Source organism: Sphingopyxis sp. Geo48 (assembly GCF_949769155.1).
Taxonomy (GTDB): Bacteria; Pseudomonadota; Alphaproteobacteria; order Sphingomonadales; family Sphingomonadaceae; genus Sphingopyxis.
Map to the genome: position 1 here is coordinate 167,412 of NZ_CATKPA010000004.1, position 54,878 is coordinate 222,289.

At 66.4% G+C, this 54,878-nt stretch carries 59 protein-coding genes (2 of these 59 cut by a window edge); 38 read left to right on the forward strand and 21 right to left on the reverse strand.

Annotated features, from left to right (window positions below):
* From QOL79_RS14910 to QOL79_RS14920, 3 genes are all read left to right on the forward strand, one after another.
* Window positions 1-1,085: the 3' portion of an acyltransferase family protein gene (locus tag QOL79_RS14910; RefSeq protein WP_058457470.1), read on the forward strand. The gene continues 61 nt to the left of window position 1, outside the view; 1,085 of the gene's 1,146 nt are visible here — the last part of the coding sequence; its start codon lies off the left edge, out of view; its stop codon occupies window positions 1,083-1,085.
* 11 nt (window positions 1,086-1,096) lie between these two features.
* Complete coding sequence (locus tag QOL79_RS14915; protein ID WP_058457471.1) at window positions 1,097-1,297, forward strand: hypothetical protein; 201 nt, start codon at window positions 1,097-1,099, stop codon at window positions 1,295-1,297.
* Window positions 1,298-1,374: 77 nt separating this feature from the next.
* Entirely contained in the window at window positions 1,375-2,496 is a 1,122-nt protein-coding gene (locus QOL79_RS14920; protein WP_058457472.1) for a S41 family peptidase, read from the forward strand.
* A gap of 19 nt (window positions 2,497-2,515) precedes the next feature.
* Here the strand turns inward: QOL79_RS14920 and QOL79_RS14925 are convergent, their stop codons facing one another.
* Window positions 2,516-2,983 (reverse strand): nuclear transport factor 2 family protein, encoded by a 468-nt coding sequence (locus tag QOL79_RS14925; RefSeq protein ID WP_058457473.1) that lies wholly within the window; start codon window positions 2,981-2,983, stop codon window positions 2,516-2,518.
* 332 nt (window positions 2,984-3,315) lie between these two features.
* Here QOL79_RS14925 and QOL79_RS14930 point away from each other — a divergent pair, with 332 nt between their 5' ends.
* Entirely contained in the window at window positions 3,316-4,065 is a 750-nt protein-coding gene (locus tag QOL79_RS14930; RefSeq protein ID WP_082657833.1) for a class I SAM-dependent methyltransferase, read from the forward strand.
* Window positions 4,066-4,071: 6 nt separating this feature from the next.
* On the opposite strand, the gene QOL79_RS14935 is transcribed toward QOL79_RS14930, so the two are convergent.
* Both QOL79_RS14935 and QOL79_RS14940 read right to left on the reverse strand, forming a co-directional pair.
* A complete protein-coding gene (locus QOL79_RS14935; RefSeq protein ID WP_058457474.1) occupies window positions 4,072-4,557 on the reverse strand; it encodes a GNAT family N-acetyltransferase in 486 nt (161 codons plus the stop codon).
* 31 nt (window positions 4,558-4,588) lie between these two features.
* Window positions 4,589-5,005 (reverse strand): hypothetical protein, encoded by a 417-nt coding sequence (locus QOL79_RS14940; protein ID WP_058457475.1) that lies wholly within the window; start codon window positions 5,003-5,005, stop codon window positions 4,589-4,591.
* 403 nt (window positions 5,006-5,408) lie between these two features.
* Between QOL79_RS14940 and creD the strand changes: the two genes are divergently transcribed.
* Complete coding sequence (gene creD / locus QOL79_RS14945; RefSeq protein WP_082657834.1) at window positions 5,409-6,905, forward strand: cell envelope integrity protein CreD; 1,497 nt, start codon at window positions 5,409-5,411, stop codon at window positions 6,903-6,905.
* Window positions 6,906-7,016: 111 nt separating this feature from the next.
* Here the strand turns inward: creD and QOL79_RS14950 are convergent, their stop codons facing one another.
* From QOL79_RS14950 to QOL79_RS14965, 4 genes are all read right to left on the reverse strand, one after another.
* Window positions 7,017-8,165 (reverse strand): alpha-hydroxy acid oxidase, encoded by a 1,149-nt coding sequence (locus tag QOL79_RS14950; protein WP_058457476.1) that lies wholly within the window; start codon window positions 8,163-8,165, stop codon window positions 7,017-7,019.
* 95 nt (window positions 8,166-8,260) lie between these two features.
* A complete protein-coding gene (locus QOL79_RS14955; protein WP_156417344.1) occupies window positions 8,261-9,538 on the reverse strand; it encodes an FAD-dependent oxidoreductase in 1,278 nt (425 codons plus the stop codon).
* Window positions 9,519-11,171, reverse strand: a complete 1,653-nt coding sequence (locus tag QOL79_RS14960) for an amidohydrolase (protein WP_058457478.1) — start codon at window positions 11,169-11,171, stop codon at window positions 9,519-9,521. The genes QOL79_RS14955 and QOL79_RS14960 overlap by 20 nt, the downstream gene beginning before the upstream one ends.
* Window positions 11,172-11,347: 176 nt before the next feature.
* On the reverse strand, window positions 11,348-12,226 hold the full coding sequence (locus tag QOL79_RS14965) for an NAD(P)-dependent oxidoreductase (protein ID WP_058457479.1): 879 nt from the start codon (window positions 12,224-12,226) through the stop codon (window positions 11,348-11,350).
* 57 nt (window positions 12,227-12,283) lie between these two features.
* On the opposite strand from QOL79_RS14965, the gene QOL79_RS14970 reads away from it, so the two are divergent.
* Both QOL79_RS14970 and QOL79_RS14975 read left to right on the forward strand, forming a co-directional pair.
* Window positions 12,284-13,531, forward strand: coding sequence for a threonine ammonia-lyase (locus tag QOL79_RS14970; RefSeq protein WP_058457480.1), 1,248 nt, complete (start codon window positions 12,284-12,286; stop codon window positions 13,529-13,531).
* Between the two features lie 172 nt (window positions 13,532-13,703).
* Window positions 13,704-14,096: an acyl-CoA thioesterase gene (locus tag QOL79_RS14975; protein WP_058457481.1), complete on the forward strand. Its 393-nt coding sequence runs from the start codon at window positions 13,704-13,706 to the stop codon at window positions 14,094-14,096.
* 286 nt (window positions 14,097-14,382) lie between these two features.
* Here the strand turns inward: QOL79_RS14975 and QOL79_RS14980 are convergent, their stop codons facing one another.
* From QOL79_RS14980 to QOL79_RS15000, 5 genes are all read right to left on the reverse strand, one after another.
* Window positions 14,383-14,703: a hypothetical protein gene (locus tag QOL79_RS14980; RefSeq protein ID WP_058457318.1), complete on the reverse strand. Its 321-nt coding sequence runs from the start codon at window positions 14,701-14,703 to the stop codon at window positions 14,383-14,385.
* A gap of 45 nt (window positions 14,704-14,748) precedes the next feature.
* Window positions 14,749-15,489, reverse strand: a complete 741-nt coding sequence (locus tag QOL79_RS14985) for an esterase/lipase family protein (protein ID WP_058457317.1) — start codon at window positions 15,487-15,489, stop codon at window positions 14,749-14,751.
* Between the two features lie 68 nt (window positions 15,490-15,557).
* On the reverse strand, window positions 15,558-16,733 hold the full coding sequence (locus tag QOL79_RS14990) for a PQQ-dependent sugar dehydrogenase (protein WP_058457316.1): 1,176 nt from the start codon (window positions 16,731-16,733) through the stop codon (window positions 15,558-15,560).
* A gap of 69 nt (window positions 16,734-16,802) precedes the next feature.
* A complete protein-coding gene (locus QOL79_RS14995; protein WP_058457315.1) occupies window positions 16,803-17,438 on the reverse strand; it encodes a sigma-70 family RNA polymerase sigma factor in 636 nt (211 codons plus the stop codon).
* A complete protein-coding gene (locus QOL79_RS15000; RefSeq protein ID WP_058457314.1) occupies window positions 17,438-17,692 on the reverse strand; it encodes a hypothetical protein in 255 nt (84 codons plus the stop codon). Before QOL79_RS15000 ends, QOL79_RS14995 begins: the two co-directional genes overlap by 1 nt.
* A 143-nt stretch (window positions 17,693-17,835) precedes the next feature.
* Between QOL79_RS15000 and QOL79_RS15005 the strand changes: the two genes are divergently transcribed.
* Both QOL79_RS15005 and QOL79_RS15010 read left to right on the forward strand, forming a co-directional pair.
* A complete protein-coding gene (locus QOL79_RS15005) occupies window positions 17,836-18,249 on the forward strand; it encodes a BLUF domain-containing protein (RefSeq protein WP_231729179.1) in 414 nt (137 codons plus the stop codon).
* Window positions 18,250-18,393: 144 nt separating this feature from the next.
* A complete protein-coding gene (locus QOL79_RS15010) occupies window positions 18,394-18,948 on the forward strand; it encodes a sigma-70 family RNA polymerase sigma factor (RefSeq protein ID WP_156416633.1) in 555 nt (184 codons plus the stop codon).
* Between the two features lie 113 nt (window positions 18,949-19,061).
* On the opposite strand, the gene QOL79_RS15015 is transcribed toward QOL79_RS15010, so the two are convergent.
* The gene (locus QOL79_RS15015; protein ID WP_058457312.1) at window positions 19,062-19,856 is read right to left on the reverse strand and encodes a response regulator; all 795 of its coding nucleotides are present in this window, start codon (window positions 19,854-19,856) and stop codon (window positions 19,062-19,064) included.
* 270 nt (window positions 19,857-20,126) lie between these two features.
* On the opposite strand from QOL79_RS15015, the gene QOL79_RS15020 reads away from it, so the two are divergent.
* From QOL79_RS15020 to QOL79_RS15055, 8 genes are all read left to right on the forward strand, one after another.
* The gene (locus tag QOL79_RS15020; protein WP_231729180.1) at window positions 20,127-21,602 is read left to right on the forward strand and encodes a sensor histidine kinase; all 1,476 of its coding nucleotides are present in this window, start codon (window positions 20,127-20,129) and stop codon (window positions 21,600-21,602) included.
* A 60-nt stretch (window positions 21,603-21,662) separates the two neighbouring features.
* Window positions 21,663-22,913, forward strand: a complete 1,251-nt coding sequence (locus QOL79_RS15025) for a putative DNA modification/repair radical SAM protein (protein WP_058457310.1) — start codon at window positions 21,663-21,665, stop codon at window positions 22,911-22,913.
* Window positions 22,910-24,337, forward strand: a complete 1,428-nt coding sequence (locus QOL79_RS15030) for a UdgX family uracil-DNA binding protein (RefSeq protein WP_058457309.1) — start codon at window positions 22,910-22,912, stop codon at window positions 24,335-24,337. Before QOL79_RS15025 ends, QOL79_RS15030 begins: the two co-directional genes overlap by 4 nt.
* Window positions 24,337-25,350: a ligase-associated DNA damage response exonuclease gene (locus QOL79_RS15035; protein WP_058457308.1), complete on the forward strand. Its 1,014-nt coding sequence runs from the start codon at window positions 24,337-24,339 to the stop codon at window positions 25,348-25,350. The genes QOL79_RS15030 and QOL79_RS15035 overlap by 1 nt, the downstream gene beginning before the upstream one ends.
* Window positions 25,347-26,915, forward strand: coding sequence for a cisplatin damage response ATP-dependent DNA ligase (locus QOL79_RS15040; protein ID WP_058457307.1), 1,569 nt, complete (start codon window positions 25,347-25,349; stop codon window positions 26,913-26,915). The genes QOL79_RS15035 and QOL79_RS15040 overlap by 4 nt, the downstream gene beginning before the upstream one ends.
* 227 nt (window positions 26,916-27,142) lie before the next feature.
* On the forward strand, window positions 27,143-27,757 hold the full coding sequence (locus QOL79_RS15045) for a superoxide dismutase (RefSeq protein WP_058457306.1): 615 nt from the start codon (window positions 27,143-27,145) through the stop codon (window positions 27,755-27,757).
* Between the two features lie 169 nt (window positions 27,758-27,926).
* Window positions 27,927-29,306, forward strand: a complete 1,380-nt coding sequence (locus QOL79_RS15050) for an L-serine ammonia-lyase (RefSeq protein WP_058457305.1) — start codon at window positions 27,927-27,929, stop codon at window positions 29,304-29,306.
* Window positions 29,307-29,448: 142 nt separating this feature from the next.
* A complete protein-coding gene (locus QOL79_RS15055) occupies window positions 29,449-29,736 on the forward strand; it encodes a hypothetical protein (protein WP_058457304.1) in 288 nt (95 codons plus the stop codon).
* A gap of 7 nt (window positions 29,737-29,743) precedes the next feature.
* On the opposite strand, the gene QOL79_RS15060 is transcribed toward QOL79_RS15055, so the two are convergent.
* Window positions 29,744-29,956 (reverse strand): type 2 periplasmic-binding domain-containing protein, encoded by a 213-nt coding sequence (locus QOL79_RS15060; protein WP_058457303.1) that lies wholly within the window; start codon window positions 29,954-29,956, stop codon window positions 29,744-29,746.
* Between the two features lie 438 nt (window positions 29,957-30,394).
* On the opposite strand from QOL79_RS15060, the gene QOL79_RS15065 reads away from it, so the two are divergent.
* The 4 genes from QOL79_RS15065 to QOL79_RS15080 all read left to right on the forward strand — a co-directional run bounded on the left by QOL79_RS15065 (window position 30,395) and on the right by QOL79_RS15080 (window position 33,441).
* A complete protein-coding gene (locus QOL79_RS15065; protein ID WP_058457302.1) occupies window positions 30,395-31,507 on the forward strand; it encodes an S-(hydroxymethyl)glutathione dehydrogenase/class III alcohol dehydrogenase in 1,113 nt (370 codons plus the stop codon).
* A 142-nt stretch (window positions 31,508-31,649) separates the two neighbouring features.
* Window positions 31,650-32,510 (forward strand): formyltetrahydrofolate deformylase, encoded by an 861-nt coding sequence (gene purU / locus QOL79_RS15070; protein ID WP_058457301.1) that lies wholly within the window; start codon window positions 31,650-31,652, stop codon window positions 32,508-32,510.
* Window positions 32,511-32,560: 50 nt separating this feature from the next.
* Complete coding sequence (locus QOL79_RS15075; protein ID WP_058457300.1) at window positions 32,561-32,938, forward strand: VOC family protein; 378 nt, start codon at window positions 32,561-32,563, stop codon at window positions 32,936-32,938.
* A gap of 5 nt (window positions 32,939-32,943) precedes the next feature.
* Complete coding sequence (locus QOL79_RS15080) at window positions 32,944-33,441, forward strand: prolyl-tRNA synthetase associated domain-containing protein (RefSeq protein ID WP_058457323.1); 498 nt, start codon at window positions 32,944-32,946, stop codon at window positions 33,439-33,441.
* Here QOL79_RS15080 and QOL79_RS15085 read toward each other — a convergent pair.
* The gene (locus tag QOL79_RS15085; RefSeq protein WP_058457299.1) at window positions 33,438-34,571 is read right to left on the reverse strand and encodes a serine hydrolase domain-containing protein; all 1,134 of its coding nucleotides are present in this window, start codon (window positions 34,569-34,571) and stop codon (window positions 33,438-33,440) included. The two genes, QOL79_RS15080 and QOL79_RS15085, sit on opposite strands and share 4 nt — an antisense overlap.
* 73 nt (window positions 34,572-34,644) lie before the next feature.
* Between QOL79_RS15085 and fghA the strand changes: the two genes are divergently transcribed.
* Window positions 34,645-35,493, forward strand: a complete 849-nt coding sequence (fghA, locus tag QOL79_RS15090) for an S-formylglutathione hydrolase (protein ID WP_058457298.1) — start codon at window positions 34,645-34,647, stop codon at window positions 35,491-35,493.
* Window positions 35,494-35,521: 28 nt separating this feature from the next.
* Here the strand turns inward: fghA and QOL79_RS15095 are convergent, their stop codons facing one another.
* The 5 genes from QOL79_RS15095 to QOL79_RS15115 all read right to left on the reverse strand — a co-directional run bounded on the left by QOL79_RS15095 (window position 35,522) and on the right by QOL79_RS15115 (window position 40,456).
* Complete coding sequence (locus QOL79_RS15095) at window positions 35,522-36,508, reverse strand: quinone oxidoreductase family protein (protein ID WP_058457297.1); 987 nt, start codon at window positions 36,506-36,508, stop codon at window positions 35,522-35,524.
* Between the two features lie 184 nt (window positions 36,509-36,692).
* Entirely contained in the window at window positions 36,693-38,555 is a 1,863-nt protein-coding gene (locus QOL79_RS15100; RefSeq protein ID WP_058457296.1) for a DEAD/DEAH box helicase, read from the reverse strand.
* 67 nt (window positions 38,556-38,622) lie between these two features.
* A complete protein-coding gene (locus tag QOL79_RS15105; protein ID WP_058457295.1) occupies window positions 38,623-39,795 on the reverse strand; it encodes a BaiN/RdsA family NAD(P)/FAD-dependent oxidoreductase in 1,173 nt (390 codons plus the stop codon).
* Window positions 39,796-39,803: 8 nt separating this feature from the next.
* The gene (locus QOL79_RS15110; RefSeq protein WP_058457294.1) at window positions 39,804-39,983 is read right to left on the reverse strand and encodes a hypothetical protein; all 180 of its coding nucleotides are present in this window, start codon (window positions 39,981-39,983) and stop codon (window positions 39,804-39,806) included.
* Window positions 39,980-40,456: a GreA/GreB family elongation factor gene (locus QOL79_RS15115; protein WP_058457293.1), complete on the reverse strand. Its 477-nt coding sequence runs from the start codon at window positions 40,454-40,456 to the stop codon at window positions 39,980-39,982. Before QOL79_RS15115 ends, QOL79_RS15110 begins: the two co-directional genes overlap by 4 nt.
* Window positions 40,457-40,599: 143 nt before the next feature.
* Between QOL79_RS15115 and QOL79_RS15120 the strand changes: the two genes are divergently transcribed.
* The 11 genes from QOL79_RS15120 to QOL79_RS15170 all read left to right on the forward strand — a co-directional run bounded on the left by QOL79_RS15120 (window position 40,600) and on the right by QOL79_RS15170 (window position 49,218).
* Window positions 40,600-40,893, forward strand: a complete 294-nt coding sequence (locus tag QOL79_RS15120) for a BufA1 family periplasmic bufferin-type metallophore (protein WP_058457322.1) — start codon at window positions 40,600-40,602, stop codon at window positions 40,891-40,893.
* 2 nt (window positions 40,894-40,895) lie between these two features.
* Window positions 40,896-41,756, forward strand: a complete 861-nt coding sequence (bufB, locus tag QOL79_RS15125; protein WP_058457292.1) for an MNIO family bufferin maturase — start codon at window positions 40,896-40,898, stop codon at window positions 41,754-41,756.
* A complete protein-coding gene (locus QOL79_RS15130) occupies window positions 41,749-42,447 on the forward strand; it encodes an HvfC/BufC family peptide modification chaperone (RefSeq protein WP_058457291.1) in 699 nt (232 codons plus the stop codon). The genes bufB and QOL79_RS15130 overlap by 8 nt, the downstream gene beginning before the upstream one ends.
* 3 nt (window positions 42,448-42,450) lie before the next feature.
* Entirely contained in the window at window positions 42,451-42,909 is a 459-nt protein-coding gene (locus QOL79_RS15135) for a DoxX family protein (protein ID WP_058457290.1), read from the forward strand.
* The gene (locus QOL79_RS15140; protein WP_058457289.1) at window positions 42,906-43,427 is read left to right on the forward strand and encodes a sigma-70 family RNA polymerase sigma factor; all 522 of its coding nucleotides are present in this window, start codon (window positions 42,906-42,908) and stop codon (window positions 43,425-43,427) included. The genes QOL79_RS15135 and QOL79_RS15140 overlap by 4 nt, the downstream gene beginning before the upstream one ends.
* 1 nt (window position 43,428) lies before the next feature.
* Window positions 43,429-44,079: an NrsF family protein gene (locus QOL79_RS15145; RefSeq protein WP_058457288.1), complete on the forward strand. Its 651-nt coding sequence runs from the start codon at window positions 43,429-43,431 to the stop codon at window positions 44,077-44,079.
* A 61-nt stretch (window positions 44,080-44,140) separates the two neighbouring features.
* Window positions 44,141-44,893, forward strand: coding sequence for a head GIN domain-containing protein (locus QOL79_RS15150; protein WP_058457287.1), 753 nt, complete (start codon window positions 44,141-44,143; stop codon window positions 44,891-44,893).
* Window positions 44,894-44,935: 42 nt separating this feature from the next.
* Window positions 44,936-45,646, forward strand: a complete 711-nt coding sequence (locus tag QOL79_RS15155; protein WP_058457286.1) for a head GIN domain-containing protein — start codon at window positions 44,936-44,938, stop codon at window positions 45,644-45,646.
* Between the two features lie 11 nt (window positions 45,647-45,657).
* Window positions 45,658-47,703, forward strand: a complete 2,046-nt coding sequence (locus QOL79_RS15160; RefSeq protein ID WP_082657838.1) for a transglycosylase domain-containing protein — start codon at window positions 45,658-45,660, stop codon at window positions 47,701-47,703.
* A 51-nt stretch (window positions 47,704-47,754) separates the two neighbouring features.
* Window positions 47,755-48,261: an rRNA maturation RNase YbeY gene (gene ybeY / locus QOL79_RS15165; protein WP_058457285.1), complete on the forward strand. Its 507-nt coding sequence runs from the start codon at window positions 47,755-47,757 to the stop codon at window positions 48,259-48,261.
* Between the two features lie 18 nt (window positions 48,262-48,279).
* Window positions 48,280-49,218, forward strand: coding sequence for a hemolysin family protein (locus QOL79_RS15170; protein WP_058457284.1), 939 nt, complete (start codon window positions 48,280-48,282; stop codon window positions 49,216-49,218).
* On the opposite strand, the gene QOL79_RS15175 is transcribed toward QOL79_RS15170, so the two are convergent.
* Window positions 49,215-49,934 carry a COG3904 family protein gene (locus tag QOL79_RS15175; RefSeq protein ID WP_231729181.1) on the reverse strand — a complete coding sequence of 240 codons (720 nt, stop codon included), beginning with the start codon at window positions 49,932-49,934 and terminating at the stop codon, window positions 49,215-49,217. The genes QOL79_RS15170 and QOL79_RS15175 overlap by 4 nt on opposite strands.
* Window positions 49,935-50,102: 168 nt before the next feature.
* On the opposite strand from QOL79_RS15175, the gene QOL79_RS15180 reads away from it, so the two are divergent.
* The 5 genes in view from QOL79_RS15180 to QOL79_RS15200 are tightly spaced (at most 44 nt apart) and all read left to right on the forward strand, a layout consistent with a single transcriptional unit that may run on beyond the window.
* Window positions 50,103-51,167, forward strand: a complete 1,065-nt coding sequence (locus QOL79_RS15180; RefSeq protein ID WP_058457283.1) for a hypothetical protein — start codon at window positions 50,103-50,105, stop codon at window positions 51,165-51,167.
* 44 nt (window positions 51,168-51,211) lie between these two features.
* Window positions 51,212-52,369 carry a glycosyltransferase family 4 protein gene (locus QOL79_RS15185; protein WP_058457282.1) on the forward strand — a complete coding sequence of 386 codons (1,158 nt, stop codon included), beginning with the start codon at window positions 51,212-51,214 and terminating at the stop codon, window positions 52,367-52,369.
* 4 nt (window positions 52,370-52,373) lie between these two features.
* Window positions 52,374-53,693 (forward strand): replication-associated recombination protein A, encoded by a 1,320-nt coding sequence (locus QOL79_RS15190; protein ID WP_058457281.1) that lies wholly within the window; start codon window positions 52,374-52,376, stop codon window positions 53,691-53,693.
* Between the two features lie 2 nt (window positions 53,694-53,695).
* Window positions 53,696-54,052 (forward strand): MmcQ/YjbR family DNA-binding protein, encoded by a 357-nt coding sequence (locus QOL79_RS15195; protein ID WP_058457280.1) that lies wholly within the window; start codon window positions 53,696-53,698, stop codon window positions 54,050-54,052.
* Between the two features lies 1 nt (window position 54,053).
* A protein-coding gene (locus tag QOL79_RS15200; protein ID WP_058457279.1) for a serine hydrolase domain-containing protein crosses the window boundary here: on the forward strand, window positions 54,054-54,878 show its 5' portion. Its footprint extends 555 nt past the window's final position; only the first 825 of its 1,380 coding nucleotides appear in the window; it begins with the start codon at window positions 54,054-54,056; its stop codon lies off the right edge, out of view.

Genomic DNA, 54,878 nt, shown 5'->3' on the forward strand with positions numbered 1-54,878 from the left:
TCCTCTATCATATCGGCATGTATTTCGTGCCGTGGCATTGGCATGTGAAGATCGATCCGACGATCGACTGGGTTGCGATCCCGATGCTGGCGACGAATGGCTGGCGGCTGGCGCTGCTGTTTCTCGTGTCGGGCTATGCCAGCGCGTCGCTTTCGGGAAAGCTCGGCGGGGCGGGGGCATTCGCCCGGTCGCGGAGTGCGCGGCTGCTGATCCCGCTCGCCTTCGGTATCGTCTTCGTCATTCCGCCGCAGCCATGGATCGAACTGGCGGGGCAGCATGGCTATCCGAACGGCTTTGTGCATTTCTGGCTGCACGATTATTTCCGGTTCGGTGCGCTCGACGGGATCATCCTGCCGACCTGGCAGCATCTGTGGTTCGTCGTCTATCTGTGGGCCTATACGATGCTCGCCGCATTGCTGCTGGCGCTCGTCCCGGGCGAGACGCGCGCGAGGGTCGCCGATGCCGGCGCGCGGCTGCTGCGCGGCTGGGGGTTGCTGATCGTCCCGATGCTTTGGTGGCTCGCGGTTTATGGTGCCTTTCCTCACCATGACGAGACCCACGCTTTGCTCGACGACGGGCCGTCGCATCTCCATTATCTGATGGCGTTCGGGGTCGGCTGGTTGCTGCGCGTTCGGCCGGTGCTGTTCGACAGCGTGGCGCGCTGCTGGCCGGTCGCGGCGGTGCTGGCGGTGCTTGCCTTCGTTCCGATCGCATGGGTCGAATGGACCTGGCCCGGCGATACGATCGCGCCCGACTGGGTTTTTCCGCCCTATCATGCCGCGCGGCAGGTGCAGGGCTGGGCGACGATCGTCGCGATGGTCGGGATTGCCGACCGTTTCTGGAACCGCGATCATCCGAAGCGCGCGATGCTCGCCGAGGCGGTGTTCCCCTTTTACATCATCCACCAGACGATCATCGTCGTCGCGGGCTGGTACCTGCTGCACGCCGGGGTCGCGGCGCTGCCGTCTTTCCTGATCCTGCTGGCGGCAACGGTGACCGGATGCTGGCTTTTCTATGCGATCGGGCGCAGCATCGGATGGCTGCGGCCGCTGATCGGATTGCAGCGGAGACAAGAAGGCAGATAGGGGAGGGACTGATGGGCGCACTCAAGGGTATCATGGCGATCGTCGGGATCGCGGCGATTTTGGTCGGTGGGCTGTGGATATTGCAGGGGCTGGACATCGTGCGCTGGCCGGCGAGCAGCTTCATGCTCGGCGATCCGACCTGGACGCGCAATGGGGCGGTGCTGGCGGTGGTCGGCGCCATGCTCGTCTGGTTCGCGCGGCGCCGTCCGTAGTCGACTACAAATGTAGTTGATCTGTATTGCAACTCTGATACACCTCGCGCCGAACCGGGAGTGGATTGGAGACAGAGATGATTCGTTCCTCGCGCCTTTTGCCCGGCCTGTTGATGGCTGCCGCGATGATTGCAGTGCCCGCGATCGCACCGCCGACGGCGTTTGCGGCCGACGAAGCGGCCGCTGAAAGCATCGGCGATGCGGTGGCGGAGAAATATGCCGCGCTGCTCGAACGCGACTATGTCTATCCCGAGACGGGGAAACGCTATGCCGCGGCGCTGCGCGCGGGGATCAAGGCCGGTCGCTACCGGACGCTGACCGGCGAGGCGCTGGGCGCGGCGATCGACGCCGATGTGAATGGGGTCGCGCCCGACGGCCATTTGCGGCTGCGCGTTCCCGAAGGCGCGGCGGCGGCGCCGGCCGCTTCCGGTGCTGCGGCGCCGACGACTCCGCGCCCGCGCAAGCCGCCGGTCGAGCAGGCGGGCTGGATCGCGCCGGGGATCGCCTTCATCCGCTTCAACCTGTTTCCCGACGATGCGGCGGTGACCGAGGCGGCGGCGAAATTCATGGCCGACCATGCCGATGCCAAGGCGATCATCTTCGATATCCGCAGTCACAATGGCGGCGGGCTCGAGCAGATGGACGTGATCTTTCCTTGGCTGTTCGCCGAGCCGACGCGGCTGGTGACAATGGCGACGCGCGCCTCGGTCGACGCCGAGGGCGGATCGCCGATCGACGGTGTCGCTTCGCTGCGCCTTGTGAAGGGCGACCCCGGCATGGTTGCGCGCGAGCATTGGGCGACGCCGAATGGCGACAAGAGGCTGCACAAGGCCAAGGTCTATGTGCTGACCTCGGGCGCGAGCGGATCGGCGGCCGAGCATTTCGCGCTGGCGATGAAGCACACGCATCGCGGCATCCTGGTCGGCGCGCCGACCGCGGGCGCCAATCATTTCGGGCGCGGCGAGGAATTGGGCGGCGGCTATGCGGCTTTTATCCCGGTCGGGCGCACCTATGACCCCGCGACCGGCAAGGATTGGGAAGGCGACGGCGTGCAGCCCGACATCGCGGTGCCGCCCGCCGACGCGCTGGTCCGGGCGCTGACCGACCTCGGCGTCGCGCCGGCGGAGGCGAAGACGCTGTCCGACGCGCATAGGCCGGCGTGGCCGATGGAGCGGCGGAAACCGCGCGGGGCGCGCTGACCGCCGCTCCGCCGCCGCGCTATTTCTCGAGCGAGAAGCTGGTCGAGGAGAGGAATTTCCAGCCCCCGCCGCTGCGCACCAGCGTCTCGACGATCGCTTCCTTGCCCCAGTCGGGCTTGTCGGTGCCGCGCTGTGCGACGATGGTGAGCGCATAGGTCACGACCGCCGTGTTGCCGCTGAGCGAGATCGACTGCGGCGCCAGTTCATATTGCAGCACCTTGCCCTGCGAGTTCTGGAACTTGGTCCAGCGGACGGTCGCGTCCTTGCCGCGCGGGGCGGCGAATTCGGCCGACCAGGTGACCATTTGAGGATCGGCATATTCGGCGGGCCATTTGCCGTTCTGCGCGACATCGTCGACCCAGCTTTGCTGGACGAATTTCCACACTTCGCCCTGTTCGGCGGACCAGGTGGGCATCTGGGCGTGCGCCTGCGACGCCGCGCCCATGAGCAGGAGGGCCGCCGAAGCGGCAAGCAATTTGATGGTCATGCGATTTCCCCGTCGTTGCCGGTCCCCGTATCGGGTGACCGAATCGTTCGCAAAAAAGCGCGAACTGCCCGCGGCCCGGCGGCAGGGAAGCATGATTTGGATGGGCAGGCAAATGTCGGCGGTGAGTGACTGGAATCGCAGGATTTCGGGGCGCCGCCGATCGTCTCGTGCGCGCGCGACGCCGCCCGTCGTTCGCCCATCCGTCGGCTTCGCATGTGTGTTGATCGAATAATACAGTAGCCGGCCGCACGATTCATCTAGACCGGCGGTGCATCCAATCGCCGCGTTGCTCGCGTCTAGCCGATGTCCAATCGACTCTCAGGGAGGTTCCTATGCCGATATCGCCATCACTCCGCCGCCGGTCGGCTTTTCTGGCCGCCTGCAGTCTCGCGCTCGGTGCCGTCGTCGCCTTGCCTGCGATGTCGGGCGTGGCGGGAGCGGCCATTTTCCGGCCCGACCGCCCGGCCAGCGACATTGCGCAGGACGCGCTGCGCAAGCCGGCGATGATGATGAAATTCACGGGCGTCCGGCGCGGCCAGACGGTCGTCGAAATCCTGCCGGGCGCCGGCTATTTCACCCGCGTCTTTTCGAACGCCGTCGGGCCGACCGGCAAGGTCTATGCCGCCGCGTCGCGCGAGTCGGACGAACTCAAGGCGCTCGTTCGCGAACCCGGGCGCCAGAACATCGTCCTGCACGTCGGGTCGCTTGCCGAGATCGCGCCCGCCGGTTCGGCGAACCTGGTGTGGACGTCGCGCAACTATCACGACCTCAAGGGATCGAAAGCACCCGCGGATGCGGCGGCAACGGTCAACAAGGCGGCCTTCGCCGCGCTGAAGCCCGGCGGCTATTATGTCGTGCTCGACCATAGCGCGGTCGCCGGATCGGGCTTTCGCGACGTCGACACGCTGCACCGCGCCGATGCGGACGCGGTGAAGGCCGAAGTGTTACAGGCGGGCTTCGTCTTCGATTCCGAAAGCAAGCTGCTCGCGAACCCCGGCGACGACCGGAGCAAGCCGGTGTTCGATCCGGCGATCCAGGGCAAGACCGATCAGTTCGTCCTGCGGTTCCGCAAACCGAAATAAGCGCGGTCAGGCTGCGCTGGCGGCAAGACCGGTCAGCGCCGCCCCGTCGACGCGCATCACCGTCCATTCGTCCATCAGCTTCGCGCCGAGGCTTTGGTAGAAGCCGATCGACGGGGTGTTCCAGTCGAGCACCGACCATTCGAGGCGCGCGCAATCGCGTGTCACGCAGAGCGTCGCGAGATGCGCGAGCAGCGCCTTGCCGAGCCCCGATCCGCGCGCGCCGGGGCGCACGAACAGATCCTCGAGATAGATGCCGGGGCGCCCCTCGAAGGTCGAGAAATTGTGGAAGAAAAGCGCGAAGCCCTGCGGCTGCCCGTCGATCTCGCCGATGATCACCTCGGCATAGGGGCGCGGGCCGAAGAGTTTTGCGCCGAGCTTCGCCTCGTCGAAGCGGACCTCGTGCGCGAGCTTTTCATAGTCGGCGAGGTCGCGGATGAACTGCGCGATCAGCGGCAGGTCGGCGGGCGTGGCGGAGCGGATCGAGAGGGTCATGCCGCTGCTCTGTCGGGCGGCGGCGCGGCTGTCAAATACGCTTTCGCCCGCGCAGGATGAGCAGCGCGGCGATAACGAGCCCCGGCTGGCCGAGTACGGCGGGCGCGTCGGCCCAGAAGGTCGCGGGGCCGCAGATGCCGGCGGCGACCTCATAGAGATGGAGCAGGCCGTGCAGCGCCAGCCACAGCCCGCCGACGACCGCAGCGCGCCAGCGGAGGACCGGGTTCGCGGCAGCGTAGAGCAGGATCAGCCCCGACCCCGCATAGGCGAGGCCGATGTCGCGGATGAAATGGGCGTTCGGCGGACCGGTGGTGACGACGGTGGGGATGAAGACATACCAGTCGAGCGGCTTTGCCACCATGAAGAGGCCGTTGGCGACCGCCGTGATGGCGGCGATCAGGAACAGCAGTTGGACCAGCCGGTCGAGCGCGTCGAATTTTTCGGGCATGTGAGCCTCCCCCCGCGATGTTTTCGGCGATGCTAGAAGGTGCCGTCGGTGTTTCAAAGGCGATGTTGCGGTGGGGTGTCGGGTTTCGGGCGAGAGATGGCATTTGCGACCGTTCGGGATGCGATGGCAGGAGTCGACCGGAGGCTGGCCTATCGTTCATCGTCACCCCGGACTTGATCCGGGGCCCACGACTTCGGCGCTGCAATGGATCCCGGATCAAGTCCGGGATGACGAAGGTCTGGAATCCTCCCCAAACCCGCCGTAGGTGCATACCAAGGCCAACACGGCGCTTCGGCGGAGTGCGGATCGCCAACTCGGCGGCGCTTTGTCTCAACACGGCTTGACGCTATCGGTGAACCGTGCAATTTCATCGACGAGTTGAAGTAGCTGGAGCGAAACCCCCATGCCTCAAGCGTCTCAATCCCCCCAAAGCGTATCGGTTCCCCCCATTCCCCCCGCCCGCGGCGGCGGCGAGCGCAGCCCCGGCGTCAAGCTCGTGATCGCGGTGCTGATCGCGGTCGCGCTGATGGTGCCCTTGCTGATGGTCTATGGCCTGCTCTGGGATCGCCAGCAGCAGGCCGAGACCGCGCAGGCGTCGATCGGGCAGGGCTGGGGCGGCCAGCAGACGATCGGCGGCCCGGTGATCGTGATCCCGTACCGCGCCACCGAAACGCAGACCGTGCAGGAAAATGGCCGCGACGTGACGCGGACAGTCAACACGATCCGGAATCTCTACCTGTCGCCGCAGGCGAACAAGGCCGACGTCGCAATCAAGCCCGAGAAGCGCAAGAAGGCGATCTACGAGACCGTCGTCTATGAAAGCCAGATCGCGGGGAGCGCCGATTTCGTGCTGCCCGCCGATATCGCGCGCTATGGCGTGACGCGCGAGGCGCTGATGCTCGACCGCGCCGAGGTACGCCTCGGCGTCAGCGACGCGCGCGGGCTGGTCGACGGCAACAGCCTCGCGGTGAATGGCACGCCCGTGCCGCTGCAGCCGGGCAAGGGGCTCGCCTCGACGGGCAATTCGGGCACCTTCGCCTTCGTCGACTGGACCGCGGGCGCGCCGCTCAAGGTCGATTACAGGATCGGCGTGCGCGGTCTCGGCGATTTCAAGCTGATCCCGCGCGGCGTCGACACGCGCTGGACGGTCAAGTCGAGCTGGCCGAACCCGAGCTTCGGCGGTGATTTCCTCCCCGCGAAGCGCAGCGTGACGGCGAGCGGCTTCACCGCGACCTATGCGATCCCGAACCTCGCATTGGGTCAGGCGCAGGTGCTGACGGGCGACCTGTCGCCGCCGGTCGCAACCAATTACGGTACGCGTGATGCCTATGCCGTCGCGGTGTCGGCGCCCGCCGCGAACGATGGCAGCGGCACGATGGAGACCTCGGGCGGCACGGCGAAGGCGATCGCGATCAGCCTGATCGAACCCGTCGACCTGTACAGCCAGGTCGACCGCAGCATCAAATATGGCTTCCTGTTCATCGGCTTCACCTTCGTCGCCTTCCTGATGTTCGACATCATCGCGGGCGCGCGGGTTGCGGCGGCCGAATATCTGCTGACCGGGGTCGCGTTGGTGCTGTTCTTCGTGCTGCTGCTGGCGTTTGCCGAGGTGATTGGGTTCACCCCCGCCTATATGCTCGCGTCGGCGGGGATCATCGGGCTGCTGACCTTCTACAGCGCGGCGGTGCTGAAAAGCTGGAAGCGCGCGCGCTTCCTCGCGGCGATGCTGATCGGGCTTTATGCGCTGCTCTATGTGCTCCTCAACCTCGAAGCATACTCGTTGCTGATCGGGTCGGTGCTGATGTTCTTCGCGCTCGCGGGCGTGATGTACATGACGCGAAACATCGACTGGGGCGGGCTGGGCAAGAAGGAGGAGGTTGCGGCGGCCGCGGGCGCTTAGCAGAAAGCCGTGCGTCCCCGCGAAGGCGGGGACCCATCTCCGGCCGGCTCCAAATGTCACCCGCAGGTGATGGGCCCCCGCCTTCGCGGGGGCACACGGCTTTTTGGTCCGTTACCGCCAGCGCAGATTGTGGGGGCCGAGATCCGCGAGGGTCTTGGCCCCCATCAGTTTCATGCCGCGCTCGATCTCGGCGCGGAGCAGGCCGACCGCGCGGCCGACGCCGTCCTCGCCTGCCGCGGCGAGTGCGTAGAGATAGAGGCGGCCGCCCGAGCAGGCTTTCGCGCCGACCGACAGCGCCTTCAGCACATGCGTGCCGCGCGTGATGCCGCCGTCGCAGATCACCTCCAGCTTGTCGCCGACCGCGTCGACGATCTCGGCGAGGGCGTCGAAGGGCGTGATGCTGCCGTCGAGCTGGCGCCCGCCGTGGTTCGAGACCATGATCGCGGTCGCGCCGATATCGACCGCGCGCTTCGCATCCTCGACCGCGGCGATGCCCTTCAGGCAGAAGGGGCCGTTCCACTGCTTGCGGATCGCCTCGGCGCGCTTCCAGTCGAGGCTCTGGTCGAGCATCGAGGTGAAATATTCGGCGACCGATTTGGGCACGCTCGACCCTTCCGAAACGTGCGTTGCCAGATTGGGCAGGCTGAACTTCTCGCGCAGCATGTAATTGAGCCCCCAACCGGGCTTGATCGCATAGCTCAGCATGTTGCGCGCGGTGAAGCGCGGCGGCGAGGTGAAGCCCGAGCGGAGGCAGCGTTCACGGTTGCCCCCGACGATCGTGTCGACGGTGAGCGCGACCGCGTCGAACTTCGCGTCGCGCGCGGCGTCGAGCATCGCCTTGTTGAGCCCGTCGTCGTGGTGGACGTAAAGCTGGAACAGCTTGGGGCCATCGGTGAGCGCGCCCGCTTCGGCGAGGCTGATGGTGGCGAGGCTGGAGATACCCGCGACGGTGCCGGCGTTCGCTGCGGCGCGCAGCACGGCGCGTTCGCCCTGCCAGTGGAACAGGCGCTGGAGCGCGGTCGGCGAGAGGAAGAGCGGCATCGCCATCTCGCGCCCGAACAGCGTGGTCCGCATATCGATGCTCTCGACCCCGGCAAGGACGCGCGGAACGAGGTCGCAGCGGTCGAAGGCGTCGCGGTTGCGGCGGCGCGTCACCTCGTCGTCGGCGGCGCCATCGATATAGTCGAACACCGGCCAGGGCAGGCGGCGCTTCGCGAGCGCGCGGAAATCGTCGATATTGTGGCAGTCGGTGAGTTTCATGCTTGCCCTATATTCCCGTCATTGCGAGCGCAGCGAAGCAATCCAGAGCGGTTTGCGCAACTCTGGATTGCTTCGCTGCGCTCGCAATGACGAAATTAATAGACCGTCCGCGCCGCAACCGTGCCCTTGGTCGCATAGCTGAAGCGCGGTTCGACCGGCAGCGCGGGGTCGAGGATATGCGCGGCGACACGCTTGCCCACCGCGGGTCCGTTCTTGAACCCGTGACCCGACCCGCCGCCGACCAGCCATATGCGGTCCTGTCCGGGCAACCGGTCGATCATATAGTCGCCGTTCGAACTATTCTCATACTGGCAGACGCGCGCACCGATTAGCGGCGCGTCGGTGAGGCCGGGGAAGCGCTGCGCGAGATAGGCGCGCGCCTCGGCGATGCCCGCGGGGGTCGGGGCGCGGTCCTGCGTGTCGGGGTCGACGACGGGGCCATGGACGTCGATCGCGATCTTGAACCCCGCGCCCTCGATGTCGGGGATGCCATAGACGATGCGGCCATTGTTGAAGTCGGCCCAGACGGGCAGCTCGGCCGGGGTGAAGCGCGTGTCGCCCTGCGGCGCGCCGAAATGATAGACCTCCTGCCGCGTCGCGACGATCTTGCCGCCGAGCTGTTGCGGGAAGAGTTCGGCGAGCCAGGGGCCAGCGCAATAGACGAGATGGTCGGCGGTGCCGCCGTCGGGCAGGCGGTGCTTCCTGATCTTCTTGGCGATCAGCGGCGCGGGCATGACGACGCGCTCGACCTCGACCTGCGCGTCGGCGATGACTTCCTGCACGCCGCGCCCGGCGATCAGCGCGCCGCCATCCTTTTCGAGGATGCCGGTCTCGCCCTGGTAAAACTGGATCTGGCGCCATTTGTCCTGCAGCCAGCGCACGTCGCCATGCTCATGATCGACGCGGTTCGCCTTGAACCAGTCGAGCGATTGCCGCGTGTAGCTGTCGCCCTGCGGCGCGAACCAGAGGACGCCGGTGTTGTGGAAGATCGGCAGGCTCGCGGTGTCGGACAGGTCTTTCCAGTACGGAAGCGACTCCTTCGCCATGTCCGAGTAAATGGTGTCGGCGCCATAGCCCATGCGAATGACGCGGCTCTCGCCCCCCGACGAGGCGCGCCAGTGGCCCGCGCCATAGGCGTCGAACAGCCGGACCGACTTGCCCGCGCGGACGAGGTGCCACGCGGTCCACGCGCCGAATACGCCCGCGCCGATGATCGCAACGTCGACATGCTGGACCTTCGGGCGCGCGGGTTTGCGCTTTTTCGGCTTGCGCTCCTTGCGCTCGGCGGCGGCTACCGTGGTCGCGACTGGCAGCGCAACCATCCCGGTCAGCAGAGCCCGACGCGACGGCACGTCACCTGCCAACGGTCGCACCCTCGCTCTTCTTGTAGTAGCGATAGCCGCCGATCCAGGTTTCGAGCGGGGTCATCTTGCGGATCTCGTCGGGGCTGGCGAGCAGCGGATCGGACTCGAGCATCACGAAGTCGGCGCGCATTCCGGGCATCAGCGTGCCGAGCCGGTCTTCGGCGAAGGCGGCATAAGCGGCGGTGCGCGTGAAGCCGTCGAGCGCGGTTTCGCGCGTCACCGTCTCCTCGGGGCGCCAGCCGCCAACGGGCTGGCCCGCGGCGTCGGTGCGCGAAATCGCGGCGGCGATGCCGGGGAAGGGGTTGGCGCTCTCGACCGGCACGTCGGAGCCGAAGGCAAGGCGGACGCCGGCCTTTTCCATGCTGCGCCACGCATAGGCGCCCTTCAGCCGGTCGGGGCCGAGGCGGGCTTCGGCCATCAGCCGGTCGCTGGTCTGGTGCACGGGTTGCATCGACGCAATGACCTTGAGCTCGGCGAATTTCGGAATGTCGAGCGGGTCGACGATCTGGGCATGTTCGATGCGCCAGCGGCGTTCGCCGGGCAGGTCGGCGGTGAGGTCGGCGATAGCGCTCAACGCCTCGGCATTGGCGGCGTCGCCGATCGCGTGGATCGCGACCTGGAACTTGTCCATCGAGGCGCGCACCATCTTGTTGCGGAGCTGCGCGGGGGAGAGCAAAGGCAGGCCCTTCTGGCCGGGCGCGTCGCTGTACGGCGCCTTCAGCCACGCACCGCGCGAGCCGAGCGCGCCGTCGAGATAGAGCTTCACCCCGACCATGCGCAGCTTGTCGTCGTAGAGCCACGGCGTCGGTTCGGACCCCGCGATGATTGCCATATTGTCGATGTCGCCACCGTAGGAGAGAATGCGCACCGCGAGCTGCTTCTTGTCCCCGGCGCGGCGGTACGCCTGCCATTCGGCGATCGTCGTGCCCATGTCGGCGATGCTCGTAATCCCCTGCGATATCAGCTTCTGCTGGGCGAGGAGGAAGGCGCGGTCGAGGTCGCGCGCCAGCGGCTTGGGCTTCGCGCCGTCGATCAGGCCCATCGCGGCGTCGACGAAGACACCCGAGGGTCTGCCGCCCGCCATTTCGATGCGGCCGCCCTCGGGAGCTTTGGTAGCGGCGGTAATCTTTGCGGCGGTCATGGCCGCCGTATTGGCCCAGCCGGCGTGGCCATCGACGCGTTCGAGCCAGACCGCGCGGTCGGGGACCGCGGCGTCGAGATCGGCGGCGGTCGGGAAACGGCCGAGACCCCATTTTTCCTGATTCCAGCCGAAGCCGATGATCCACGGCATTTCGGGATTTTCGGCGGCATATTTGCGGATCGCCGCCTGTGCCTCGGCGAGGCTGTTGGTGCCGCTGAGGTCGAGCAGCATCAACTGGAAGCCGAGGCCCATGACATGGCCGTGGGCGTCGATCAGGCCGGGGATCAAGGTGCGGCCCCTGCCGTCTTCCTTGAAATCGGGGCGTTCGGGGCGCTTGTCCTTGCGGTCGAGGAGCTGCTTGACCTTGCCGTCGCTGCCGATGACGAGGCCGGTGAAGCGGACGAGCTTCCCGTCCTTGTCGAGCGTGATGCCGTTGACATTATCGACGAGCGTGTCGGCGTGCGCGGGGGTTGAGATGGCCAGGGCGAGCAGGGCTAACAATCCCCTCCCACAAGCGGGAGGGGCAGTGAGACTTGCGAGCTTGCTCGCTAGTCGCAGCGGGGTGGGCAGGATGCGAGGTAGGCTGGCCCACCCCGCTGCAACTAGGCCCGGCTGCGCCGGACCGAGTTTCGCTGCCCCTCCCGCCTGCGGGAGGGGATGATCTTTCCCGCGCCCGCTCATTTCGGCAACCTCGTCACGAGCGAGCTGGTGTCGCGGCGGCCGTTGCCGAGCTTCTGCACATCGGCGTAGAATTGGTCGACGAGGCTGGCGACGGGCAAGGTCGCGCCGTTGACGCGCGCTTCCTCGATCGCGAGGCCCAGATCCTTGCGCATCCAGTCGACCGCGAAGCCGAAGTCGAACTCGTCCTTCGCCATCGTGCCCCAGCGGTTGAGCATCTGCCAGCTCGCCGCGGCGCCGCCCGACACCGCCTCGAACACCTTGTCGGTATCGAGGCGCGAAGCCTGTGCGAAACGCAAGGCTTCGGAGAGACCCTGCAGCACGCCGGCGATCGCGATCTGGTTGACCATCTTCGTCGTCTGCCCCGCGCCGGGGCCGCCGATATGGACCATGCGCGCGGCATAGGCGCGCATGACGGGTTCGGCCGCCTCGAACGCGGCTTTCGTGCCGCCGCACATGATCGACAGCGTGCCGGCCTCGGCGCCCGACTGGCCGCCCGAGACGGGGGCGTCGACGCTGTGGAGGCCGAGCCCCTCGGCCTCGACCGAAAGCTGGCGCGCGATGCGGGCGGAAACAGTGGTGTGGTCGATGAACAGCGCGCCTTTCTTCATCGCGCGAAAGGCGCCATCGCGGCCGAGCGTCACCTGCGCGAGATCATCGTCGTTGCCGACGCAGGTCAGGACGACGTCGGCGTCGGCCGCGGCCCCGGCGGGGGTCGATGCCGCCGCGCCGCCATAGGTCGCGACCCAGGCATCGGCCTTCGACCGCGTGCGGTTATAGACGGTGAGGTCGTGCCCCGCCCTTGCGAGGTGCCCCGCCATCGGCCCGCCCATAACGCCGGTGCCGATGAAGCTGATGCGCAATTTCTGTTCGCTCATAAGGGGTCCATAGCATTGTTTGCTTCGCGCGCCAGATGGGCTAGGGCCAGCCGCGTTATGACAGACCTCGCAACCGCTCCCGCTGCCGATCTTCCGGTGATCTCGCTCGACGATGTCCGTGCGGCTGCGGTGCGAATTAACGGCGCGGTCGTGCGGACGCCGACGCTGAAATCGCAGACGCTCTCCGAGCTGGTCGGCGCCGAAGTGTGGCTGAAGTTCGAGAATCTGCAATTCACCGCGGCGTACAAGGAGCGCGGCGCGCTCAATGCGTTGCTGCTGCTCAGCGACGAGGCGAAGGCGCGCGGCGCGATCGCGGCGTCGGCGGGCAATCACGCACAGGGCCTCGCCTATCACGGCAAGCGGCTCGGCGTGCCGGTGACGATCGTGATGCCGAAGACGACGCCGCAGGTGAAGGTGTCGCAGACCGCGAGCCATGGCGCGACGATCGTGCTGCACGGCGAGACGTTCGACGACGCCTATGCCCACGCGCGGGTGCTGGAGAAGGAACGCGGGCTGACCTTCGTGCACCCCTTCGACCATCCGCACGTTGCCGCGGGGCAGGGGACGGTGGCGCTTGAAATGCTCGAGGATGTGCCCGAGCTCGATACGCTGATCGTGCCGATCGGTGGCGGCGGGCTGCTCGCAGGGATGGGCACCGCGGCGCGCGGGATCAAGAACGACATGCGCCTCGTCGGCGTGCAGGCCGAGCTGTATCCGTCGATGTATGCCGAGCTGAATGGCGTCGACATGGCGTGCGAGGGCGACACGCTGGCCGAGGGCATCGCGGTCAAGGAGCCGGGGTCTTACACCCGCAAGCTGGTCGCCGAACTCAACGACGACATCGTGCTCGTCGCCGAGCGCCATCTGGAGCGCGCGGTCAGCCTGCTGTTGCAGATCGAAAAGACCGTGGTGGAGGGCGCAGGGGCCGCGGGACTCGCGGCGATGCTCGCGCATCCCGAGGAATTCGCCGGGCGCAAGGTCGGACTGGTACTCACCGGCGGCAATATCGACACGCGGCTGCTCGCGAACGTGCTGCTGCGCGACCTTGCGCGGTCGGGCCGCATCGCGCGCCTGCGCATCCGCCTGCAGGATCGCCCGGGTGCGCTGTTCAAGGTGATGAAGCTGTTCGACGAAAAACAGGTCAACATCATCGAAATCTACCACCAGCGTATCTTCACCACGCTGCCCGCCAAGGGCCTGATCACCGACATCGAATGCGAAGCGCGCGACCGCGAGCATCTCGACAGCCTCGTCGCCTCGCTGCGCGATGCGGGTTATATGGTGACGACGGTCGAGCTGGCTTGATTTCCCCCCTCCCGCAGGAGGGAGGGGTGGCGAGGCTTGGCAGCTTGCTGCCTAGCCGCAGCGGGGTGGGCAAGGCGGCCTCGCTGCATGCCCACCCCGTTGCGACTAGCGAACAAGTTCGCAAGTCTCACTGCCCCTCCCGCTGGCGGGAGGGGATTGCTATGGCGGCTAGATGAAAGAATTCACCCTCTCCTTCACCGCCACCCCCGACAGCATCGACGAGCTTGGCCATGTCAACAATGCCGTGTGGGTCCAGTGGATCCAGCAGGTTGCGACGGGCCATTGGGACGCCGCCGCGCCGCAGAGCCACAAGGATGCCTACATCTGGGTCGTGGTGCGACACGAGATCGATTATCTGCGCGCGCTCGGCCCCGGCGAGACGGTGACCGCGCGGACGTGGGTCGCCGACAAGCCGCAGGGCGCTAAGTTCGACCGCTTCATGGAATTCACCGGCGCGGACGGAAAGGTGCATGTCCGGGCGCGAACGGTGTGGGCGCTGCTCGAAAAGGCGAGCGGGCGGCCGCTGCGCGTGACGGACGAGATTGTCGCTCCGTTTTTGGGGTAGGGCGGATTTGGCAGTGGATTCCAGACATTCGTCACCCCGGACTTGATCCGGGGTCCACGACTTCAACGCCGCGATGGATCCCGGATCAAGTCCGGGATGACGAAGAAAGGAATATCCTCCCTGCGGCGCAGCCGTGGGGAGGGGGACCGTCGCCGCAGGCGATGGTGGAGGGGCCGCGACCTCGCGCCACTTGCCCCTCCGTCAGCGCTTCGCACTGCCACCTCCCCATGGCTGCGCCACGGGGAGGAACCAAACAGCAACCTCCGGTCGCAACCCGCCGTCCGCTCTAGCGCTCGCTGATGATCCGCCGCCGTTCGATCCAGCCTTCGGCGCAGGTCGAACCCGCGCGGGCCGGGCGGCTGCCGATGCCGCCGCAGCTGTGGCGGCGGTCGGCGAAGCGGACGAAGATCCATACGCCCCGCGACCCGCAGAGAAAAACGGGCTGACCGGGCTTTACCCGCGCGGTGCGGCGGGCGCCGGGCGAGGGGGCGAGCGACACCCAGATTCGCGTTTCGCGCGGATCGCCCGCGATCCGGCCGAGCGTACACGCCGGCGCGGGGGCGCCCTGCATCATCAGGGCGATCGCGGCGGTCGTGACGGTCAGCATGGAATCATTGTCCTTCGAAGGGGGGAGACGCCGCCGCTTGCCCGATCAACCTATCTCTTCGGTTAACGCCTTGATGATAGCCGCCACAGACGTCGGCGCATAGGCGAAGCCCATGTGGCCGCAATCGACCTCGACCTGCCGGTCGCTTTCGTGCGGCGCGCCGCGCGCGCTGTTCACCGCGATCACGCCGTCGTGCCGCGACCAGAGCGCGAAGGTCGGCATCGAGGGGCGCGGCGCCGGGTGGAAGTCGATCGGCGGATTGTCGACCGGGTGGCGCGCGACGAGATGGTACAGCCGCCAGGCGCGGTTGGCGCGTCGGCTGCCCGAAAAAGGCGAACCGAGCGTCACGACGCGCGCGACCTTGTCGGGATGATGCTTGGCATATTCGCGTGCGTAGATGCCGCCGAGGCTCCAGCCGACGAGCGCGGGGGCATAACCGGTGCGGTCGATGATCCACTGCACGCGGCTGTCGATGCGCTCGATGATGTCAGGAGTCGCGCCGCGATTGAAGCCGAGGCCCCAGGCGTAGCAGCGAAACCCTGCGCGGCGGAGGTCGCCGCGCAGCGCTTTGGTGGCCCAGTCGCCCGAGAGGAAACCGGGCAGCACCATCACCGGCGGATGCTCGCTGTCGGGATTGGGTTCGGGCGGCATCGGCCGGATGCGCCCCGCGATGGCGCGCAGCAGCGCCCCGACCTCGCGCCACAGCAGCGAGAGCGGCGGCGGTGCGTCGGGATCGGGAATGCGCGCGGGCCATTCGGCGCGCCGGGTAAGGAAGCCGCGGATCATCGTGGGCGCCTATAGCAGATTTTGCAGGCGTGCGAAGGCAGGCGCATGGCGGGGCTTGGGTCCTAACCCTAGCCCTTCGGAACCAGCCGTAACAGCTTGCCGCCCTCGCCATCGGTCAGCAGCCAGACCGAGCCGTCGTCGCGCACTTCGACCTCGCGGATGCGGGTGCCGAAGTCCCAGCGGTCCGATTTATGCAGCGTGTCGCCGTCGACCTGCATCCGGATCAGCCCCTGACCCGACAGCGCACCCATCAGCAGGCTGTTCTTCCAGCCCGGATAGAGATCGCCGCCGTACCAGACGAGCCCGGCGGGCGAGACCGAAGGGTTCCACCACAGCTTCGGTGCGTCGAACTCCGGCCGCGTCGGGTGGTCGGGAATGTCGCGCCCGTCATAATGGTCGCCGTTCGAGACGATCGGATAGCCGTAATTCGCCTTCGCCTCGACGAGGTTGACCTCGTCGCCGCCCTTCGGACCCATTTCCTGCTGCCAGAGCTTGCCCGTGCCGTCGAAGGCGAGGCCGAGGATGTTGCGGTGGCCGAGCGACCAGATCTGCGCGGTCACGCCGCCTTGCGAGGCAAAGGGATTGTCGGCGGGGACGCTGCCATCGGGATTCAGCCGGACGACCTTGCCGAGATTGGCCTTCCTGTCCTGCGCGGGATCGAACTTCTGCCGCTCGCCCGAACCGATGAAGAGATATTGGCCGTCGGGCGAGAAGGCGAGGCGGTGCGAATAATGGCCGCGGCCGGTGACTTTGGGATCCTGTTTCCAGATGATCTGCAGTCCCTCGAGGCGCGGCGCGGCGCCCTGCACCAGTTTCGCGCGGCCGACCACCGCACCGGCGGTGCCGCCGTCGCCCGGTTCGGCCCAGCTCAGGTAGATCGCGCCGCTGGTCGCGAAGTCGGGCGCAAGGATCACGTCGCCGAGGCCGCCCTGTCCGCCATAGGCGACGGCGGGCACGCCCGCGACGTCGAGCGTCGGCCCGTCCTCCTGCCAGAGTTTGAGCTTGCCCGACCGTTCGGTGACGAGCGCCTGCTTGCCGCGCGGGAGGAAGGTCATCGCCCAGGGTTCGTCGAAGCGCGCGATCTCGCGGACCGCGAAGGGAGCTTCGGCGAGCGGGGTCGCGGGCTGCGCGCCCGATGCGTCGAGGCTGGCGCTGTCGGCGGGCGCGGCGTTGCTCGTCGTGCCGGCCGAGCAGGCGGCAACGATCATCGCCGCAAATAGGGCGGCGGGGGAGATTTTCTTCATGAATTTGCTCGCTTTGCTGGGGGGCGGAATATCAAATCTGGCGCACCCCGGCCGTGAAGTCGAGAGGGTTCAGCCCCCCGATGCCTCGCGGCGCGCGGTTATTTCCTCGACGCTGTTCATGATCGCGTCGATCGCCTCGCTTGCGGGTGGCGCGTCGGCGCGTTTCTGCGAGAATTGCCCGTTCGCCATGATCTCCTCAAGCGCCGACCGCGCGCGCGACACGCGGCTTTTCATCGTGCCGAGCGCGCAGTCGCAGATGCTTGCAGCTTCCTCGTAGGACATGCCGCCGGCGCCGACGAGGATCAGCGCCTCGCGCTGGTCCTGCGGCAATTCCATCAGCGCGCGTTGCAGGTCGGTCATCTCGCCCGCATCCTCCTGGCTGGCGGGCGTCGACAGCGTCCGCTCCACCGCGACCTCATCATAGTCGCCGTGGAACTTGTTCCGCCGCATCTGCGACAGGAAGGTGTTGCGCAGGATGACGAAGGTCCACGCCTTGATCGAGGTGCCGCGCTCGAACCGGTCGCGCGAAGCCCAGGCCTTGACCATCGTGTCCTGCGTGAGATCGTCCGCAAGGTCGGGGTTGCCCGACAGGCTGCGGCCATAGGCGCGCAAATGGGGAATGACGCCCGCCAGCAGGGCCTTGAACTCGCTGTCCGAAAGGGAGCTATTGTCCTGCGGCAGCGGCGCAGTGCTGGTTCGCGCCATTATTGTTCGGGGCTCTCGTGGTCGAGCTTCGCAAGCAAGTCGAGCATATCGGCGGGCAATTGTTCGGCGACGATATTGCCGTAGATCATCCGCAGCTTGGCGCTCACCGGCTCGGGCGACTGGCGGCCCGTCAGCGTACGGTGCCACTGATCGCTGCCGGTGCCGGGGAAGCTGCCGTTCGACCGGCGCGGTTCATCCTGCCCGATGACAGGGCGGTCCTTTCCGTTGAACCTGTTGTTGCCGTGCGTAGCCATGCCGAAGCAACGACGGAATGCGCCGCTGGTTCCCGCTTTGGTTGTTTTTTGCGACGAACGCGTTGCCATGAAGCAACACTGCTCTTATTCGGACCGGCGTGAGGGGTCACATCTTTCCCGGCCTATGCCCGGGAAACAGGAGCGTGACCACCTTGATTTCAGTGATTTACGTCAGCGTCGCCGATCCGTTGATCCGCGAAGAAGATATTGCCGCAATCCTGCTGAGCGCCCGGCGCAACAATAGGCGGGACGGACTCACCGGCGCGCTCATCTATAATGGCCATAATTTCATGCAGCTGCTCGAAGGTCCGGCGGGCGAGGTCGATGCGTGCCTCGATACGATCCGGTGCGACCCGCGCCACAGCGGAATGGTCGAGGTGAGGCGCCGCGCGATCGACGTTCGCGAGTTCGCCGAATGGTCGATGCTCTATTGTCCGGGCTTCGAGGGATATGACGAGGATCTGGCCCGACTTGCCGCGAACCGCCGACTCGATCCGCAGGACGAGCGGATGATGGCAAACTTCATTGCGCTGGGCCGTCGCCGCGCGACATTCTGACCTGCGCTACCCTTGCATTGAAGTTTCAAGGCGCTAAGCCTTGGACAAGGTTCAGTAGAACCCGAGCATATAAAAGGCCCTGTTATCAGCGACGTTACGCCCAGCCCCCTCGATGATGCCAGCTTCAAGCGCGAGCTGGCAGCTATGCTCCCGCATCTGCGCGCCTTCGGCCGCAGCCTGACGGGGAACGCCGACCTCGCCGACGACCTAGTGCAGGAGACGATGCTGAAGGCGTGGAAGGCGCGCGCCAGCTATATCCCGGGGCCGTCGAGCATGAAGAGCTGGGCCTTCGTGATCCTGCGCAACTGTTTCCTGTCGCAGATGCGGCGGAAGAAATTCACCGCCGACTATGACGAGCTTGCCGCCGAGCGCCTGCTCGTCGCGCCCGACGACCAGAACGACAGCCTGCATCTGGCCGACGTGCAGCGTGCATTGTTGCTGCTGCCGGTCGACCAGCGCGAGGCGCTGATCCTGATCGGCGCGGGGCAGCTGTCCTATGAGGAAGGCGCGGAGATTTGCGGCTGCGCGGTGGGGACGATGAAGAGCCGCGTGTCGCGTGCGCGCACGGCGCTCCACGCGATCCTGGAGGGCGGGGACATGCCGCTGCGCAGCGACGACCCGCTGGCGCCGAGCGAAGCCTTCGCGTCCATCATGAGCGATATCGACCAGCTGACCGGCGGCGGGCCTTCGCCGGACTGAGGCGCTGAGCACCCCGAACCGTGAGGGCGGCTTCGGGGAGTGGAGCGAACGCGGCCAACAGTTGGCGGCCGCTATCCGAATGCCCGCAGGAGCGGAATTAATGGGTTCTGTCCCTAGGCCGCCAGTTGCGGCGTAAATAGCAGGCTCTGGCTGATCGCGGCGCGGACGGTGTTCCGGCCGAAGGGTTTCGAAATTAAAAAGGTCGGCTCGACACGGTGGCCGGTGAGCAGCTTTTCGGGAAAGGCGGTGATGAAGATCGCCGGCACCGGCGCGATCGCCAAAATATCCTGCACCGCATCGATCCCCGACGATCCGTCGGCGAGCTGGATGTCGGCGAGGACGAGCCCCGCGTCGCTGTTTTCGAACGCCGCGACCGCATCCTCATGCGTCGTCGCGACACCCGCGACCTCGTGGCCGAGGTCGCGGACGATCTGTTCGAGGTCCATCGCGATCAGCGGCTCGTCTTCGATGATCAGCACCGATGTGCGTGCCTCGCGGTCGACCTCGTCCACCGCCTCGGCGAGCAGGGTTTCGACCATCGCACTGTCGGCGCCGGTGATCGCCGCGGTCTCCTCGACCGAAAAGCCTTCGAGTGCGGTCAGCAGCAGCATCTGGCGGCTGAGTGGGGTGATGCGCGCGAGGCGGCGGTTGGCGGCGCGAACGAGGGGGTTCTCGCCCTCGTCGCTGCCCTCGCCATCCTCGATGAAGGCGCTTTCCCAGATGCGGTGGAAATTGCGGTAGAGGTCGATGCGCGTGTCATCCGAGACGCGGAACTCGTCGGGAGCGGCGACGATGACTTCGAGCGTCGTATGCACGAAATTGTCGCCATGTTGCTGGCTGCCCGTAAGTGCGCGCGCGTAGCGGCGCAGAAAGGGCAGGTGCCCGCGGATTTCGTCTCCCAGCGTCATATCAATGCTCCCTCCAATCGTAGGAATACGCTTCGCCGCGCCGACGGGTTCCGCTTGTGCGATACGAAAAGCGTCCCTTCTTGCTGCAACTTGTCGGTCGGGAATGCGTAGAGTCTGCCGAGCCGTGATGATATTTGCGTGTAAGCGGTAGGAATTGCTCTATTTTCTCCGCAGTGTCGTAACCGCGCTTTTTGGGAACCCTTTTCTATGGCAGAGCAGCCTGGGGCCAGTGCCGGTACGATGGCTCCGCAAGCAACGGAGGGGCGGATCTTGGCGGACGGCGGCGAAGGCGACGCGGTGACGCGCGAGGCGTGGCGGCTGGAAACCCTTCGCGAATACCGATTGATGGATACCGCCCCCGAGGCGGCTTTCGACCGTGTGACGAAGCTCGTCGCGGACCTGTTCGATGCGCCGATCGCGCTTGTCACGCTGGTCGACGATTGCCGCCAATGGTTCAAGTCCGCGCATGGGCTGACGGTCAGCGAAACGCCGCGCGACATCAGTTTCTGCCAATATGTCATCGCCGGCGACGCACCGCTCGTTGTGACCGACACCGCGGCCGACCCGCGCTTCGTCGACAATCCGCTGGTAACCGGCGAGCCGTACATCCGCTTCTATGCCGGGGTGCCGCTTCGCGCGTACAACGGCATGGTACTCGGGACGCTGTGCGTGATCGACCGCAAGGTGCGGGCGACCCTCGATCTTCGCGAGATGGAACGGCTCGAGGACTTCGCCGCGATCATCATGGCCGAGGCCGATCTGCGCCGTATCGTCGTCGAGCGCGACGACGCCCGCCGGACGCTGGAGCGCGCGCTCGATTTCTCAGGCATCGCAAGCTGGCGATACGATGCGCGGGCCGATGCGGTCACCTGGCGCGGGGCCGTCGCCGAACTCTGGGGCGCCGACTATGCCTCGGCACTCACCAACCGTGAGGGCGTGTTCGCACGCATTCATGCCGAGGATCGCGCGCGCGTCGAGGTTGCGATCAACGAGGCGGTGGCGAGCGGCACCTCCTATTCGGTCGAGCATCGCATCGATCATCCCGAGCGCGGGGTCCGCTGGCTGGGGATCCGCGGCGACTGGGACGTGCGCGACGACGATGCGATCCTGACCGGCGTTTGCATCGATATCACCGAACAGAAGAGCCGGCAGGAAAATGCCACGCTGCTGATGCGCGAACTGCACCACCGGATGCGCAACCTGTTCGCGACGGTCGGCGCCATCATCTCGCTGAGCCGCCACGCCGCGCGCGATGTCGACGATTATGTCGAACGGATCAGCAGCCGCCTCGACGCGCTCAACCGCGCGCAGAATGTACTGCTCGGCGCCAATTTCATGACCGGGTCGATGCACGCGCTGCTGCGCGAGGTCGAGGCAAGCTTTCCGCGCATCCGCTGGTCGGGCCCGGACCTGCTGCTGCCCGAAAATGCCCTTGTCGCGATGGCCCTGCTGTTCAACGAACTTGCGACCAATGCGGTGAAGCATGGTGCGCTGACCGGCGCCGACGGGCAGGTCGACGTGAACTGGTCGCAGGATCCCGAAGGCAGCGACCCGCGCCTGTTCCACCTGACCTGGGCCGAAAGCGGCGGCGCGCTGACGGTCGCCGAGCCCGAACGGACCAGCTTCGGCACGCTGCTGATGGAGCGCAGCGTGAAGAATAATCTGGGCGGCACGATTGAGCGCGACTGGAAACCGGACGGGCTGGTCGTCGACATCACCTTGCCCGCACGTTGGCGCGAAGCATAAGCGCGACAAGCGCGACCCGATCGATTTGTTCTTTCTATGTTCTCATGCTAGGCATGGGCCATGTCCGCGAAACCGATTCTAGAAAAGCTGGCGGTGCTGGCCGATGCGGCGAAATATGATGCGTCCTGCGCGTCGTCGGGGACCGTGAGGCGCGATTCGGTCGGCACGAAAGCTATCGGGTCGACCGAGGGCATGGGTATTTGCCACAGTTACGCGCCCGACGGGCGGTGCATTTCGCTGCTCAAGATCCTGCTGACCAATTTCTGTATCTACGACTGCCGTTTCTGCATCAACCGCGCGTCGAGCAATGTCGAGCGCGCGCGCTTCAGCCCGCAGGAGGTCGTCCGGCTGACGCTCGATTTTTACAAGCGCAACTATATCGAAGGACTGTTTCTGTCGTCGGGGATCATCCGGTCCGAAGATTATACGATGGAGCAGCTTGTCGAGGTCGCGCGCATCCTGCGCGAGGAGCATCGCTTTGGCGGCTACATCCATCTGAAGACGATCGCGGGCGCCGATCCCGGCCTGATCGCGCTGGCGGGGCTCTATGCCGATCGCCTCTCGACCAATGTCGAGCTCCCGACCGAGGAGGGCCTGTCGAGCTTCGCGCCCGAGAAAAAGCCCGAGACGATCCGCAAGACGATGGCATCGGTGCGCGTCGGCGCGGACGCGGCGATCGAGGCGGCGAAGAGCCGGCTGATCGGCAAGGCGAAGCCGCCGCGCTTCGCGCCCGCGGGTCAGTCGACGCAAATGATCGTCGGCGCGGACGCGGCGCGCGACGACGATATCCTCAAGACCGCGACGAACCTCTATTCGGGATACCAGCTTCGCCGCGTCTATTATTCGGCGTACAGCCCGATCCCCGATGCCAGCCAAGACCTGCCGCCCGTCCGCCCGCCGCTGATGCGCGAGCACCGGCTCTATCAGGCCGACTGGTTGCTGCGCTTTTATGGTTTCGAGCGCGCCGAAATCATGGAAGGTGCGCGCGGGGGAATGCTCGATCTCGCGATCGATCCCAAGCTCGCGTGGGCGCTCCAGCGGCGCGAAGCGTTTCCGGTCGATATCAACCGCGCGCCGCGCGAATTGTTGCTGCGCGTGCCGGGGCTGGGGACGCGCGCCGTCGACCGCATCGTCGCTGCGCGGCGGCTGGGCAAGCTCAGGCTCGGCGATCTCGCTAAGCTGACTGCATCGGTGAAGAAGGTCCTGCCCTTCATCGTGACGCCCGACTGGCGGCCGGGCAAGCTCACCGACAGCGCCGACCTCCGCGCCCGCTTCGCGCCGCCCGCGGAGCAGCTGGCGCTCGCGCTGTGAGGGAAGTGGTCCTGAAAGAGCCCGGCGACTTCGCCGAGTGGCGGAGCGCGGCAAGAGGTTTGCTTGCGAGCGGCATTGCGCCCGACGACGTAAGCTGGCGCGGTAGCGCCGAAGGCGCGTCGCTGTTCGGCGATGAGGCAGTGGTGGCGCCAGCGGGCGCGGTGTCGCTGCCGCGCGAATTGCTTGAAATCGCCGAGCGCGTCATCTGCCATCGCGACCCGGAAACGGCCGCGCGGCTCTACCGCATCATCTGGCGCGCGGCGCGCGACCGGCAGTTGCTCGCGCGAACGACCGATTCCGAAATCGACTGGCTGCGCAAAGCGGACAAGGCGATCCGCCGCGACGTCCACAAGATGCACGCCTTCGTGCGCTTCCGCCGGCTCGGCGAGGAGGCGGGGCGCGAAAGTTTCGCGGCGTGGTTCGAGCCGACGCACCGCATCCTGCGGCTGACCGCGCCCTTCTTCCAGCGGCGCTTCTACGGCATGGACTGGGCGATCGTGACGCCCGATGCGCGCGCGATCTGGCAGGACGAAACGCTGAACTACGGCCCCGGCGGGACGAAGGACGAGGTGCCCGACAGCGACCTGGTCGAGGATCAGTGGCGGACTTATTATGGCGCGATCTTCAACCCCGCGCGGGTGAAGATCGACGCGATGCGCGCCGAGATGCCGAAGAAATATTGGAAGAACCTGCCCGAGGCGCAGGATATCGCGCCCTTGCTCGCGGGCGCCGAGGCACGGGTGGAACGCATGCGCGAAGCGGCCGTTTCCATGGCGAACCCCTTGACCGACAAATGGCGGACGCGCGTGCCCGAAGACTTGCTCCTCGATGACGATGTGAAGACGCTGGCGGACGTCGCGCGCGCGGTGGATCGCTGCACGCGCTGCCCGCTCTATTGCAACGCGACGCAAGGCGTGGCGGGCGAGGGGCCCGAGCGCGCGCGGATCATGCTCGTCGGCGAACAGCCGGGCGATCAGGAGGATCTGCAGGGGCGGCCGTTCGTCGGGCCGGCGGGGCAGGTGCTGAACGAGGCGCTCGAAGAGGCGGGGCTCGACCGGACACGGCTATTCCTCACCAACGCGGTCAAGCATTTCAAGTTCGAGCCGCGCGGCAAAAGGCGGCTTCACCAGAACCCGACGACGGGAGAAATCGACATCTGCCGCTGGTGGCTCGACAAGGAGCGCGCGCTGGTGCAGCCCGACCTGATCGTTACGCTGGGCGCCAGCGCGCTACGCGGGGTGACGGGCAAGAGCGCGAGCATCACGTCGATGCGCGGCGCGGTACACGAGCTGGAGGGGGGCACGAAATTGATCGCGACGATCCATCCGTCCTTCCTGCTGCGCTTGCCTGACCGCGAGCGAGCCGCGAAGGAGCGCGCGCTGTTCGTCGCCGACCTTGCGCTCGCCCGGAAACTCGCCGCCTGATGGCGAAGACCAGGACCTGGATCGAGCCGCACCCGAGCGGAATCCATGTCAAGCCCGCCGACCTGTGGATCGACCCCTCGCGCCCCGCCCCGCGCGCGGCGGTAACGCACGGCCATGCCGACCATGCGCGCAGCGGGCATGGCGCGGTGTTTGCGACCCCCGAAACGCTCGCGATCATGGCGCTGCGTTACGGCGTCGATGCCGAGGCGAGCAATAACGCCGCCTTTGCCTATGGCGACGGGTTCGAGCGCGGCGGGGTGCGTTTCAGCTTCCACCCGGCGGGACATGTGCTCGGCAGCGCGCAAATTTTGATGGAGTATCAGGGCGAGCGGATCGTCGTTACCGGCGACTACAAGCGCCGCGCCGACCCGACCTGCGCGCCGTTCGAGGTGGTGCCATGCGATATCTTCGTTACCGAGGCGACCTTCGGCTTGCCGGTGTTTCGCCATCCGCCGACCTCCGACGAGATCGCCAAGCTGATCGGCGCGGTGCGCGCCGAGCCCGAGCGCTCGGTGCTCGTCGGCGCCTATGCGCTCGGCAAGGCGCAGCGGGTGATCACCGAGCTGCGCGGCGCGGGATGGGATGCGCCGATCTATATCCACGGCGCGCTTGAAAAGATGTGCCAGCTTTATGCGGTGCATGGCGTCGATCTTGGCGAACTGCGGCTCGTTTCGGAAACCGACAAGGCCGAGATGGCGGGGCAGATCGTCCTAGCACCGCCCTCGGCGCTCAATGATCGCTGGTCGCGGCGGCTGCCCGACCCGGTGACCGCGATGGCGTCGGGCTGGATGCGCGTGCGCCAACGCGCGCGGCAGCGGATGGTCGAACTGCCGCTGGTGATCTCGGACCATGCCGACTGGGACGAACTGACGACGACGATAAGCGAGGTGAACCCGAAGGAAAGCTGGATCACCCATGGCAGCGAGGACGGGCTGCTGCGCTGGTGCGAGCTGACGCAGCGCAAGGCGCGCGCGCTGCACCTGGTCGGGCGCGATCTGGAGGAGGAGGCGTGAAGCGCTTCGCGGCCCTGATCGACCGGCTGATCTACACGCGCTCGCGCAATTCGAAGCTCGCGCTGATCGTCGATTACCTGCGCCACACGCCCGATCCCGACCGCGGCTGGGCGATCGCGGCGCTGACCGAGAGCCTGGACTTTCCGGCGGTGAAGGCGGGGACGGTGCGGACCCTGCTCGCGACCCGCGTTGACGAGGAATTGTTCCGCCTGTCGCGGCATTTCGTCGGCGATACGGCTGAGACTGCGGCGCTGCTGTGGCCGGAAGCGTCGGGGAAGAAGGCAGATCTCAGCGTGTCGGATGCGGTCGATGCGCTGGCTGCGACCAGCCGCAGCGACGCGCCCGCAGTGGTCGCGTCGCTGCTCGACCGGCTCGACGCCGACGGGCGTTATGCGTTGCTCAAGCTCGCGCTCGGCGGAATGCGTGTCGGGGTGTCGGCGCGGCTTGCGAAGCAGGCGTTCGCGCAGGCGTTCGATGTGCCCGTCGACGATGTCGAGGAGCTGTGGCACGCGATCCCGCCGCCCTATGCGCCGCTGTTCGCGTGGGGCGAGGGCAGGGCGGAGCGACCCGACCTTGCCGACGTCGCCTTCTTCCGCCCCTTCATGCTCGCGCATCCATTGGAGGAAGAGAGCGTCGATCTTGCCGACTATGCCGCCGAGTGGAAATGGGACGGCATCCGCGTCCAGATCGTCCATGGTGGCGGCGAGACGCGGATCTACAGCCGTGGCGGCGAGGAGATCAGCGGCGCTTTCCCCGAACTGGTCGCGGCCTTCGATCAGGATGCGGTGATCGACGGCGAATTGCTCGTGCGCGGCGAGGTTCAGGGTGGCGAAGCGGCGAGCTTCAACGCCTTGCAGCAAAGGCTGGGGCGGAAAGTCGTGTCGAAGAAAATGCTCGCCGACTATCCGGCCTTCGTGCGCGTCTACGACTTGCTCGCGGTTGACGGCAATGATCTGCGCGCCCTCGCGTGGACCGAACGGCGGCGGCAGTTGGAAGCCTTTGTCCCCCGGCTTGCCGCCAGCCATTTCGACCTGTCGCAGGTGATCGACGCGACCGATTTCGACGATCTCGCCGAGCGCCGCGCCGGCGCGCGCGATGCCGCGATCGAAGGCGTGATGCTCAAGCGCCGCGATGCGCCCTATGTCGCCGGGCGCCGCGCTGGCCTCTGGTACAAATGGAAACGCGACCCGCTCACTGCCGATTGCGTGATGATGTACGCCCAAAGGGGCAACGGCCGCCGCGCGAGTTTCTATTCGGACTATACCTTCGGCTGCTGGTCCGACGCGGGCGAATTGCTACCCGTGGGCAAGGCCTATTCGGGCTTCACCGACGAGGAATTGAAGTGGCTCGACAAGTTCGTGCGCGACAACACGCTGAACCGCTTCGGGCCGGTGCGCGAGGTCGAGAAGTCGCTGGTGCTCGAAGTCGCGTTCGATTCGATCCACACGTCGAAGCGCCACAAGTCGGGGCTCGCAATGCGCTTCCCGCGCATTTCGCGCATCCGGCGCGACAAGCCTGCGGAGGAGGCCGACCGGATCGCAACGCTGCAGGCGATGGTGACTTAACTTGCCCTGTCTCGTCATCCCGGACTTGATCCGGGATCTATTGCGGCGCTGGAAGCATGGATCCCGGATCAAGTCCGGGATGACGAAGGTGGAGACGTCGGCTCGAACTGACGAGGATGGTAAAGCCGTCGGTCGGACGGAGAAAAATTCCCCGTCACATCCTTGCAACCCACACCCGCGATACCGAGTTAAAGGCCGCAAAGACCCCAAAACAAATGGAGACTGCCATGACGATCGCCCATCCTCCTCTCCCCTATGCTCTCGACGCGCTCGAGCCGCATATCTCGGCCGACACGCTGGCGACGCACCATGGCAAGCATCACAAGGCCTATGTCGACAAGACCAACGCCGCGATCGAAGGCACCGAACTGGCTGACAAGAGCCTCGAGGAAATCGTCCACCACGCCGAAGGATCGGGCAACAAGGGCCTGTTCAACAATTCGGCGCAGGCGTGGAACCATGCCTTTTATTGGGAAAGCCTGAGCCCGACCAAGACTGCGCCCGCCGGCGATCTTGCCGCTGCGATCGAGCGCGATTTTGGCTCGCTGGACGATCTCAAGAAGAAGCTCAAGGACACCTCGGTCAACCATTTCGCGTCGGGCTGGGCGTGGCTGGTCGCCAAGGACGGCAAGCTGTCGGTCACCGACACGCACGATGCGGGCACCGAACTGACGGCGGGGATCAAGCCGCTGCTGGTGATCGACGTGTGGGAACATGCCTATTACATCGATCGCAAGAACCTGCGCCCGGCCTATGTCGACGCGGTGGTCGACGAGCTGCTCAACTGGGACTTCGCGGCTGAGAATCTCGCGCGCGAGACGACCTGGACCTATCCGGCGTAATTTGCCCATGAAGAAGATCGTGTGTCCCCGCGAAGGCGGGGACCCATCTCCTGTGGGCTCCAAATAGCGCGGACCGATGATGGGCCCCCGCCTTCGCGGGGGAACACAGATTTTTGGCGGCAGCTTTGGCCGCTATCGTCACGCTGTCTCCTCGCCTATAGGCGCCGCCATGACGATCAGCCTGTTCGAACTCTTCAAAATCGGTGTCGGTCCCTCCAGCTCGCATACCGTCGGGCCGATGGTCGCCGCGCGGCGCTTCACCGTCTGGCTCGAAGAGGCTGGGCTGCTGACGAAAACCGCGCATGTCGAGGCCGATCTCTACGGCTCGCTCGCGCTGACGGGGAAGGGCCACGCCGCCGACACCGCGATCGTCGCGGGGCTCGCGGGCGAGATCCCCGCATCGACCAGCCTCGCCGCGATCAAGGCGCATTGGGACCGGGCGGAGAGCGAGGGTTTCCTCTATCTACTCGGCCGCCAGCGCGTCCGCTTCCAACCCAAGCGCGACCTGCATTTCCAGATGCGCCAGCGCCAGCCGTTTCACAGCAACGCCGTGAGCTTCACCGCGCGCGATGGCGAGGGCGAGATATTGGCGAAGCGCATGTATTTCTCGATCGGCGGCGGCTTCGTCGTCGACGAGGACGAGGCGGGGCGCAACAGCCGCGGCGCCGAGGACGAGGTCGAATTGCCCTTCGCCTTCACCTCGGGCGCTGACCTGCTCGCCATGGGCGCGGCGTCGGGCAAGAGCTTTGCCGAGATGATGCTCGAGAATGAGCTGGTGCATCGCAGCCTTGACGAGGTGAACGCCGGGCTCGACGCGATCGCGAGCGCGATGGATGCGTCGATTGAATCGGGCTGTTGCAGCACCGGAATTTTGCCGGGGGGCCTTAAGGTCAAGCGCCGCGCGCCGCAGATCTCCGCCGACATCCGCAACCGCCACGAAACCAATCTGATCGACCCGCTCGCGATGATGGACTGGATCAACCTGTGGGCGATGGCGGTGAATGAAGAGAACGCCGCGGGCGGCAAGGTCGTCACCGCACCCACGAATGGCGCGGCGGGAATCATCCCCGCGGTGATCCGCTTCTACCGCCGCGGCTATCGCGGCGATGATGCAGGCGTCCGCACCTTCCTGCTCGCCGCGGGCGCGGTCGGCGCGCTCTACAAACGCAACGCCAGCATCTCGGGCGCCGAGGTCGGCTGCCAGGGCGAGGTCGGGGTCGCCTGCTCGATGGCGGCGGCGGGGCTGACCGCGGCGCTGGGCGGCACCAACGCGCAGGTCGAAAATGCCGCCGAGATCGGCATGGAGCACAACCTCGGCCTCACCTGCGACCCGATCGGCGGCCTCGTGCAGATCCCGTGCATCGAACGCAACGCGATGGGCGCGATCAAGGCGATCGACGCCAGCCGCATCGCGATGATCGGCGACGGCACGCATGTGGTGAGCCTCGACACGGTGATCGCGACGATGCTGCAGACGGGGCGGGATATGCGGGATAAGTATAAGGAAACGTCGAAAGGCGGGCTGGCGGTTAGTGTGGTGGAGTGTTGATTACCAACTCTCATCTATCGTCATCCCGGACTTGATCCGGGATCCATTGCCGCGCCGACGTCATGGACCCCGGGTCAAGCCCGGGGTGACGAAGGCAGATAGGCCGATTGCGAAAGTCGACCGTGTCGATCATAGTTGGGCGATGCGCTACTTGTTGCTTGCGGTTTTCGCCGTACTTCTTTTCCTCGCAGTTATTCGGTTTGATGATCTGGGCATCACGGCGCAGGTGGCTCTTGCGCTTGCTTGCGGCGCTTTCTTCGGACGCTATCTCTGGGTCGGCTTTCGCACGGAAACGATGGAAGCGCCGGGCGTCGGCTATTTGGCGGGACATCGAACCGAAAACCCAATTCTCTTTTGGTTCTGCACCGCGTTCAACGCCATCATGCTTGCTCTCACGGTCGTAATCGCAGCGAAGCTCGCCGGCCTGTAGTGCAGACTTAAACTACCTTACGCCGCAACGCTCCCGGTAATTCCTCGCGCAGCTTGTCGATCAGCAGCCGCACCTTGGGCAGCAGATGCCGCCGCTGCGGATAGACCGCCCAGAGCGGCTGCTCCTGCGCGCGCAGCGCGTCGAGGAGCGAGACGAGCGCGATCTCCTCTTCATCGTCATCCCGGACTTGATCCGGGATCCACGGCGGCGCTGACGTCATGGACCCCGGATCAATTCGAACGAGCCACGTGTCTCGTTCGAGGGTGACGACACGAATAGGAATGTTGGCGTGGGCCGCTTTTCAATGCTCGTCACCCTGAACTTGGTTCAGGGTCCATGGCCGGACCTGTCCTTCAGCCCTGCGCCTTTTTGTTTCGCGCGAAGACGCGAAGACGCGAAGACGCGAAGACGCGGTGGGCCGGAGGGCCCGTTTCCTGTCAACGGTACGGCTGGTCGCACGGTTGCAAAGGAAAGCCGCCTCGCCGCCGGCGCGAGATCTTCGCGTCTTCGCGCGAAAAACGTCAGGCACCGCGCTAACCGGATAGCGCTGAGCCATGGATGCTGAAACAAGTTCAGCATGACGAGATATGGAGGCCGCTCGCATCTTGCATTGCCGCGCGCTTTGCCTGATTGGGAGCGCCGAGAAGGAGACCGCCCCATGAAGACCCGCGCCGCCGTTGCGTTCGAAGCGAAGAAGCCGCTTGAGATCGTCGAACTCGACCTCGAAGGCCCGAAAGCGGGCGAGGTGCTGGTCGAGATCATGGCAACGGGCATCTGCCACACCGACGCCTATACGCTCGACGGCTTCGACAGCGAGGGCATCTTCCCGAGCGTGCTGGGGCATGAGGGTGCGGGCGTGGTGCGCGAGGTCGGCGCGGGCGTGACGAGCGTCGTCCCCGGCGACCATGTGATCCCGCTCTACACCCCCGAATGCCGCCAGTGCAAAAGCTGCCTTTCGGGCAAGACCAACCTCTGCACCGCGATCCGCGCCACCCAAGGCAAGGGGCTGATGCCCGACGGCACGACGCGCTTTTCGTACAAGGGCCAGCCGATCTTCCATTATATGGGCTGCTCGACCTTTTCGAACTTCACGGTGCTGCCCGAGATTGCGGTCGCGAAGATCCGCGAGGACGCGCCGTTCCAGTCGAGCTGCTATATCGGTTGCGGCGTGACGACCGGCGTCGGGGCGGTTATCAACACCGCGAAGGTGCAGGTCGGCGACAATGTCGTTGTGTTCGGCCTCGGCGGCATCGGGCTCAATGTGATCCAGGGCGCGCGGCTTGCGGGCGCCAACAAGATCATCGGCGTCGACATCAATCCCGACCGCGAGGCATGGGGCCGCAAGTTCGGCATGACCGACTTCCTCAACACCCGGGGCATGAGCCGCGAGGACACGGTCGCCGCGATCGTCCAGCTGACCGACGGCGGCGCCGACTATACGTTCGACGCCACCGGCAATACCGAGGTGATGCGGACCGCGCTCGAAGCCTGCCACCGCGGCTGGGGCACCTCGATCATCATCGGGGTCGCCGAGGCGGGCAAGGAAATCGCGACGCGCCCGTTCCAGCTCGTCACCGGGCGCAACTGGCGCGGCACTGCCTTCGGCGGCGCCAAGGGCCGCACCGACGTGCCGAAGATCGTCGACATGTATATGCAGGGCAAGATCGAGATCGACCCGATGATCACGCATGTCATGGGGCTGGAGGATATCAACAAGGGGTTCGACCTGATGCATGCGGGGGAAAGCATCCGCAGCGTGGTGGTTTATTGAAGCGCGCCGAAGCGGCCATAAGCTGGTATGTCCCCGCGAAGGCGGGGACCCATCTCGGAATGGTACCAAATGGCACGGGCGGATGATGGACCCCCGCCTTCGCGGGGGCACACGGCATTATTGAGCGAAGGGAGCGCATGTTTTGACCGGACCTTATGTCCTGACCTTCAGCTGTGTCGATGCGGTGGGCATCGTCGCCGCGGTGACGGGGCTGCTCGCGGAGCGCGACGGCTTCATCCTCGACAGCCAGCAATATGCCGACCTCGATTCGGGGCGCTTCTTCATGCGCGTCGAGTTCCGCGGTGCGGGGCCGCGTTTTCCGGCCGCCTTTGCGGGCGTGCAGGAAGCCTTCGCGCCGATCGTCGATCGCTTCGGCATGGACGCGCGGATCAGCGACGCCGCGGTCAAGCCGCGCTTCGTGATCGCGGTATCGCAGGGCAGCCACTGTCTCAACGACCTGCTCCACCGCTGGTCGACCGGCAACCTCGCGATCGACATCGTCGCCGTGGTATCGAACCACGAACATCTGCGCCGCCTTTCCGAATGGCACGGCGTGCCCTTCCATTATCTGCCCGTCAGCGACGCGAACCGTGCCGATCAGGAAGCGGCGATCCTCGACGTCATGGCGCGCGGCGGCGCCGAATATCTGGTGCTCGCGCGCTATATGCAGGTGTTGTCGCAGGATCTGTCGGCGACGCTCGCCGGACGCTGCATCAACATCCACCACAGCTTCCTGCCGGGCTTCAAGGGCGCGAAGCCCTATCACCGCGCGCAGGAGCGCGGGGTGAAGCTGATCGGCGCGACCGCGCATTTCGTGACGAGCGACCTCGACGAGGGGCCGATCATCGAGCAGGCGGTCGAGCGCGTCGACCATCGCGACGGGGTCGACGAACTGATCCGTATCGGCCGCGACGTCGAGGCGCAGGTGCTGGCGCGCGCGGTGCGTTGGGTTGCCGAACAGCGCGTGCTGATCGATGGCCGCAAGACGGTGGTATTTCGCTGACGAGGCTGGCACAGTTTCAGTATCGATTCGCAACGTAAAGGGAGAGAAAAATGTTCAGTCACGTCATGGTGGGGTCCAACGACATCGCCGCATCCAAGAAATTCTATGATGCGCTTTTCGCAGCGCTGGGTGGGCCGGAAGGCGTCATCGATCCAAAGGGCCGGCTGTTCTATATGAGCAAGACTGGCATCTTCGGCGTTTCGGTGCCGATCAATGGCGAGCCCGCGTGCCATGCCAATGGCGGCACGATCGGCTTCGCGGTCGAATCGCCCGAACAGGGCGACGCCTGGCACGCGGCAGGCGTCGCGAATGGCGGCAAGACCTGCGAAGATCCGCCGGGTATCCGCACCAGCGAAATGGGCAGCATGTATCTGGCCTATCTGCGCGACCCCGCCGGCAACAAGATCTGTGCGCTCAAGCGCATGTGATCGCGATGCGTGGCGAAGCGGGATTGCTGGACGATTTGAATGCGCTCGCAATCCCCTTCGCAGCCTATGAGCATGTCGCGGTGTTCACCGTCGCCGAGAGCGATGCGGTGAATGCCGCGATACCGGGCGCGCATACGAAGAACCTGTTTCTGAAGGATAATGGCGGCGCATTCTGGCTCGTCACCGTGCCCTCGGAGGCGCGCGTCGACCTCAAGGCCTTGCCCGCCGCGATCGGCAGCAAGCGCATGAGCTTCGGCAAGGCCGAGGATATGGCGCGCTTGCTCGGCATCGCGCCGGGGTCGGTCACGCCGCTCGCCGCTATCAATGCCGAACCGGACAGCATTACGGTCGTGCTCGACGAGACGCTGGCGGCCGCTGAGACGGTGAACGTCCATCCGCTGCGCAACACCGGCACGCTCGGTTTGTCGGGCGCGGCGATCCTCGACCTGCTGCGGCACTGGGGACACGCGCCGCTGGTGGCGCCGATCCCGATGCAGGCTTAGCCGGCCGCCATCGCCATCCACATCGCGCCGATCAGCGTGAAGGAACGCGGATCGCCGGTCAGCCCGCTGTTCATCTTGTTCATGACGTAACTGAAGGTCGCGCGGGCATCCATGTCGATGATGATCAGCGATCCGCCGTAGCCGCCCCAGTAAATCGTGTTGGGGTTGGGAAGCGGCACGAGTTCGCTCGGCAGGCCGAAGCCCATGCCATAGCGGATCGGAATGCCGAGAATCATGTCGGTGCCGGCACTCTGCAGCTCGAGCGCCCTGCGGCAGCCCGCTTCCGAGAGCAGGCGCTTGCCCTTTGCAACGCCGCCATTGGCGAGCAACGCGTGGATCTCGGCGACGCTGCGTGCATTGCCGGTGCCCCCCGCGGCGGGAATCTCGGCACCGCGCCAGGCCCGCGTGCGCGTCGCCGATACGTCGACGCCGGGGTTGGTGAAGGTCTTGCGCTGGATGTCGGTTGTGAAGGCGCTGATCGTTTCGGGGGGCGCGATCAGGTCGGCGACGCGGTGATCCTCCGATGCGGGCAGGCCGATGTGGAAATCGGCGCCGAGCGGTTCGGCGATCTCCTCGCGAAAAACCGTGCTGAGCGACTTGCCCGTGATGCGACGCACGACCTCGCCGACGAGGTAGCCCTGGGTGATCGCGTGATATCCCGGCGCGCTGCCCGGCCGCCACCAGGGCGCCTGCCCGGCCAGCAACGTGGTCACTTTGTCCCAGTCGTAGAAATCCTCGGTCGTCAGAGGTGTATCCCAGCCCGACAGGCCCGCGCTGTGGCTCATCAACTGCGCGACGGTGACGTCGGCTTTGCCATTGGCAGCGAACTCGGGCCAGTAGCGCGCGACGGGCGCCGCGAAATCGAGGTCGCCGCGGTCGGCGACGAGCAGCGCGGTGAGCGCGGTCATCGTCTTGGTTGTCGAATAGACGTTGACGATCGTGTCGGCCTGCCATGGCCGCGTCTTCGCCTCGTCGGCGTATCCGCCCCACAGGTCGACGACCGTCTCGCCCCCGATCGTCGCACAGAAGGAAAGGCCGACATCGGCGCCGCTGGCAAGGCTCGCCGCCATGCCGAGGCGTACGGCGGCGAAGCGGTCCTGACATCGTCCGTGAATGGCAGTATCGAACATCCGGCACGCGCTCCCCTTTTGAAATTGGCGCGAGCATGCCCTAGCAGGGTGGAAACACAAGCAGGACGACCCCATGCCCATCGAAACCCTCTCCACCAATCGCAGCCATGGCGGCACGCAGGGCGTGTACAAGCACGCGAGCACCGTCACCGGCACCGACATGATCTTTGCGGTCTTCGTGCCCGATCATGCGCCCGGCGCCAAGCTGCCGGTGCTGTGGTATCTGTCGGGGCTGACCTGCACGCACGCCAATGTGATGGAGAAGGGCGAGTATCGCGCCGCCTGCGCCGAGCATGGGGCGATCTTCATCGCCCCCGATACCAGCCCGCGCGGCGAAGGCGTGCCCGACGATCCCGACGAAGCCTATGACTTCGGGCTCGGGGCCGGCTTTTATGTCGATGCGACCGAGGAGCCCTGGGCGAAGAATTACCGGATGCGGTCGTACATCGAGGACGAACTGCCGTCGCTGGTGCTCCGCAATTTCGCCAGCGCCGATCTGACGCGGCAGGCGATCACCGGCCATTCGATGGGCGGCCACGGCGCGCTGACGATCGGGCTGCGCAACCAGGACCGCTTCCGCTCGGTGTCGGCCTTCTCGCCGATCGCTGCGCCGTCGCAATGCCCGTGGGGCGAGAAGGCGCTCGGCGGCTATCTGGGCGACGACCGCGAGGACTGGCATGCCTATGACGCGTGCGCGCTGCTCGATCAGGGGCTGCGCGTTCCCGACCTGCTCGTCGATCAGGGCGAGGCCGACAATTTCCTTGTCGAACAGCTGAAGACCGAACTGCTCGTCGAGGCGTGCGAGCGCAACGGGCAGAAGGCCGAAATCCGGATGCAGCCGGGGTACGACCACAGCTATTATTTCATCTCGACCTTCATGGCCGAGCATGTCGCGTGGCACGCGGAGCGGTTGAAGGCGTGAAACACCCATCCCGCAAGCGGGAGGGAATTTAAATGTGTTCCGGAATCAGCAGGCTCGACCCGGTCGTGCGCCCGGCTTCGAGATCGGCGTGCGCGTGCGCGGCATCCTGCAGCGAATAGCGCTGCCCGACCGTGATTTTCACCGCGCCGCTTTCGACCATCTCGAACACGCGCGCCGCGCCGGCGGCGCGCTCGCCGGGATGGAGATAATAATCGAACAAGGTCGGGCGGGTGACGAATTGCGAGCCGTGTTGCGCCAGGACGCCGAGGTTGACCCCCGTCACCGCCCCGCCGGCATTGCCATAGCTGACGATCAGCCCGCGCCGCGCCGTGGCCTTGAGCGAAGTTGCCCAGGTCGCCATGCCGATCCCGTCGAAGGTGACGGGCACGCCCTGGCCGTCGGTGATCTCGCGGACGTGCGCGGCGACGTCGTCGGTCTTGTATCGGATGACATGGTCGGCGCCGGCTTCGCGCGCGGCATGTTCCTTGACTTCGGTGCTGACCGTCCCGATGACGGTCGCGCCGATCGCCTTCAGCCATTGCACGAGGATCAGCCCCACCCCGCCGGCCGCGGCATGAACGAGGACGGGCCAGCCGGCCTCGACCTTGGCGCAGCGTTCGACGAGCGCTTCGACGGTCGCGGCCTTGAGCAGCGCCGCCGCCGCGGTCTCGTCGTCGATCGTCGCGGGGAGCTTGAACAGCGAGGCGGCGGGAACGAGCCGCGCGCTGGCGTAGGCGTTGCGCTGCGGTCCGAAGGTCGCGACGCGGTCGCCGGGTTTGAGCCCGTGAACGTCGGCGCCGACCGCGATCACCTCGCCCGCGGCTTCGACGCCGAGCCCGCCGGGCAGCTCGACCGGATAGGTCCCGTTGCGATGGTAGATGTCGATATAGTTGAGCCCGACCGCGGTCTGCCGCACCAGCACCTGGCCGGGTTCCGGATCGCCCAGCGTGACCTCACGCCAATCGATGACCTCGGGGCCGCCCTGGCTTTCGATAAAGGCCTCGATCGCTTGCATGGCGCGTCTCTCCTGCTGTCCGGTCCATCTGGCGAGCCGGAGCGGGGAGTGCAAGGGCGGTTCGGCCACTTATCCCGTCATTGCGAGGAGTCCCGGACCTGATCCGGGGCGACGCGGCAATCCAGGGCGGTGCAGGGCCGCTCTGGTTTGCTTCCCCCGGCTTTCGCCGGGGTCGCAATGACGGCTATTTCGAACGGCGCGGGCTGCGCTGGCCGTAGGGCTTGGGTTTGTAGCGATCGTTGCCGCCAGGCCCACCGGGACCGCGCGGTCCACGCGGGCCGGCGCGGTCGCTGAAGCTGCGGTCGCCGCCGGGCGCGCGGCCAAGTGTGCTGCGCGGAGCGCCGTCGCGCGGACCCTTGTCGCGCGGGCTCTTGTCGCGGCGCGGCGGATAGGTCGGGCCGTCGGGCGCGGGGGTGATCGACACACCGCTGTCGTCCTCGCCGTCCTGATTTGCAGTGCGCGTGACGGCTTCGGCGAAGCGGTCGGCAATGGCGCGCGGGATGTTGAACATCGTTTCCTTGGGACCGATGCGGATCGCGCCGATCTCGTTCTTGCTCACATGGCCGCGGCGGCAGAGCAGGGGGAGGATCCAGCGCGGGTCGGCATTCTGGTGGCGGCCGATATTGAGGCGGAACCACACGGCGTCCTCGAAGCCTTCGCGGCGGTCGGCGCTGCCGCGGTCCGGACGCTCGAAGCGCTCGCCACGTTCGGGGCGGCCGGCACCGTCGCGGCCGCGCGAGCCGTTGTCGAGCAGGTCCTCGGGCGGTGGCATCAGCGCGCGATGCGCCTGGACGAGCGAGGCGGCGATATCCTCGGGCGTGCGCTCGGCCATCAGGCGCTGCGCCAGTTCGATATCCTCGGGCTCATGCTCGACGGGCGTCAGCAGCTTCTCCATCAGCCGTTCCTGATCGCGCTGGCGCACGTCGGCGGCGGTCGGCGCGTCCATCCACTCGGCGTTGATGCGCGCACCGCGCAGCATGCCGTCGACGCGGCGGCGGCGCGGATAGGGGACGATGATGACCGCGGTGCCCTTTTTGCCTGCGCGGCCGGTGCGGCCCGAACGGTGCTGGAGCGCTTCGGCGTCGCGCGGGATTTCGACGTGGATGACGAGACTCAGCGTCGGCAGGTCGATACCGCGCGCGGCGACGTCGGTCGCGACGCAGACCTTGGCGCGGCGGTCGCGCAGCGCCTGCAGCGCCTGGTTGCGTTCGTTCTGGCTATGCTCGCCCGACAGGGCAACCGCGGAGAAGCCGCGCTCGACCAGGCTGGCGTGCAGGCGGCGGACATTGTCGCGCGTCGCGCAGAACAGCATCGCGGTTTCGGCATCGTGGAGGCGGAGCAGGTTGACGACCGCGCCCTCGATGTCGGCGGGGGCGACGGTCACCGCCTGATAGGCGATGTCGCCATGGCCGCGGTCTTCACCGACGGTCGAGATGCGCAGCGCATCGCGCTGATACCGCTTGGCGAGCTGGACGATCGGCTTCGGGAGCGTCGCCGAGAACAGCAAGGTGCGGCGCGTTTCGGGGGTGCCATCGAGGATTTCCTCAAGGTCGTCGCGAAAGCCCATGTCGAGCATTTCGTCGGCCTCGTCGAGGATCGCGACGCGGAGCGCGCTGAGGTCGAGCGCGCCGCGTTCGAGATGGTCGCGCAGGCGTCCGGGCGTGCCGACGACGATCTGCACGCCCTGACCGAGCGCACGGCGTTCCTTGCTGGCGTCCATGCCGCCGACGCAGGTCGCGATGCGCGCTCCCGCCTTGGCATAGAGCCAGCCGAGTTCGCGGCTGACCTGCAGCGCGAGTTCGCGCGTCGGCGCGACGATCAACGCGAGCGGCGAGGTCGCGAAGGGCAGCCGACCGTCCTCGATCAGCTCGTCGGCCATTGCGAGGCCGAAGGCGACGGTCTTGCCCGAGCCGGTCTGCGCCGAAACGAGGAGGTCGCGGCCCTTCGCTTCGGATTCGGTGACCTGGGTCTGGACGGGGGTGAGCGCTTCGTATCCGCGCGCGACAAGGGCGTCCGAAAGGACGGAGGAAAGATTTTCGAAAGGCATTTATATCTCAACAATATGGGCGGTCACCGGTGCGGTGACGAGCCGACGGAAAAGGGGCTCAATGGGCTTAAATCACCTGTCCGGCAGCGTGTCCGCTCGCCCAGGCCCATTGAAAATTATAGCCGCCTAACCACCCTGTGACATCTACGGCTTCGCCGACCGCATAGAGGTTCGGGACGGTTTTGGCCATCATTGTTTGCGAGGACAGGTTTGCGGTCGAGATTCCCCCCACGGTAACCTCGGCCTTCGCGAAGCCTTCGGTGCCGTTGGGGTGGAAGGTCCAGCGCGCAAGTTTCGCCTCGGCATCGGTGAGCTTGCGGTCGGTTTGCGCGGCAAGTTCGCCGGGAAGCGCAAGGCGTTCGGCCAGCGTTTCGGCGAGACGATCGGGCAGCGCGGCGCCAAGCGCGGTTCGGAGCGTGCTGCGCGGGCGGGCGCGCTTGGCATCGAGCAGCCAGCCCGGGGGCGCGTCGGGAAGGAAGTCGATCGTCACCGACTCGCCATGACGCCTATAGCTGCTGATCTGCAGGATCGCAGGGCCCGACAGGCCCTTGTGCGTGAAGAGCGCCGCCTCGCGGAAGGCCGTCTTGCCTGCACGCGCTTCGACCGGCGCGGCGATGCCCGACAGCTCGCGGAACAGGACATCGTCGCCGCCGAGCGTCAATGGAACCAGCGCGGGAAGCGGTTCGACGACCTTCAGGCCGAACTGGCGCGCGAGATCATAGGCGAAGCCGGTTGCGCCCATCTTCGGGATCGACGGGCCGCCCGTGGCAATGACGAGAGATGCGGCCGTGAAATTCTGTTCGCCAAAGCGGACGGCGAATTTGCCGTCGGCATGGGCGACGTCGCTCACCGGCTGACCGGTGCGGACCTCGACACCGGCTTTGGCGCATTCCTCGAGCAGCATCGCGACGATCTGTTTCGCCGAACCGTCGCAGAAAAGCTGGCCGAGCGTCTTTTCATGATAGGCGATGCCGTGGCGCTCGACGAGCGCGATGAAATCGGCAGGGGTGTAGCGCGCGAGCGCTGACTTGGCGAAATGCGGGTTCGCCGAAAGGAACCGGTCGGGCGCGGTGTGGATGTTGGTGAAGTTGCAGCGGCCGCCGCCCGAGATGAGGATCTTCTTCCCCACCTGATCGGCATGGTCGAGCAGCAGAACGCGCCGTCCGCGTGCGCCAGCGACCGCCGCGCACATCAGTCCGGCCGCGCCGGCACCCAGCACGATGGCGTCGTAAGTTGTCATGTCGGACCTTAGCGCAGCTTCGCGATCGGGAGGCCGTCCGCCTTGGCGCGGATTTTCACCGATTCCTCACTGCGCGTCAGCGCCTTCGCGATGGCTTTGAGCGCCATGCCCTTCTTGGCGAGCGTGTGGAGCTTGTCGATCTCGGCGGCGGTCCAGGGCTGTTTGTGGCGTTCGAACTTGTCCTTCATGCCATGACCTCCGGATCGGCGGCAGCGGCGAGGATTTCGATGGCGTCCTCGCGGCCCTGGAATTCGACCACGTCACCGGCTTCGGCGCCCATCAAGGCGCGGCCGAGCGGCGCGGTGAAGGCGATGCGCCCAGCGGCCGGATCTGCCTCATCATGCCCGACGATGGTGAGGGCACGCTCGGTGCCGTTCAGCGTGTATCGAACGCGGCTGCCGATGCCGACGAGCCCTTCGCCGGCCGGTGCCTGCACCTCGGCGGTCGCCTTGCGCGTGTTGAAGTAGCGGAGCTGGCGCTGGAGCTTCTTGCGCGCCTCCTCCTCGCCCTCGGCCGCGATCGCCGCTTCGAGACGCGCGACCGCTTCGCCAAGCAGGCGGAGCCCGCGGGGCGTCACGAGGTTCGCGCCGGCCGGGATCGGCAGCTCATATTCGGGTTCTTTATGCTCGTCGTCGCTTTCGCGGCGGAAGGCTACGCTCATCGTCTCTTTTCCTGATCTAGGCGCGCCCCTGCGCGAGGAAGGTGGCGACAAGATGGCACAAGGCGTAACCTGTTCGGCATCCCGCGCGAAACAGGGACGATGCCATCCCCCGCATCATCCATTTCTTAAAGGGAGTAATGACCATGACGAATGCACTCAAACTGTCGCTCGCCGCCTCGGCCGTTCTTGCCATGGCCGCCGGCACGATGGCCGCCCCTGCCGCGGCTGCCGACGGCGCGAAGGAAAAATGCTACGGCGTTTCGCTCAAGGGCAAGAATGATTGCGCCGCGGGTCCGGGCACGAGCTGCGCCGGTACCTCGACCGTCGACTATCAGGGCAATGCCTGGAAAAATGTCCCGAAGGGTACCTGCGTCAAGATGGGGGGCACGCTGGCCGCGCACAAGGGCCATGCGAAGCCGGTTCCCAAGAAGAGCTGATCTTGTCCGTCCCCCCGCTCCACTCGCTGCCGCCGCGTGCCGGCATAGGGCTTCGATCCCGGCACTATGCCGACGTGCTCGATGCGGCGGAGCGGGGGGCGGCGCCCGCCTGGGCCGAAGTTCACCCCCAAAATTACTTCGGCGCGGGCGGGCCACCGCATCGCTGGCTGACCGCGATTGCGGACCATATGCCGCTGAGTTTCCATTCGGTCGGCCTGTCGCTGGGCTCGGCGTCGGGCGTTGACGCCGACGAGTTGGAAGCGCTCGCGGCGCTGTGCGACCGTTATGAACCAGCAATGGTTTCCGACCATCTGAGCTGGAGCAACGGGCCGGACGACAAATTCCCCGACCTGCTGCCCATCCCCTATACCAACGCTGCGCTCGATCATTTCGTTGGCGAAGTGGCCCGCGTGCAGGACCGGCTCGGCCGGAGCATCCTCATCGAAAATCCTTCGCGCTATCTCGCTTATGCCGAGAGCGACTGGGACGAAGTGCAATTCCTCCACGAACTCTGCCGCCGCAGCGGCTGCCGCCTGCTGCTCGACATCAACAATGTCGAGGTGTCGGCGTTCAATCTGGGGCTCGATCCTGCGCCTTGGCTCGATGCGTTCGACCCGGCTCTGGTCGGCGAGATCCACGTCGCCGGCCATGCGGTGAAGGACGACGAGATGGGTGGGCTGATCGCGATCGACGATCATGGATCGGCGGTACGCCCGCGCTGCTGGGACTTGCTCGCGACCTTCCTGCGGCGCGCGGGGCCGAAGCCGGTGCTCGTCGAATGGGACACCGACGTTCCGGATTATGATGTCCTCATGGCCGAGGCGGCGAAAGCCGACGCGCTGATCGAGCCGGTCGATGCTTGAGCGCGAGCAGGCGGCGATCGCGGCGACGCTGCTTCACGGACCCGACCATCTGCCCGCCGGATTGTTCGCTGGCGATGACAATGCCGTGCTGCGCGGGCTGCGCGTCCACGCCAACACCGTCTCGCACGCGCGGCTCGTCGCGCTCGAAGAGACGTTTCCGCGCACGCGCGACTATCTCGGTGAGGCCGAATTCAATCGCCTGTCGCGTGCCTTCGTCGAGGGCGGCGGCGCCGAACGCCTCGCGTTACCAGATATCGGCCGCGATTTCGCGGGCTGGCTGGGCGACCCGCTCGCCGCCGACCTCGCGCGGGTCGAATGGGCGTGGCTCGAAAGCTACAACGCCGCCGACGCGCTGCCGCTTCGCCTCGCCGATCTCGCGGGATATGACGAAGCCGCGCTGCTCGGCCTGACCGTCCGCCTGCACCCCGCCACGCGGATCGTGAAGCTGGCGAGCGATGCCGCGCCGCTGATCGACCCCGCTTTCGCGCCCGGCACCGCAGCTCTGCTGGTCACGCGGCCCGACGCCGAGGTGCGGCTGTTCGCGCTGCATCCTGCCGACGATATCGCGCTCGACCGCGCGAAAGAAATTTCGACCCTTGGTAACCTCATCGCTTCGCTCGCCGAAATGCATCCCGACGGTGGTGCCGCAATCGCGGCGCTGATCGACGCAGGGGCATTTGAAAAGGTTTGAGAGATGAATCGCATTGTCGCCTTTTACGACCGCGGCGTGGCGATCGCCGCTTCGCGAATTCCCGAATCGATCGCATTGTTCCTGCTCCGCCTGGCGCTCGCAGGGGTGTTCTGGCGTTCCGGCCAGACCAAGGTGATCGAGGGAAGTTTTCTGCAGATCGACCCGTCGCAATATGACCTGTTCGCCTCGGAATTCTCGGGGCTGCCACTCGACCCGGCGATCGCGGTGCCGCTGACCACCTATGCCGAGCATTTCTTTCCGATCCTGCTGCTACTCGGGCTTGCGACGCGCTTTTCGGCCGGCGCGCTGCTGGTGATGACGATGGTCATCCAGATATTTGTCTTCCCCGACGCCTGGTGGCCGGTGCATTCGCTGTGGGTCGCGATGGCGGCGATCCTGATCGTACGCGGCGGCGGGCTGTTTTCGCTCGACGCGCTGCTTGCTAGGCTGCGGCCGCAATGAGCATCGACGAACCCTCGCTCGCGCGCCTGATGGCCGCATCGCAGCGGGGGGATCGTGCGGCCTATCGCGCACTGCTCGGCGATTGCCGGAAATGGCTCGCGCGCTATTTCGCGCGCCGGATCGCGCCGCATCTGATCGACGATCTGGTGCAGGAGACATTGGTGTCGATGCACCGCAAGCTCGCGACGTGGGATTCGGGGCGGCCGTTCCTGCCCTGGCTCGCGGCGATCGCGCGCTATCGCTGGATCGACATGCTGCGCCGCCAGCGCGACGAGGCCGAGCTTGGCGACAATGACGCCGCCGTCGGCGCCGAGGACGATGCCGTCCACGCGCGGATCAGCATCGACCGGATGCTCGGTTACCTGACGCCGGGACAGGCGCAGGCGATCACGTTGGTAAAGATAGAGGGCGCTTCGATCGCCGAGGCCTCGAAAATATGCGGCCAGAGCGAAAGCCTGGTGAAGGTGAATATCCATCGCGGGTTGAAGAAGCTCGCGCAATTGATTGAAAGTGAATGAAATGAAGGACGCATCGATCGACGCGCTGATCGACGGTCTCGCCACCGATCTGAAGCCCGTCCGCCCGCAGCGTCTGCTGCGCGGCGGGCTTTGGGTCGCGGCGGGCTGGATCGCGGGAGGCGCTGCGCTGCTCTGGCTGTTCGGGATGCGGCACGACCTGTCGGCCGGGCTTGCGATGGCACCGCTGCCGATGCTCGCCTTCTGGCTGATCGCCGCGCTCGGCATGGCGGCAGCGTGGAGCGCGCTGCGCATGGGGCTTCCCTCGGTCGGGCGCGACTATAGCGGCTGGCGCTGGGCAGGGCTCGCGGCGCTTGCGCTGCCTCTGAGTGCGATCTTCATCGGCTTTGGCGACAGCCACAGCGCGATGGAGGCGATGCGCCCCGAACATGGCATGCGCTGCACGGTCGACGGGCTGATCGCCGGGATCGGCGTCGGCGCTGCGCTGTTCGCGTGGCTGAAAGGCGGCGCGCCGACCTCGCCCGCGCGTGCGGGCTGGGTGATCGGGATCGCCGCCGGATCGGCGGGGGCGACCGCCGTCGGGCTCCACTGCTCGTCGAACGACATGATCCACATCGCGATGTGGCACGGGCTCGCCATCCCGCTGTGGGGCGTTGCCGGCCGCGTGCTGCTCGCGCCGCTGCTGCGCTGGTAGGACGAACTGGACAGCAAATATCCTTCCGTGTTATGTAAGTAATACACGAAGGAGATTGGCGATGCGAAACCGGATGATGGCGGTGCTGCCGCTGGCTCTTGCCATGGCGACCACGGCGTGCAGCCACGAAGGGAAGGGCGAGCAGGACGGCGGCAAGCGCACGGTCGATGCCGGCCCCGCGACGACGCAGAGCTATGACCTCAAGGGCTTCACCGCGGTCAAGGTTGCGGGCCCCGACGATGTCACCATCCGCCAGGGGGAGGCCTTCGCGATCACGGCGAAGGGCCCGAAGGCGATCCTCGACGATCTGGAGATCGAGCTGGACGGCGACACGCTGTCGGTCGGCCGCAAGAAATCGGGTTTCAGCTTCTCGCATCGCGACGATGACGGCGTGCGGATCGAGGTGACGATGCCGAAGCTGGTTGCGGCGCGGCTGACCGGATCGGGATCGATCGATGCCGACACGCTCGACGGCGATGCGGTCGAGGCGATCGTCACCGGATCGGGCGACCTCAAGGCGGCCAAGCTCACCGGCCGGAGCGCGAAGCTCAGCATTTCGGGATCTGGCGATATCGAAATCGGCGGCGGCACGGTCGCCAGCGGTGACTATAGCATCACCGGATCGGGCAACATCGACGCCGAAAAGCTCGCCGCGCAGACGATCAACGCGTCGATCGCCGGATCGGGCGATATCGACGCGCAGGCGACGGGCAAGGCCGACATCAACATATTGGGATCGGGCGACGCCAATATCAGCGGCGGCGCCAATTGCACGACGCGCGCGATGGGGTCGGGCACTGCGACCTGCAAGTAAAGCGCGCTGGCACCGATGCTGCGGAACGGTTAAAGCCTGCCCATGACCCTGACCCTGCGCTGGGCCGCGATCGCGGCCATTGCCATCCTGTCCACCGGCCCCGCCTCCGCGGCCGAGAAGCGCTATGGCCTCACCAGTTTCGAGACGATCGAGGTCAATGGCGATTTCACGGTCGAGGTGGCGACGCGCGCGCCGGTCAGCGCGATCGCGACGGGCCCCGCCGATGCGCTCGACCGGCTGACGCTCGAAACGCGCGACGGGCGGCTGGTGATCGGCGAGAAGAAATTCGCGGGCGACGAGAGTCGCAAAAGTCCGGTCGGCGGGGTCGTGATCCGCGTCAATGCGGCGAACCTTGCCTCGGCGAGCCTCGCGGGCGCGGGTTCGCTCCAGATAGACCGGCTGAAGGGGACGCGCGTTTCGGTCGGGCTTCAGGGTCCGGGAAGGCTGACCGTCGGTGATATCGCGACCGACCGGCTGCTCGTCGTGATGGTCGGCAACGGGTCGATGACGCTGGCGGGCAAGGCGAAGCAGGGCCAGCTCAGCCTGTCGGGCGCGGGCGGGATCGACGCCGGGGCGCTCGCGATCGACGAGCTGATCGCCGACGGTGAGGGCGCGGGCGATCATGTGCTGCGCGCGGTCAAGAGCGCCACGATCACGTCGCGCGGGATCGGCAAGACGGTCGTCCTCGGCCGGCCCACCTGCACCGTCCGCAATATCGGCAGCGGATCGGTGACCTGCGGCGCGGCGAAATAAACCTCGCGACCATGTTCCCCTTTCTGAAGAAATCGCCGCCGCCGCCGTCAGTCCCACCCGAAATCGCCATCGGCGCGGTCGAGGGCGTGCCGCCTCCGGCCGTACCCGAAACGCGGCGGCGCAAATGGGCGAGGCGCATTTCGCGCGGCTTCGCGATCTTCGCGGTGACTTTCATTCTCCTCGTCGGCTGGCTCGCGCTCACCGCGCCGCTGTCGAAATCGCTCGAACCGATCGCGCCGCCCGAGGTGACGTTGCTCGCCGCCGACGGCACGCCGATCGCGCGTGCCGGGGCGATCGTCGACAAGCCGGTCAAGGTCAGCGCGCTCCCCAAGCATGTCACCGGCGCTTTCCTCGCGATCGAGGATCGGCGTTTCTACAGTCATTGGGGCGTCGATCCGCGTAGCGTCGGGCGCGCGGTGTGGAGCAATGTCACCGGCGGGCGCACGCAGGGCGGCAGCACGATCACGCAGCAACTCGCGAAATTCACCTTCCTGACCCCCAAACGCACGCTTGGGCGCAAGGCACGCGAGGCGCTGATCGCCTTCTGGCTCGAGGCGTGGCTGACGAAGGACGAGATCCTCGAACGCTATCTCTCGAACGCCTATTTCGGCGACAATACCTATGGACTGCGCGCGGCGTCGCTCCATTATTTCTATCGCCAGCCCGAGAAGCTGACCCCGGCGCAGGCGGCGATGCTTGCTGGACTGGTGCAGGCGCCGTCACGGCTGGCGCCGACAAAGAACCCCGACCTTGCCGCAAAGCGCATGAAGCTCGTCGTCGATGCGATGGTCGACACCGGCACGATCACCGCGGCAGAGGCGAAAGCGATGCGGACGCCGCGCATCGACGTTCGCGCGCGCAACGATCTGCCGACGGGCACCTATTTCGCCGACTGGGCGCTGCCCGAGGCGCGCAGGCTCTCTGACGTCGGCTATTCGCGCCAGACGATCCGCACGACGCTCGACGCGCGGCTGCAGGGGATCGCGCGGCGCGTCACCAGCCGCGCGGCGCCGGGCAAGGCGCAGGTCGCGCTCGTCGCGATGCGGCCGAACGGCGAGGTCGTCGCGATGGTCGGCGGGCGCGACTATGCCGCCTCGCCCTTCAACCGCGTGACGCAGGCGCGGCGCCAGCCGGGCTCGACGTTCAAGCTGTTCGTCTATCTCGCCGCGCTGAAGGATGGAAAGCGGCCCGACGACCTGATCGACAATCGCGCGATCACGACGGGGTCGTACCAGCCGAAGAATGCCGGCGGCGCCTATTCGGACACGATCACGCTGGAGGACGCGTTCGCGACATCGAGCAATGTCGCGGCGGTACGCCTGCTGCGCGAGGTCGGCGACGACAAGGTCATTCGCGTGGCGCGCGATCTTGGCGTCACCTCGCCGCTGGCGCGTGGTGACCCGAGCCTTGCGCTCGGCACGTCGAGCATGACCCTGCTCGAACTCACGGCCGCCTATGCCGCGGTCGCGGCCAACAGCTATCCGGTCGTGCCGCACGCGTTCAAGGAGGAGGAAGCGGGCTGGTTCGAGCGCTGGTTCACCGGCCCCAGGCATTTCCCCTCGGGCGTCCACGACGATATCGAACAGATGCTGCGCGCCGCGGTCAATCGCGGCACCGGCCGCGCGGCGCGGCTGCCGCAGGCCAATTTCGGCAAGACCGGCACCAGCCAGGACAGCCGCGACGCGCTGTTCGTCGGTTATGCGAATGGCCTCGTCGTCGGGGTGTGGATCGGCAACGACGACAATTCGCCGCTGCAGGGCATTTATGGCGGCGGGCTGCCCGCGCGCATCTGGCGCGACTTCATGGTGCAGGCGAACGGGCAGGCCGTGCCGCGCAAGGCGCCGCCCGCGCGCGCCGAGGATCCCGGCACGCCGGTTCAGCCGCTCGACATTCCCGAGATCCCCGCGATCCCGATCGACGACAAGACGAGCGTCGGGGTGAAGGATGGCAATGCGGTGATCAGCACCGAAATCGGCGGAACGAAGGTCGATCTGAAGCTGCCGATCGGCGACCGGCCACCGGCGCCGCCGCCCGCGCCGGCGCAAACGCCGCCGTAGCGGCGCGGAATTTTGCTGCCATCGGCGAAACCGGCGCTATAGGCTGGCGCGATGCTGATCGTCGAAACCCATGAGGCCCGCCCCTGGCCCGACGCGCTCGATTGGGAAGCGCGCGGCGGGGAGGCGGCGAAGGCCGCGCTCGCGCTGACACCCTATGCGGCGCTTGCCGACGCGGCGCCGATGGTCGAGATCGCGATCCGGCTGACCGACGACGCCGAGGTCCAGGCGCTCAACCGCGACTTTCGCGGCAAGGACAGACCGACCAACGTCCTCTCCTTTCCGCAGGTGCAGGCCGACCTGCTCGAAACGCTCGCCAATAGTGACGATGGCGAAATATTGCTCGGTGATATCGTGCTCGCGCGCGAAACCTGCGCGCGCGAGGCGGCGGAGAAGGGGATTGCGCTGGCGGATCATGCGACGCACCTGATCGTCCACGGCACGCTCCACCTCGTCGGCTATGACCATATGGACGCCGCCGCCGCCGCCGCGATGGAGGCGCTGGAGGTGAAAGCGCTTGCATCGCTGGGCATCGCCAATCCATATGCCGATCAGGACTAACAGGGAAAAGCGACGCACATGCCCGACGATCAGGGATCTTCGAACCGATCGGAAGAGGACAGTAGATCCGGCCTGCTGGCCGGATTGAAGACATTGTTGTTCGGCGGCGACAAGGAACCGTCGCTGCGCGAGCAGATCGAAGAGGTCATCGACGAAGCCGAGGAAGAGGGCGACGAGCGGCGCGGCAGCAGCGTCGTCGGCGACCTGTCGCTCATCGAGCGCAAGATGGTGCGCAACCTGCTCCACTTCGGCGAGCAGACCGTCGACGATGTCGCGGTCCCGCGCGGCGAGATCATCGCCATCCCTGAAAGCGCTACTTTCGCCGAGATCGTCGCGGTCTTCGCCGATGCGGGGCACAGCCGCCTGCCGGTCTATCGCGAGACGCTCGACGAGGTCGTCGGGATGATCCACGTCAAGGATGTGTTCGCCGTGCTCGCCGCGGGCAAGACGCCGCCGCCGCTGATCGACCTCATTCGCCAGCCGCTTTATGTGCCGCAGTCGATGGACGTGCTCGACCTGCTGGCCGAAATGCGCGCGAAGCGGACGCATCTGGCGATCGTGATCGACGAATATTCGGGGACCGAGGGCCTCGTCACCTTCGAGGATCTGGTCGAGGAGATCGTCGGCGAGGTCGAGGACGAGCATGACGACGAGCCGACCGCGCTCTTCGTGCGCAACGACGACGGCAGCTGGGACGCCGACGCGCGCGCCGAACTCGACGATATCGGCGAGGCGATCGATCCGCGGCTTGCCGAGGTCGAGGAAGATGTCGACACGCTGGGCGGCCTTTCGGCCGTGCTCGCGGGGCATGTGCCCGAGGTCGGCGAAGTTCTGCAGCATCCGAGCGGCTGGCGGATCGAAGTGATCGAGGCCGACGAGAAACGCGTCCACCGCCTGCGCCTTCACCCGCCGGTCGAGGTCGACCTCGAGGCGCCGCTCGACACCGGCGGCGACTAGTCGGGCCGGACGTTCACCACATTGTATCGCAGCGCTTCCTGAATCGTCAGGCATCGGCGCGTCGAACGGTCGCTTTCGGTCGCGATCGCCTTTTGTCGGTACATGATGTCGGACAACAGGTCGCGCGAGACGTCCAGGCGGATCAGCAGGTCATTATCCTCGGTCGCCATCAGCGCTGCCTCGCGCTCGACATCGCTGATCAACTCGGTGGTCGATTCGGTACCCAATGCGACGCTCGACTGAATGGCATTCTTGTCGCCGGTCATCGTGAACATGTGGACCATGAAATAGCCGCCGGGATCGATCGTTCGCGCGCGGCCGCCCATGAAGACGAAATTGCAGGCACTGAAACACGTCCATCCCGACGGGATTCGGGTGACCATCTGACGGTCCTTGCTGAACTTGCGGATCAGCAAGCCCGCGGCATTGCCGGCGCGGGCATCGCCGCCCGGCGACCGGATCCATATTTCGCTGATCGATGGATTGTCGGTCAGAATCTTTTCGAGCCGCGCGGGAAGTTCGCTGTCGACGCGGCCTTCGGCCAGCAGCACCTTTTCTCCGCTGCGCACAAACGGCGTCAGCACCATCTTCTTATAGTCCGACCAGTTGGGATTGGCGGGGCACGTCGGGTTGTCGGGGTCCATCCCGGGAGGCGTCGCGCCGCCGCAGGCCATGAGGGCGACCAGAGCGGAAATCGGCTTGATCCAGCGGCGCATGAAACCACCCCCTTTCGATCCAGGCTGTGGGCCACTGGATCATGCTAAGCCATCGGCGGCACCAAGACAATAACGGGCGGCGCGCCGCAGCCGCTGTGACCGGCGTCATTGGCCGAACTTGTGGTTCCGCTCATTCGAGACTAGCCTTTTCAATCAAGGAGGGAGGGCATGCGGCCTGTGCTGCGAGGGAAATCGCTGCTCGCGATCATTGGCTCGATATGGCTTTCGAGCGGTGCCGTCGCCGGCGCCTGGCAAGGCGAGCCTCGTCCGGGCGAGGGCGACAAGGCGTTCGTTCCGCCGGCCGTCGTCGAACCGCCGCTGCCCAATCTGCCGGCGCGCCCGGCGCTCGATACCGCAAGCTATCCCGACTGCCGCGAGGATTACCGGAAGATCAAGGCGCCGTTCGATCGGGCGGCCGCGATCAATCGCTGCACCCTTTCGATCGATGATTATTACAACAAGAAGATGCTGCCCTACCGCGAGGCGATGATCGCCTATCAGCAGGCCTTGTCGTCGCTCTATCTGTCGCAGGTTGGCGGCAATAAACGCTATTCGGCCGCGACGCAGGATCGCTTCTATCGGGCGATTATGGCCGAGCATGCCGCCTCCGATCCCGAAGGCGCGAACCTTGCCGCCTATCGCGGGATCGAGGCCCGATATCAGACCGACCGTGCCTATCTCGCCGACCGGTACTGCTTCAACACCGGATGCAATGGCTATCCGGTTCCGGCCGATGCCGCCAGCGGCCCGGTACCGCCAAAGGCCGCGAAGGAGAGAAAAGAGCGCGACGCGCAGACCAAACAGGCCAGCCGCGACGCCGATCCCAAATGCAAACGTGCCCGCAAGCGCGGCGGCGCGCTGGGCGGGCTGCTCGGCGGGGTCGCCGGCAGCGCCGCGGGCCTAAAAGGCGTCGGCACGGCGATCTCCGGACTGGTAGGCGCCGTGCTCGTCGCCGAAATCGCGTGCCAGCTCGACGAGAAGGAACAGAAGGTCGCTGCCGAAGCGACCGTCGCGGTGACGAAAAAGGAAGAGGTCGGCGCGACCGCCCACTGGACCAGCCCGACGCGTCAGGGCGTCGGCGGATCATCGACGATCACCGCCCTCAATACCGAACCCAACGGCACCAAATGCCTGGCGATCACCGACATCGCCATCATCGAAGGCGAGGAGACGCGCGTGTCGAAACGCATGTGCCGGTCGAAACCGGGCGAACCGTACAGCGTCATGGCCTGATAGCGGCGTTGCCTTTGGCGAACGAGAGGACTAGCGCAGGCGAAATGGACATTTCCGACCTGCGCATCGCCCTGTTCAGCGGCAATTACAATATGACTGTCGATGGAGCGAACAAGGCGCTCAACCGCCTCGTCGGCTATCTGCTCTCGAAGGGCGCGGCGGTTCGCGTCTATTCGCCGACCGTTGCCGACCCCGATTTCGAACCGACCGGCGATCTGGTCAGCGTACCGTCGATCGCGATCCCCGGCCGCGCTGAATATCGCATCCCCTTGTCCTTTTCGTCGCGGGTGCGCGAGGATATCGCCAAATTCGCACCGAATGTGATGCATATTTCCAGTCCCGACCGCGTCTCGCGGCAGGCGGCGGCGTGGGCGCGGCGGCGGCATATTCCCATCACCTGTTCGGTTCACACGCGCTTCGAAACCTATTTCCGCTATTATAATCTCTCGTTCCTCGAGCCGCTCGTCGTCGCGTGGCTGCGCAAGCTCTATCGCAAGTGCGACGCGCTGATCGCGCCGTCGGAAAGCTTCGCGCAGGTGCTGCGGCAACAGCGGATGAACTATGATATCGGCATCTGGACGCGCGGCGTCGAGCGCGACACCTTCAATCCGGGGCGCCGCGACTTGAGCTGGCGCCAGTCGTGGGGCATCGCCAACGACACGCCGGTCATCGCATTCCTTGGCCGCCTTGTGATGGAAAAGGGGCTCGACGTGTTCGCCGACACGATCGACCAGCTCGAGCGCCGCAAGGTGCCGCATCAGGTCGTCGTGATCGGCGAGGGGCCGGCGGGCGAGTGGTTCGAATCGCGGCTGCCGGATGCGAAATTCGTCGGTTTCCAGGGCGGCGAGAACCTCGCGCGCGCGCTCGCGTCGTGCGACATGCTGTTCAACCCCTCGGTCACCGAAACCTTCGGCAATGTGACGCTGGAGGCGATGGCGTGCGGGTTGCCCGTCGTCGCGGCGCGCGCGACGGGCAGCGCGAGCATCGTCAAGCACGGCCAGACCGGCTTTCTCGTCGCGCCGGGCGCGATCGGCCTGTTCGCCGACGACCTCGAACTCTATTGCCGCGATCCCCAGCTTCGCGTCGCGCACGGGCAGGCGGCGCTGGTCGAGAGCGGCGCCTATCAATGGGATGCGATCAACCAGTCGGTCGCCGACACCTATCTGCGCCTGATCCGCCAGAAACAGCGGCGGCGGGGCTGATCGCATGGCGGCGGACCTGTTCGGCGAGGATGCGCCCGCACGGCAGGAAGCTCCGGGCGCCGCGCCGCTCGCCGAGCGGCTTCGCCCGCGCCTTTTGGCCGACGTCGTCGGGCAGGAGCATCTGACCGGACCCGACGGCGCGATCGGGCGGATGGTTGCTGCGGGACAATTGTCATCGATCATCCTGTGGGGCCCGCCCGGCACCGGCAAGACGACGATCGCGCGATTGCTCGCCGAGGCGGTGGGGATGCGCTTCGCGATGCTCTCGGCGGTATTCTCCGGCGTGGCTGACCTTCGGCAGGCCTTTGCCGATGCGGAGAAGATGGCGGCGGCGGGCAAGCGCACGCTTTTGTTTGTCGACGAGATTCACCGCTTCAACCGTGCGCAGCAGGACGGCTTCCTGCCCTATGTCGAGCGCGGGACCGTGGTGCTCGTCGGCGCGACCACGGAAAACCCGAGCTTTGCGCTCAACGCCGCGCTGCTCAGCCGCGCGCAGGTGCTCGTGCTGAACCGGCTCGACGAAGCGGCGCTCGGGACGCTGGTCGCGCGCGCCGAAGCCGAGGTGGGGAAGCCGCTGCCGGTGACCGATGAGGCGCGCGCCGCGCTGGTCGCGAGCGCCGACGGCGACGGGCGCTTCTTGCTCAACCAGGTCGAGACGCTGTTTTCGGTGGCGATCGACCAGCCGCTCGACGCAGGCGAGCTCGCGGCTTTCCTGCATCGCCGGATGCCGGTCTATGACAAGGATCGCGACGGCCATTATAATCTCATCTCGGCGCTGCATAAGGCGCTGCGCGGATCGGACGCGCAGGCGTCGCTCTACTGGCTCGCGCGAATGCTCGTTGCGGGCGAAGAACCGCTCTACCTTCTTCGCCGCCTGACGCGCTTCGCGAGCGAGGATATCGGGCTCGCCGATCCGCAGGCGCTGGTGCAGTGCCTTGCCGCGAAGGATGCGTACCAGTTTCTGGGTTCGCCCGAGGGCGAGCTGGCGATCGTGCAGGCGTGTCTCTACCTCGCGACCGCGCCCAAGTCGAACGCCGCCTATATGGCGCAAAAGGCGGCGTGGGCGGCGGCGCGCGACACCGGATCGCTGGCACCGCCCGCGAACATCCTCAACGCCCCGACCAAGTTGATGAAGGATCTGGGCTATGGTGCCGGCTACAGCTACGATCATGATGCGCCCGACGGCTTTTCGGGGGACAATTACTGGCCCGACGAAATGCCGCCGGCGGAATTCTACCGCCCCGTCGACCGCGGCTTCGAAAAGCGGATTGCGGAACGTCTCGCCTGGTGGGACGAGCGGCGGCGCGAGCAGCGGGGCGGGTGACGATGGCAGGGGTGCGTTTCGACGATTGGGACGATGTCGTCGCTTTCGCCTGTGCGCTGCCCGAGGTCGCGATGCTGCCTTTCTATGGCACCCCCTGCCCGAAGCTCAATGGTAAGGCGCTGGCAGCGCCGGGGCGCGAGCCGGGAAGCTTCGCGGTGATGTGCAAGCCCGACGAGAAGGAAATCCTGCTTGAAACCGATCCCGACACTTTCTGGCAGACCCCGCATTATGAAGGCTGGCACGCGCTCCTCGTCCGCTTCGGCTCGCGCGATCCCGGGCGCGTCGCCGACGTCATCCGCCGTGCCTGGTGGGACCGCGCCAAAAAGGAGCAGCGCAGCGCGTTCGGCGAGCGGCCCTGAGATGCTGGTGCGGTTCGTGCTTGGCCTGCTGCTCGCAGCGACGGCTGCCCCAGCGGCCGCGCAGGTGCTCGCGAATGCCGAGATCAACCGTGCCTGGGCGGCGGGCTATCGCGCCGCCTTCACCTGTTCGGCCTTGTGGAACGGCGCGGGCAAGCCGCTCGATGCGATCGAGCGCGACGAGCTGACCGGCATCTATCCCGAGATCGAGGCCGATGTCCGCCTGCTCAAGGCCGATGTCGATACGGCGGCGAAGATTGTCCGTGTGCGCTACCGTGACGACATGCCGCCGCGCATGGCCGTGTGGGGTGCAAGCGACGGTTGTGTGACGCTGCCGATCGGCGCGACGTCGCTGCCGGTGTCCGGCGGCTCACGGGCACGGCCGAACCTCGACGATCGTCCCTGGCCGATGGGCGACAAGGGCGCGCGGGCGCCGGTCGCGCGTGGCCTGACGACGTTCGGCACCGCGACGATGGATATCCAGCGATTCGGCGGCAGGACCAGCGCGCTGCTAGTCCTGAAAAACGGCAAGATCGCGGTCGAGCGCTATTGGGGCGGGCATGATTTGCACACCGCGCAGCGGACCTTCTCGGTCGCCAAGTCGATGGCTGCGACCCTGATCGGCCGCGCCGTGCTGCGCGGCTTGATCGACGTGACGAAGCCCGCGTCGATCGCCGAATGGCAATCGCCGGGCGATCCGCGCTCGCCGATCACAACCGAGCAGCTGATGCGCATGGCGAGCGGGCTGACCAGCGATACCGCGGGCAACCGCAGCGATGCCATCTATATGGGTGGGGCATCGGTGCGCCAGTGGACGACGCAATGGCCG

Coding starts and splice junctions, on each gene's coding strand:
- QOL79_RS14915 (WP_058457471.1), top strand. CDS start 1,097: ATGGGCGCACTCAAGGGTATCATGGCGATCGTCGGGATCGCGGCGATT.
- QOL79_RS14920 (WP_058457472.1), top strand. CDS start 1,375: ATGATTCGTTCCTCGCGCCTTTTGCCCGGCCTGTTGATGGCTGCCGCG.
- QOL79_RS14925 (WP_058457473.1), bottom strand. CDS start 2,983: ATGACCATCAAATTGCTTGCCGCTTCGGCGGCCCTCCTGCTCATGGGC.
- QOL79_RS14930 (WP_082657833.1), top strand. CDS start 3,316: ATGCCGATATCGCCATCACTCCGCCGCCGGTCGGCTTTTCTGGCCGCC.
- QOL79_RS14935 (WP_058457474.1), bottom strand. CDS start 4,557: ATGACCCTCTCGATCCGCTCCGCCACGCCCGCCGACCTGCCGCTGATC.
- QOL79_RS14940 (WP_058457475.1), bottom strand. CDS start 5,005: ATGCCCGAAAAATTCGACGCGCTCGACCGGCTGGTCCAACTGCTGTTC.
- creD (WP_082657834.1), top strand. CDS start 5,409: ATGCCTCAAGCGTCTCAATCCCCCCAAAGCGTATCGGTTCCCCCCATT.
- QOL79_RS14950 (WP_058457476.1), bottom strand. CDS start 8,165: ATGAAACTCACCGACTGCCACAATATCGACGATTTCCGCGCGCTCGCG.
- QOL79_RS14965 (WP_058457479.1), bottom strand. CDS start 12,226: ATGAGCGAACAGAAATTGCGCATCAGCTTCATCGGCACCGGCGTTATG.
- QOL79_RS14970 (WP_058457480.1), top strand. CDS start 12,284: ATGACAGACCTCGCAACCGCTCCCGCTGCCGATCTTCCGGTGATCTCG.
- QOL79_RS14975 (WP_058457481.1), top strand. CDS start 13,704: ATGAAAGAATTCACCCTCTCCTTCACCGCCACCCCCGACAGCATCGAC.
- QOL79_RS14980 (WP_058457318.1), bottom strand. CDS start 14,703: ATGCTGACCGTCACGACCGCCGCGATCGCCCTGATGATGCAGGGCGCC.
- QOL79_RS14985 (WP_058457317.1), bottom strand. CDS start 15,489: ATGATCCGCGGCTTCCTTACCCGGCGCGCCGAATGGCCCGCGCGCATT.
- QOL79_RS14990 (WP_058457316.1), bottom strand. CDS start 16,733: ATGAAGAAAATCTCCCCCGCCGCCCTATTTGCGGCGATGATCGTTGCC.
- QOL79_RS14995 (WP_058457315.1), bottom strand. CDS start 17,438: ATGGCGCGAACCAGCACTGCGCCGCTGCCGCAGGACAATAGCTCCCTT.
- QOL79_RS15000 (WP_058457314.1), bottom strand. CDS start 17,692: ATGGCTACGCACGGCAACAACAGGTTCAACGGAAAGGACCGCCCTGTC.
- QOL79_RS15010 (WP_156416633.1), top strand. CDS start 18,394: ATGCTCCCGCATCTGCGCGCCTTCGGCCGCAGCCTGACGGGGAACGCC.
- QOL79_RS15015 (WP_058457312.1), bottom strand. CDS start 19,856: ATGACGCTGGGAGACGAAATCCGCGGGCACCTGCCCTTTCTGCGCCGC.
- QOL79_RS15025 (WP_058457310.1), top strand. CDS start 21,663: ATGTCCGCGAAACCGATTCTAGAAAAGCTGGCGGTGCTGGCCGATGCG.
- QOL79_RS15035 (WP_058457308.1), top strand. CDS start 24,337: ATGGCGAAGACCAGGACCTGGATCGAGCCGCACCCGAGCGGAATCCAT.
- QOL79_RS15045 (WP_058457306.1), top strand. CDS start 27,143: ATGACGATCGCCCATCCTCCTCTCCCCTATGCTCTCGACGCGCTCGAG.
- QOL79_RS15050 (WP_058457305.1), top strand. CDS start 27,927: ATGACGATCAGCCTGTTCGAACTCTTCAAAATCGGTGTCGGTCCCTCC.
- QOL79_RS15055 (WP_058457304.1), top strand. CDS start 29,449: ATGCGCTACTTGTTGCTTGCGGTTTTCGCCGTACTTCTTTTCCTCGCA.
- QOL79_RS15060 (WP_058457303.1), bottom strand. CDS start 29,956: ATGACGTCAGCGCCGCCGTGGATCCCGGATCAAGTCCGGGATGACGAT.
- QOL79_RS15065 (WP_058457302.1), top strand. CDS start 30,395: ATGAAGACCCGCGCCGCCGTTGCGTTCGAAGCGAAGAAGCCGCTTGAG.
- QOL79_RS15075 (WP_058457300.1), top strand. CDS start 32,561: ATGTTCAGTCACGTCATGGTGGGGTCCAACGACATCGCCGCATCCAAG.
- QOL79_RS15080 (WP_058457323.1), top strand. CDS start 32,944: ATGCGTGGCGAAGCGGGATTGCTGGACGATTTGAATGCGCTCGCAATC.
- QOL79_RS15085 (WP_058457299.1), bottom strand. CDS start 34,571: ATGTTCGATACTGCCATTCACGGACGATGTCAGGACCGCTTCGCCGCC.
- fghA (WP_058457298.1), top strand. CDS start 34,645: ATGCCCATCGAAACCCTCTCCACCAATCGCAGCCATGGCGGCACGCAG.
- QOL79_RS15095 (WP_058457297.1), bottom strand. CDS start 36,508: ATGCAAGCGATCGAGGCCTTTATCGAAAGCCAGGGCGGCCCCGAGGTC.
- QOL79_RS15100 (WP_058457296.1), bottom strand. CDS start 38,555: ATGCCTTTCGAAAATCTTTCCTCCGTCCTTTCGGACGCCCTTGTCGCG.
- QOL79_RS15105 (WP_058457295.1), bottom strand. CDS start 39,795: ATGACAACTTACGACGCCATCGTGCTGGGTGCCGGCGCGGCCGGACTG.
- QOL79_RS15110 (WP_058457294.1), bottom strand. CDS start 39,983: ATGAAGGACAAGTTCGAACGCCACAAACAGCCCTGGACCGCCGCCGAG.
- QOL79_RS15115 (WP_058457293.1), bottom strand. CDS start 40,456: ATGAGCGTAGCCTTCCGCCGCGAAAGCGACGACGAGCATAAAGAACCC.
- QOL79_RS15120 (WP_058457322.1), top strand. CDS start 40,600: ATGACGAATGCACTCAAACTGTCGCTCGCCGCCTCGGCCGTTCTTGCC.
- QOL79_RS15130 (WP_058457291.1), top strand. CDS start 41,749: ATGCTTGAGCGCGAGCAGGCGGCGATCGCGGCGACGCTGCTTCACGGA.
- QOL79_RS15135 (WP_058457290.1), top strand. CDS start 42,451: ATGAATCGCATTGTCGCCTTTTACGACCGCGGCGTGGCGATCGCCGCT.
- QOL79_RS15140 (WP_058457289.1), top strand. CDS start 42,906: ATGAGCATCGACGAACCCTCGCTCGCGCGCCTGATGGCCGCATCGCAG.
- QOL79_RS15145 (WP_058457288.1), top strand. CDS start 43,429: ATGAAGGACGCATCGATCGACGCGCTGATCGACGGTCTCGCCACCGAT.
- QOL79_RS15150 (WP_058457287.1), top strand. CDS start 44,141: ATGCGAAACCGGATGATGGCGGTGCTGCCGCTGGCTCTTGCCATGGCG.
- QOL79_RS15155 (WP_058457286.1), top strand. CDS start 44,936: ATGACCCTGACCCTGCGCTGGGCCGCGATCGCGGCCATTGCCATCCTG.
- QOL79_RS15160 (WP_082657838.1), top strand. CDS start 45,658: ATGTTCCCCTTTCTGAAGAAATCGCCGCCGCCGCCGTCAGTCCCACCC.
- ybeY (WP_058457285.1), top strand. CDS start 47,755: ATGCTGATCGTCGAAACCCATGAGGCCCGCCCCTGGCCCGACGCGCTC.
- QOL79_RS15170 (WP_058457284.1), top strand. CDS start 48,280: ATGCCCGACGATCAGGGATCTTCGAACCGATCGGAAGAGGACAGTAGA.
- QOL79_RS15175 (WP_231729181.1), bottom strand. CDS start 49,934: ATGCGCCGCTGGATCAAGCCGATTTCCGCTCTGGTCGCCCTCATGGCC.
- QOL79_RS15180 (WP_058457283.1), top strand. CDS start 50,103: ATGCGGCCTGTGCTGCGAGGGAAATCGCTGCTCGCGATCATTGGCTCG.
- QOL79_RS15185 (WP_058457282.1), top strand. CDS start 51,212: ATGGACATTTCCGACCTGCGCATCGCCCTGTTCAGCGGCAATTACAAT.
- QOL79_RS15190 (WP_058457281.1), top strand. CDS start 52,374: ATGGCGGCGGACCTGTTCGGCGAGGATGCGCCCGCACGGCAGGAAGCT.
- QOL79_RS15195 (WP_058457280.1), top strand. CDS start 53,696: ATGGCAGGGGTGCGTTTCGACGATTGGGACGATGTCGTCGCTTTCGCC.